The organism is Kitasatospora sp. NPDC092948 (genome assembly GCF_044754805.1).
Lineage (GTDB): Bacteria > Actinomycetota > Actinomycetes > Streptomycetales > Streptomycetaceae > Kitasatospora.
In genome coordinates, this window is sequence record NZ_JBIVPU010000020.1 from 54811 (window position 1) to 110272 (window position 55462).

At 71.2% G+C, this 55462-nt stretch carries 59 protein-coding genes and 1 pseudogene (1 of these 60 cut by a window edge); 33 read left to right on the forward strand and 27 right to left on the reverse strand.

Annotation, left to right across the window (positions count from 1 at the left end; translation table 11 throughout):
• From ACIQF6_RS33910 to ACIQF6_RS33985, 16 genes are all read right to left on the reverse strand, one after another.
• On the reverse strand, nt 1–2378 hold the 5' portion of the coding sequence (locus tag ACIQF6_RS33910) for a hypothetical protein (RefSeq protein WP_400902071.1). Its footprint begins 277 nt before the window's first position; only the first 2378 of its 2655 coding nucleotides appear in the window; the start codon lies at nt 2376–2378; its stop codon lies beyond the left edge, outside the window.
• A 289-nt stretch (nt 2379–2667) separates the two neighbouring features.
• The gene (locus ACIQF6_RS33915) at nt 2668–4956 is read right to left on the reverse strand and encodes a hypothetical protein (RefSeq protein WP_400902074.1); all 2289 of its coding nucleotides are present in this window, start codon (nt 4954–4956) and stop codon (nt 2668–2670) included.
• 39 nt (nt 4957–4995) lie between these two features.
• Nucleotides 4996–5472, reverse strand: coding sequence for a hypothetical protein (locus ACIQF6_RS33920; RefSeq protein WP_400902077.1), 477 nt, complete (start codon nt 5470–5472; stop codon nt 4996–4998).
• Between the two features lie 154 nt (nt 5473–5626).
• Entirely contained in the window at nt 5627–6151 is a 525-nt protein-coding gene (locus ACIQF6_RS33925; protein WP_400902080.1) for a hypothetical protein, read from the reverse strand.
• A gap of 75 nt (nt 6152–6226) precedes the next feature.
• Nucleotides 6227–6715, reverse strand: coding sequence for a hypothetical protein (locus ACIQF6_RS33930; protein WP_400902083.1), 489 nt, complete (start codon nt 6713–6715; stop codon nt 6227–6229).
• An 89-nt stretch (nt 6716–6804) separates the two neighbouring features.
• Nucleotides 6805–7143 carry a hypothetical protein gene (locus ACIQF6_RS33935; RefSeq protein ID WP_400902086.1) on the reverse strand — a complete coding sequence of 113 codons (339 nt, stop codon included), beginning with the start codon at nt 7141–7143 and terminating at the stop codon, nt 6805–6807.
• Nucleotides 7144–7182: 39 nt separating this feature from the next.
• Nucleotides 7183–7407, reverse strand: coding sequence for a hypothetical protein (locus ACIQF6_RS33940; protein WP_400902089.1), 225 nt, complete (start codon nt 7405–7407; stop codon nt 7183–7185).
• Nucleotides 7407–8129, reverse strand: coding sequence for a hypothetical protein (locus ACIQF6_RS33945; RefSeq protein WP_400902091.1), 723 nt, complete (start codon nt 8127–8129; stop codon nt 7407–7409). The genes ACIQF6_RS33940 and ACIQF6_RS33945 overlap by 1 nt, the downstream gene beginning before the upstream one ends.
• Nucleotides 8122–8325: a hypothetical protein gene (locus ACIQF6_RS33950; RefSeq protein WP_400902094.1), complete on the reverse strand. Its 204-nt coding sequence runs from the start codon at nt 8323–8325 to the stop codon at nt 8122–8124. The genes ACIQF6_RS33945 and ACIQF6_RS33950 overlap by 8 nt, the downstream gene beginning before the upstream one ends.
• Before the next feature lie 187 nt (nt 8326–8512).
• A complete protein-coding gene (locus ACIQF6_RS33955; protein WP_400902096.1) occupies nt 8513–8767 on the reverse strand; it encodes a hypothetical protein in 255 nt (84 codons plus the stop codon).
• Nucleotides 8768–8974: 207 nt separating this feature from the next.
• Nucleotides 8975–9346, reverse strand: coding sequence for a hypothetical protein (locus tag ACIQF6_RS33960; RefSeq protein ID WP_400902099.1), 372 nt, complete (start codon nt 9344–9346; stop codon nt 8975–8977).
• A 96-nt stretch (nt 9347–9442) separates the two neighbouring features.
• Nucleotides 9443–9880 (reverse strand): hypothetical protein, encoded by a 438-nt coding sequence (locus ACIQF6_RS33965; protein WP_400902102.1) that lies wholly within the window; start codon nt 9878–9880, stop codon nt 9443–9445.
• Between the two features lie 490 nt (nt 9881–10370).
• Nucleotides 10371–10514, reverse strand: a complete 144-nt coding sequence (locus ACIQF6_RS33970; protein WP_400902105.1) for a hypothetical protein — start codon at nt 10512–10514, stop codon at nt 10371–10373.
• A gap of 2 nt (nt 10515–10516) precedes the next feature.
• On the reverse strand, nt 10517–10909 hold the full coding sequence (locus ACIQF6_RS33975; protein ID WP_400902108.1) for a hypothetical protein: 393 nt from the start codon (nt 10907–10909) through the stop codon (nt 10517–10519).
• Between the two features lie 179 nt (nt 10910–11088).
• Nucleotides 11089–11688, reverse strand: a complete 600-nt coding sequence (locus ACIQF6_RS33980) for a hypothetical protein (RefSeq protein WP_400902110.1) — start codon at nt 11686–11688, stop codon at nt 11089–11091.
• 98 nt (nt 11689–11786) lie between these two features.
• Nucleotides 11787–12620, reverse strand: coding sequence for a hypothetical protein (locus ACIQF6_RS33985; RefSeq protein WP_400902112.1), 834 nt, complete (start codon nt 12618–12620; stop codon nt 11787–11789).
• A 350-nt stretch (nt 12621–12970) separates the two neighbouring features.
• Between ACIQF6_RS33985 and ACIQF6_RS33990 the strand changes: the two genes are divergently transcribed.
• The 8 genes from ACIQF6_RS33990 (at nt 12971) to ACIQF6_RS34025 (ending at nt 27977) form a co-directional block, all read left to right on the forward strand.
• Nucleotides 12971–13327, forward strand: a complete 357-nt coding sequence (locus tag ACIQF6_RS33990) for a GntR family transcriptional regulator (RefSeq protein ID WP_400902115.1) — start codon at nt 12971–12973, stop codon at nt 13325–13327.
• 155 nt (nt 13328–13482) lie between these two features.
• The gene (locus ACIQF6_RS33995) at nt 13483–17118 is read left to right on the forward strand and encodes an NB-ARC domain-containing protein (protein ID WP_400902118.1); all 3636 of its coding nucleotides are present in this window, start codon (nt 13483–13485) and stop codon (nt 17116–17118) included.
• 15 nt (nt 17119–17133) lie between these two features.
• Nucleotides 17134–18288 (forward strand): damage-control phosphatase ARMT1 family protein, encoded by a 1155-nt coding sequence (locus tag ACIQF6_RS34000; RefSeq protein WP_400902121.1) that lies wholly within the window; start codon nt 17134–17136, stop codon nt 18286–18288.
• 1217 nt (nt 18289–19505) lie between these two features.
• On the forward strand, nt 19506–22526 hold the full coding sequence (locus ACIQF6_RS34005) for a hypothetical protein (protein WP_400902124.1): 3021 nt from the start codon (nt 19506–19508) through the stop codon (nt 22524–22526).
• A gap of 456 nt (nt 22527–22982) precedes the next feature.
• A complete protein-coding gene (locus ACIQF6_RS34010) occupies nt 22983–25316 on the forward strand; it encodes a hypothetical protein (RefSeq protein WP_400902127.1) in 2334 nt (777 codons plus the stop codon).
• A 258-nt stretch (nt 25317–25574) separates the two neighbouring features.
• Complete coding sequence (locus ACIQF6_RS34015) at nt 25575–26708, forward strand: DUF6083 domain-containing protein (RefSeq protein ID WP_400902129.1); 1134 nt, start codon at nt 25575–25577, stop codon at nt 26706–26708.
• Nucleotides 26709–26746: 38 nt separating this feature from the next.
• The gene (locus ACIQF6_RS34020) at nt 26747–27394 is read left to right on the forward strand and encodes a hypothetical protein (RefSeq protein WP_400902131.1); all 648 of its coding nucleotides are present in this window, start codon (nt 26747–26749) and stop codon (nt 27392–27394) included.
• Nucleotides 27395–27398: 4 nt separating this feature from the next.
• A complete protein-coding gene (locus tag ACIQF6_RS34025; RefSeq protein WP_400902134.1) occupies nt 27399–27977 on the forward strand; it encodes a hypothetical protein in 579 nt (192 codons plus the stop codon).
• Between the two features lie 115 nt (nt 27978–28092).
• On the opposite strand, the gene ACIQF6_RS34030 is transcribed toward ACIQF6_RS34025, so the two are convergent.
• Nucleotides 28093–28302, reverse strand: coding sequence for a hypothetical protein (locus tag ACIQF6_RS34030; protein ID WP_400902136.1), 210 nt, complete (start codon nt 28300–28302; stop codon nt 28093–28095).
• A 79-nt stretch (nt 28303–28381) separates the two neighbouring features.
• On the opposite strand from ACIQF6_RS34030, the gene ACIQF6_RS34035 reads away from it, so the two are divergent.
• From ACIQF6_RS34035 to ACIQF6_RS34055, 5 genes are all read left to right on the forward strand, one after another.
• Nucleotides 28382–29218 (forward strand): DnaB-like helicase C-terminal domain-containing protein, encoded by an 837-nt coding sequence (locus tag ACIQF6_RS34035; RefSeq protein ID WP_400902139.1) that lies wholly within the window; start codon nt 28382–28384, stop codon nt 29216–29218.
• A 319-nt stretch (nt 29219–29537) separates the two neighbouring features.
• Nucleotides 29538–30809: a hypothetical protein gene (locus ACIQF6_RS34040; RefSeq protein WP_400902142.1), complete on the forward strand. Its 1272-nt coding sequence runs from the start codon at nt 29538–29540 to the stop codon at nt 30807–30809.
• Nucleotides 30810–31201: 392 nt separating this feature from the next.
• On the forward strand, nt 31202–31519 hold the full coding sequence (locus tag ACIQF6_RS34045; RefSeq protein WP_400902144.1) for a hypothetical protein: 318 nt from the start codon (nt 31202–31204) through the stop codon (nt 31517–31519).
• On the forward strand, nt 31516–31818 hold the full coding sequence (locus tag ACIQF6_RS34050) for a hypothetical protein (protein ID WP_400902146.1): 303 nt from the start codon (nt 31516–31518) through the stop codon (nt 31816–31818). Before ACIQF6_RS34045 ends, ACIQF6_RS34050 begins: the two co-directional genes overlap by 4 nt.
• Nucleotides 31819–31940: 122 nt before the next feature.
• Entirely contained in the window at nt 31941–33572 is a 1632-nt protein-coding gene (locus ACIQF6_RS34055; RefSeq protein WP_400902148.1) for a hypothetical protein, read from the forward strand.
• Nucleotides 33573–33598: 26 nt separating this feature from the next.
• On the opposite strand, the gene ACIQF6_RS34060 is transcribed toward ACIQF6_RS34055, so the two are convergent.
• Nucleotides 33599–34375, reverse strand: a complete 777-nt coding sequence (locus ACIQF6_RS34060; RefSeq protein WP_400902151.1) for a hypothetical protein — start codon at nt 34373–34375, stop codon at nt 33599–33601.
• Nucleotides 34376–34704: 329 nt separating this feature from the next.
• Here ACIQF6_RS34060 and ACIQF6_RS34065 point away from each other — a divergent pair, with 329 nt between their 5' ends.
• From ACIQF6_RS34065 to ACIQF6_RS34095, 7 genes are all read left to right on the forward strand, one after another.
• Nucleotides 34705–35037: a PadR family transcriptional regulator gene (locus tag ACIQF6_RS34065; RefSeq protein WP_400902154.1), complete on the forward strand. Its 333-nt coding sequence runs from the start codon at nt 34705–34707 to the stop codon at nt 35035–35037.
• A 147-nt stretch (nt 35038–35184) separates the two neighbouring features.
• Nucleotides 35185–35709: a hypothetical protein gene (locus ACIQF6_RS34070; protein WP_400902157.1), complete on the forward strand. Its 525-nt coding sequence runs from the start codon at nt 35185–35187 to the stop codon at nt 35707–35709.
• A 207-nt stretch (nt 35710–35916) separates the two neighbouring features.
• Nucleotides 35917–37038 carry an IS630 family transposase gene (locus ACIQF6_RS34075; protein ID WP_400902159.1) on the forward strand — a complete coding sequence of 374 codons (1122 nt, stop codon included), beginning with the start codon at nt 35917–35919 and terminating at the stop codon, nt 37036–37038.
• Between the two features lie 70 nt (nt 37039–37108).
• Nucleotides 37109–37906 (forward strand): GNAT family N-acetyltransferase, encoded by a 798-nt coding sequence (locus ACIQF6_RS34080; RefSeq protein WP_400902163.1) that lies wholly within the window; start codon nt 37109–37111, stop codon nt 37904–37906.
• A gap of 288 nt (nt 37907–38194) precedes the next feature.
• Entirely contained in the window at nt 38195–38662 is a 468-nt protein-coding gene (locus ACIQF6_RS34085; protein WP_400902166.1) for a hypothetical protein, read from the forward strand.
• Nucleotides 38663–38700: 38 nt separating this feature from the next.
• Complete coding sequence (locus tag ACIQF6_RS34090; RefSeq protein ID WP_400902169.1) at nt 38701–39060, forward strand: hypothetical protein; 360 nt, start codon at nt 38701–38703, stop codon at nt 39058–39060.
• Between the two features lie 122 nt (nt 39061–39182).
• Nucleotides 39183–39641, forward strand: coding sequence for a hypothetical protein (locus ACIQF6_RS34095; protein WP_400902172.1), 459 nt, complete (start codon nt 39183–39185; stop codon nt 39639–39641).
• Between the two features lie 60 nt (nt 39642–39701).
• Here ACIQF6_RS34095 and ACIQF6_RS34100 read toward each other — a convergent pair whose 3' ends face one another.
• Nucleotides 39702–40061 (reverse strand): type II toxin-antitoxin system VapC family toxin, encoded by a 360-nt coding sequence (locus ACIQF6_RS34100; protein ID WP_400902175.1) that lies wholly within the window; start codon nt 40059–40061, stop codon nt 39702–39704.
• A gap of 47 nt (nt 40062–40108) precedes the next feature.
• On the opposite strand from ACIQF6_RS34100, the gene ACIQF6_RS34105 reads away from it, so the two are divergent.
• Nucleotides 40109–40426: a hypothetical protein gene (locus ACIQF6_RS34105; RefSeq protein ID WP_400902178.1), complete on the forward strand. Its 318-nt coding sequence runs from the start codon at nt 40109–40111 to the stop codon at nt 40424–40426.
• Nucleotides 40423–40728, forward strand: coding sequence for a hypothetical protein (locus ACIQF6_RS34110; protein WP_400902181.1), 306 nt, complete (start codon nt 40423–40425; stop codon nt 40726–40728). The genes ACIQF6_RS34105 and ACIQF6_RS34110 overlap by 4 nt, the downstream gene beginning before the upstream one ends.
• A gap of 60 nt (nt 40729–40788) precedes the next feature.
• Here ACIQF6_RS34110 and ACIQF6_RS34115 read toward each other — a convergent pair whose 3' ends face one another.
• The 3 genes and pseudogenes from ACIQF6_RS34115 to ACIQF6_RS34125 form a co-directional block, all read right to left on the reverse strand.
• Nucleotides 40789–41187 (reverse strand): hypothetical protein, encoded by a 399-nt coding sequence (locus tag ACIQF6_RS34115; protein ID WP_400902183.1) that lies wholly within the window; start codon nt 41185–41187, stop codon nt 40789–40791.
• A 23-nt stretch (nt 41188–41210) separates the two neighbouring features.
• A pseudogene (locus ACIQF6_RS34120) lies at nt 41211–41531 on the reverse strand (IS5/IS1182 family transposase); the annotation flags it as partial.
• Nucleotides 41532–41766: 235 nt separating this feature from the next.
• Nucleotides 41767–43263 carry an FAD-dependent oxidoreductase gene (locus ACIQF6_RS34125; protein WP_400902186.1) on the reverse strand — a complete coding sequence of 499 codons (1497 nt, stop codon included), beginning with the start codon at nt 43261–43263 and terminating at the stop codon, nt 41767–41769.
• Between the two features lie 14 nt (nt 43264–43277).
• On the opposite strand from ACIQF6_RS34125, the gene ACIQF6_RS34130 reads away from it, so the two are divergent.
• On the forward strand, nt 43278–43931 hold the full coding sequence (locus tag ACIQF6_RS34130; protein ID WP_400902188.1) for a TetR/AcrR family transcriptional regulator: 654 nt from the start codon (nt 43278–43280) through the stop codon (nt 43929–43931).
• 43 nt (nt 43932–43974) lie between these two features.
• Here the strand turns inward: ACIQF6_RS34130 and ACIQF6_RS34135 are convergent, their stop codons facing one another.
• The gene (locus tag ACIQF6_RS34135) at nt 43975–44328 is read right to left on the reverse strand and encodes a Tn3 family transposase (protein WP_400902191.1); all 354 of its coding nucleotides are present in this window, start codon (nt 44326–44328) and stop codon (nt 43975–43977) included.
• Between the two features lie 122 nt (nt 44329–44450).
• Between ACIQF6_RS34135 and ACIQF6_RS34140 the strand changes: the two genes are divergently transcribed.
• A complete protein-coding gene (locus tag ACIQF6_RS34140; RefSeq protein WP_400902193.1) occupies nt 44451–44624 on the forward strand; it encodes a hypothetical protein in 174 nt (57 codons plus the stop codon).
• A gap of 207 nt (nt 44625–44831) precedes the next feature.
• Here the strand turns inward: ACIQF6_RS34140 and ACIQF6_RS34145 are convergent, their stop codons facing one another.
• Both ACIQF6_RS34145 and ACIQF6_RS34150 read right to left on the reverse strand, forming a co-directional pair.
• A complete protein-coding gene (locus tag ACIQF6_RS34145) occupies nt 44832–45590 on the reverse strand; it encodes a hypothetical protein (RefSeq protein WP_400902195.1) in 759 nt (252 codons plus the stop codon).
• 167 nt (nt 45591–45757) lie between these two features.
• Complete coding sequence (locus ACIQF6_RS34150; protein WP_400902198.1) at nt 45758–45958, reverse strand: hypothetical protein; 201 nt, start codon at nt 45956–45958, stop codon at nt 45758–45760.
• Between the two features lie 187 nt (nt 45959–46145).
• Here ACIQF6_RS34150 and ACIQF6_RS34155 point away from each other — a divergent pair, with 187 nt between their 5' ends.
• The 8 genes from ACIQF6_RS34155 (at nt 46146) to ACIQF6_RS34190 (ending at nt 52868) form a co-directional block, all read left to right on the forward strand.
• Complete coding sequence (locus ACIQF6_RS34155) at nt 46146–46784, forward strand: restriction endonuclease (protein WP_400902201.1); 639 nt, start codon at nt 46146–46148, stop codon at nt 46782–46784.
• Nucleotides 46785–47013: 229 nt separating this feature from the next.
• Nucleotides 47014–48573, forward strand: coding sequence for a restriction endonuclease fold toxin-2 domain-containing protein (locus tag ACIQF6_RS34160; protein WP_400902203.1), 1560 nt, complete (start codon nt 47014–47016; stop codon nt 48571–48573).
• Between the two features lie 13 nt (nt 48574–48586).
• Nucleotides 48587–48976 carry a hypothetical protein gene (locus ACIQF6_RS34165; protein ID WP_400902206.1) on the forward strand — a complete coding sequence of 130 codons (390 nt, stop codon included), beginning with the start codon at nt 48587–48589 and terminating at the stop codon, nt 48974–48976.
• Nucleotides 48977–49254: 278 nt separating this feature from the next.
• Entirely contained in the window at nt 49255–49512 is a 258-nt protein-coding gene (locus ACIQF6_RS34170) for a DnaJ C-terminal domain-containing protein (RefSeq protein WP_400902226.1), read from the forward strand.
• Between the two features lie 1092 nt (nt 49513–50604).
• Nucleotides 50605–51240 carry a hypothetical protein gene (locus ACIQF6_RS34175; RefSeq protein ID WP_400902209.1) on the forward strand — a complete coding sequence of 212 codons (636 nt, stop codon included), beginning with the start codon at nt 50605–50607 and terminating at the stop codon, nt 51238–51240.
• 108 nt (nt 51241–51348) lie between these two features.
• Complete coding sequence (locus tag ACIQF6_RS34180; RefSeq protein ID WP_400902211.1) at nt 51349–51771, forward strand: winged helix-turn-helix transcriptional regulator; 423 nt, start codon at nt 51349–51351, stop codon at nt 51769–51771.
• A 438-nt stretch (nt 51772–52209) separates the two neighbouring features.
• Complete coding sequence (locus ACIQF6_RS34185; protein WP_400902213.1) at nt 52210–52419, forward strand: hypothetical protein; 210 nt, start codon at nt 52210–52212, stop codon at nt 52417–52419.
• Nucleotides 52420–52592: 173 nt separating this feature from the next.
• Nucleotides 52593–52868 (forward strand): hypothetical protein, encoded by a 276-nt coding sequence (locus ACIQF6_RS34190; RefSeq protein WP_400902216.1) that lies wholly within the window; start codon nt 52593–52595, stop codon nt 52866–52868.
• 317 nt (nt 52869–53185) lie between these two features.
• On the opposite strand, the gene ACIQF6_RS34195 is transcribed toward ACIQF6_RS34190, so the two are convergent.
• Entirely contained in the window at nt 53186–53797 is a 612-nt protein-coding gene (locus ACIQF6_RS34195; RefSeq protein WP_400902218.1) for a hypothetical protein, read from the reverse strand.
• A gap of 686 nt (nt 53798–54483) precedes the next feature.
• A complete protein-coding gene (locus tag ACIQF6_RS34200) occupies nt 54484–54702 on the reverse strand; it encodes a hypothetical protein (protein WP_400902221.1) in 219 nt (72 codons plus the stop codon).
• A gap of 215 nt (nt 54703–54917) precedes the next feature.
• Here ACIQF6_RS34200 and ACIQF6_RS34205 point away from each other — a divergent pair, with 215 nt between their 5' ends.
• Nucleotides 54918–55127 (forward strand): hypothetical protein, encoded by a 210-nt coding sequence (locus ACIQF6_RS34205; protein WP_400902224.1) that lies wholly within the window; start codon nt 54918–54920, stop codon nt 55125–55127.
• Nucleotides 55128–55462: the final 335 nt, after the last annotated feature.

Below are 55462 nucleotides of genomic sequence, written 5' to 3' on the forward strand. Positions count from 1 at the left end.
GCGGTGGTGGTTGCGCCACCTGCGGCGATCTCCCGCTCAGATGAGCGCTCGCCCCTCGCGGGCTGGGCGGGAAGCAAGGTGCCGTGGGTGGTGGGCAGCGGCTCGCCGCCGTACGGCGGGCGCGGCGCGGATCCGCCGTGGGCGTCGGCCGTGTCCGTCTCGGGCCCCGCGGGCGCGCCGGGCCGCTCGGCGGTGTCGTCGTGCGCGGCGGGGCCGTGGCCCATGAGGGCGTGCACCCGCCAGATGACCACCGGCACGACCATGGCGAGCGGCACCGCCACCCAGGCCTGGACCCGCCACGCTCCGTCACGAAGCTCGACGCCGGCCAGGTGCAGCTCCGCCAGCAGCGCGGCGATCTGGCAGAGCATCATCACCGCCAGAGCGACGACGACCTCCCCGCGGATCCGCTTGCGCTCCGCTGCCCCGCGGACCCGCGACAGCGCCCTGGTCGCCGCGACGACCCAGACGTCCACGGCGATGGGCAGCAGCCAGGCCAGCGACGAATCGACGCCGGCCATCACCGCCAGGCGGTGTTCACCGGCGGCGGTGTAACCGACGCCCGCCCACAGCGCCAGCTTCGGCAGGAACTTCGAGACGCCCGTGGTGCTCCACCACCGCCATGCCCGACGGGGCTTGCTGCGCTGGCGGGCGGCCTCGGCCTCCCGGATCCGCTGGGCCTCCGCCTGCAGGGTCTCGACCTCGGCGCGGGTCTCGGCCATGTCGGCCTGGGCCTCGGCGAGGTCCTCGCGCGCGGCGGCCTGGATCTCCCGCGCCTCGCGCTTGGCCCCGTTGAGCAGGCGTTCGGCGTCGGCCTGTGCCCGGCCGGCGACGGCGGCGGCCAGGCGGTGCTTCTCCTCGGCCTCCGCAGTGGCGGCGGCGATGGCCTCCTCGGCGGCCGTCCGGATCCGCTCCACGTGCTCCTGGCCGCGCTGGCGCAGGTCGGCGGCGTCCTGCGCGCCCTGTTCGCGCAACTCGGCGGCCTCCGCGACGGCCTGCTCGACCTCGGCCTGGGCGGCCTGGTCGGCGTCCTCGCGGATCTGGTCGGCCTCCGTGCGGGCCTGCTCGGTGATCCGACCGGCCCGCTCCTCGGCGTCCAGGACGTGCTGGGCGGCCTCCTCCTCGGCCGCGGCGACGAGCTCGCGGGCGGTCTCGGCGGCCCGGGTGCGGACGTCGGCGGCGCCGGTGGCGGCCTCGGTGAGTACCTGGTCTGCGGCGAGCTGCGCGGTGCGCTGCACGGTCGCGGCCAGGGTCCGGGTGTCGGCCAGCTCGGCCTCCGCCTGCGCCCGTTCCCCGGCGGTCTCGGCCTGCACCCGGGACAGTTCGTCGCGGGCCCGGCCGAGCTGCTCGCGGACCTGGGCGACGTCGGCGGCGGCCTGGCGGCGCAGCTCGTCGCCCTGGCGCTCGGCCTGCTCGGTGAGGTCGGCGGCGTCGCGCTTGGCGGTGGTGAGGATGTTCTCCGCGCGGACGGCGGCGGCCTGCTCGGCCTGGGCGGCGAGGGCGCGGGCCTGCTCCTCGACGCGGTCGAGAACCTGCCGGGCTTCGTGCTCGGCTTCGGCGCGCACCTTCGCGGCCTGCTGTTCGGCCTCGGCGAGGAGGCCGGCGGCCCGCTCGGTGGCGTCCTCGAGCAGCCGGTCGGCCTGCGCGTGGCCGGCCGCGTCGGCCTGCTCGCGCAGTTCCTCGGCCTGCTCGCGGGCTTCGGCGAGCAGCCCGTCGGTCCGGGTGCGGGCATCGGTGAGCGTGGCGTCGGCCTGCGCGGCGGCGTCCGCGCGGACCTTGGCCGCGTGCCGCTCGGCCTGGACGCGCGACTCCTCGGCTGCGCGGTGCATCTGATCGCGGATCTGATCGGCCCGCTCCTCGGCCTCGGTAAGCAGGGTGTCGCTCTGGTGGCGGGCGTCGGTGAGGATCGCTTGGGCGCGCTGCTCGGCCTCGGCGGTCAGGTTGCCGGCCGTCGCCCTGGCGAGACCGGTGATCCAGTCCGCCGACTGGCCGGCCTCGGTGCGGATCGCCTCGGCAGCACATTCGGCACGCTGCGTGACCGTCTCGACCTCGGCGGCGGCCTGCTCGCGCAGTGCTTCGGTCTCCTCGGTCCACTGCTGGGCGGTGGCCAGCTCGGCGTCGGCCGCGCGGCAGGCACGGCGCAGCAGGGCGTCGGCGTCGGCCTGGGCGAGGTCGCGGATGTCGGCGGCGCGGTCGGCGGCGTCGGCCAGGATCTCGTCGGCCGACCGCCCGGCCGGGACCACCGGAGACGGGCCGACGGGGCTCGCCGGGGTGGTCGGGGTGGGGGTCTTCGGCGCGGAGGAAGCCCGGGTGCGGGTGCGGCCGGCGGGTGCCTGAGTGGGCTTCTTGGTGGTGCTGCGGGTGCGGCTGGCCGGGGCCATGGGCGGCAGGCTCCTTGTCTGTAGTGGTAACGGCGCGTGACGGCCGCAAGGGCCGGGGAGGGCTTCCGGCACCGATGGGGGACTGGGTGCGGAAACGGCCCCGACAAGCGGTGTCGGGGCCGTTTCCAGGGGGTGGGCGGATCTGATCCGTGTGATCTGTTTCCGCAGTTCACGATCCGTTTGCTGATCCGTGGGCGATCCGCGCTGATCCGTGGTTGATCCGTGTCCGGCACGGGTCGGCACAGATCAGCCACGGATCGCGGCACGGATCGGCGAGGCCGTCGCGCGGCTACTTTGCGTGCTGACCGCGGAGCGTGGTGAACGCCGCTTCGATGTCGCTCAGCCGGTAGCCCGACGGGGGGTTCTTGCTGTCGAGGTCGAACCGGCGAACCGTCGACAGGGCGGTGATGCCGGCCTGCTTGAGGTCCTTGCCGATCTTCTTGACACCCTCGCGACGACGGCTGGCGGGCTCCTGGCCGTCCCACTTGCGCCACTCGTCTCCGGTGGTGGCGAGGTGCTCGAGGACCTGGTCGGTGAGAAGGAAGCCCGGGTCGCCGTGCTTCTCGAACGCCTCGCGGATCGCCAGCAGCACCGACGGCAGGTCCTCGTCGCCGCCCGCCTCGGCGGGCTCCGGGGTGATGGTGACGGTCCCGGCGGCGAGCCGCTCCTGCGTACGGAGAGTAGCGGCCTGGGCGTTGAGGAAGGTGGCCTTGCGCAGGATCGGGTCCCGCAGGCCGGGGGCGATGATGTAGAACGCGCCGGCGTCGGCAAGGTCCCAGTCACCGGGGCTGGGGACCAGGCGGTGCGGCATCCAGCCCTCGGAGATCGCGGTGTCCGAGCCGACCACCAGCGGCACGTCGGCCTTCCGGCACGGCAGCATGATCCGGATGCCGAAGACGTCGGCGATGGCGTCGCCCACGACGTCGCTGGTGGCGTCCTGGCTCACCAGGATCACCGTGACGCGCGCCTTGCGGCCGATCCGGCCGAGCTTGATCACCTTCTGCTTCTGGTCCTTCGTCAGCTGCGGGTGCTCGTCGACGACGACGAACACCGCCGGCGAGTCGTCCGTCACCTGCCAGTTGTCGACGTCGTCGCCCATCTGCTCGGTGCGGATCTCCGCCTCGCGGATCGCCCAGTCGAGGACGTCGTCGATCTGCTCGTCGGTGTAGGCGCGCTGGGCGGCCAGGTGGCGCAGCGGCCCGAGTCCGCGGCCGGTGGGGTCGACATCGACCACGATCGCGTCGGTGCAGCTGGTGATGTAGTCGGCGAGCGTGCGCACGATCGCGGACTTCCCGCCGCCGGGGACGGCGATGACCATGATGTTCTGCCCGGCGATGGTGACCTGGGTGGGGCTGCTGTCCATGGACGGGCCGAGCGAGAACGGCCGCAGGATCGAGTTCGAGCGCGGGGCGTAGGCCGGGTGCGGAGGCATCGGGTCGAACGGGTCGCCCAGCAGGATCCGCAGCACCACCGATCCGGCGGCGGCCGTCTGCGGCTGCGCCATCACACCGCCGGCGCGCACGCCGAGGGCGACGTCCAGCTGCGGCAGGCGCAGGACCAGGTCGGCCGGCTTGCCCTTGATGAGGTGGGCGGTGGCCTTCCATCCCCACTTCTCACGGGTCACGTCGGTGACCGATCCGATGGCCAGGCCTTCCCCGGTCAGGGCGCGCAGGACGGCGGTGCCGGCCTGCTCCTCGGTGGTGGCCTGGCCGATCCGCAGGGGCTGGGCCTCGGTAGCGACGTTCGCGGCCTGTTCGGTCTTCTCCATCTTGTTCTTCTTCTCCTTCTTCTTGTCGGTGTCGGGCTCGTACGCCAGCGACGGGACATCGGGGAGCTCACGGCGCCAGGCGGGGAAGCGGCCCTTCCCCCAGGCCGCGACGGTGAAGCCGGCGGCGGTGAGGGAGGGGAGGACCAAGCCGCCGATGGCGAGCTCGAGGCCGCCGACCGCGAGCACCAGGACGGCCAGGCCGACGCGGCGGCGGTTGGCGGTGCGGCGACGGTGGCTCTCCAGCTCGGCGTCGCTGGGGTCGATGTGGCCCGTGTACGCCTGCTGGTGGATCTCACGGACGCGCTGGCGCCAGGCCGCGGCCTCCCCGCGCAGGGCCTCGGCCGCCTGGACGGCCGCCTTGTGGTCGGCCGGGGTGGCCTCCTCGCTCTGCCCGGCCGACAGCGCGCGGCGGGCCTGCTTCTCCAGCTCGGCGGCCTTCTCCTCCAGGGCCTCGATCTGTGAGGCGTTCTTCCCATGCCACTGGGTGTAACGGCGGTTCAGCAGGGCGGCGCGCAGATGGGCGGGCGTCTCCTGGGAAGCGCTGACCCATTGGCCGGTCTCGTCCTTGATGACGGTCAGGCCCTGGCGGAACGCGGTGTACTCGCGGCGGCCCTGGCGGGCCATGGCGGCGGCGAGGCGGGTGCCGAGGCCGGGCCCGTCGCCGCCCGCGCCGTCGCCGCCCGCGCCGCCGCTGCCGGCGCTGTCCATGGGGGGCGGGCCGCCCCGGTTCGGGCCGGGCTGGCCGTCGGTGAGGAACTCGCCCTCGGCCTCCAGGTCGATGACGATCGGTTCGGGCGGGTAGGTGGTCACGGTGCTCCTCCGGGCGGCGGGCGGTGAAGGGACGGCGGGTCAGGCGTTGTCGGGGGAGTCGAGGACGACCATGGGCATCTTGCGGGTGGACGCCGGGGCCGGTTCGAGGTACGGGGAGCCGGGGTGGGCGGCGCTGATGGCCGGGGCGAGCACCGGGTAGAGGCGGCGGGCGATGGCGCGGGCGGCGCGCTCGGCCGGGTCCGTCCCGTCCGACTCCATGTCGGCGTGCAGGACGGCGGCGAGGTGGACGAGCTGCGGCCCGGACAGGGCGACCGTCATGAGGGCGTCGAGGCCGGCCGGGTGGCCGTGGAAGCGTGTGGCGTCGAGGCCGGCGAGCAGAGTGGCCAGGTGCGGGCGGCGGCGCAGGTGGTGCCAGGTGTCCGGCCGCATGACCAGCAGCATGCCCGTCAGGGCCGCGGCGCGGTCCAGCGTTGTGCGCAGCTCGCGCTCGCGGTCGCGGCGCCGCTCGTCCAGGTATTCCTGGTGGCGGCGGGCCGCGCGCTTGTCTCCGATCATCGGGGTTCCTCTCTCGCAGGGGTCGGCGGTACTCGTGGCTGTGGGCCGACCGGTCCGGGCGGTTGCGGCCGTCCGCACACGCCGCGCCGCCGGCTTCCGCGGGTGCGGGCCGGGTGGCGGGTGGGTGCGGGCGACCGGTGGCGTCCGGGCCGGGTCAGGCGATGGTGCCGACGAGGGCCTGGCCGGCGGAGTTGACCAGCGGGATGACGGTGGCCATGACGAGGCCGCCGAGGGTCGCGGACAGGCCGAGCAGCGTGCCGGAGATGATGCCGAGGCGCATGCGGGGCTTGGCCTTGGTCGGGATCTTCTTCCACGCGCCGAGGATCACGACGGTGAGCAGCAGGAGAATCAGGTTGCCCATGCCGGTGAGCTCGTACTGGGAGGTGCGGGCGGCGAGGGTGGTGTTGCCGCCGGTGGAGCCCCACATCGCGAGGCTTCCGGCGTTGTTGCCGAACCAGGTGATCGCGCCGGTGGTGAAACCGATCAGGCCGGACGTGGTGGCGGTGGCGATGCCGCCGTAGAGCATGCCGGCGGCCATCGGGACCAGGTCCAGGGCGCCCTTCGTCGCCTGGTTGCCGTTCTTGATGCTGCCGACGGCGAACCTGCTGATGTGCCAGGTCGGCAGCGCCAGGCCGACGAAGAGTCCGCCGATGGTCAGCGTGGTGGCGGTCTCGAACACGGTGGTGACCTCCTGAGGAGAGACGAAGAAGAGAAAAGAGAGGGATCGGGTGGCCGCGACGGGGCGGCCGGCGGGTCAGTGGAGGGCGCCCAGGAACTGGGCGCCGAGGGCGTTGACGGCGGGGACGAGGGTGGCGGCGGCGAGGCCGGAGATGCCGGCGGCCAGGCCGAGTGCGGAGCCGGATACGGCGCCCGCACCGATCTGGGCGCGCAGTCGGGCGTCACAGCACTTCCACAGCAGGGCGGTGGCGGCGGCGATCAGCAGGGTGGCGACGCCGCCGGGGCGGGTGAGGCCGGCGTCGCCGGGGTGGGCGAGCAGTTGCTCGCTTCCGCCGCCGGTGACCTTGTTGCCGAGCGGGTTGGTCGCGCGGGTGACGAGCAGGTGGGTGGCGAGGCCGAGCAGGCCGCCGGAGCACAGCGCCGAGAGCAGGCCGGACAGCAGGCCGCCGGCCAGCGCGAAGGTGTCGGGGAGTTCGAAGCCCCGGCGCCACCAGCGCAGGGCGGTGCCCACCAGGATCGCCAGGGCCAGGCCGAGGCCGCCGACCGAGAGCTGAGTGGGAGTCACCCGCGCCTCCTGCGGCGGCGAACGGAACCGACGGGCGGGGCGGGGCAGGTGGGCGGGCGGGGCGGGGCGGGCACGGCGGGCTTCTCCCGTCAGTGGGCGAGGATCAGGTGGACGAGCAGCGGTATGAGGTGCACCCCGGTGAGCGCGGAGACCGCGGGCGGGGTGAGGAGGACCAGGAGGTCGCCGGCGGCGGCGCGGGTGTGGGAGGAGCCGCGGCGGGCCAGGCGCCACAGCCGCACCGCGGCGAGGAGGTAGACGGCTCCGGCGGCGGCGCGTCCCGGCCACCACGGCACGGACAGCGCGAGTCCCGCGAGGTCGGCGACGACCGCGACGGCGGGGCGGCGGCCGGCTTCGGCGAACCGGCCGCGGGGGGCGGGCAGGTAGGGGATCCCGGCGGCGGCGACCACCAGGTCACGAATGATGATCACGACGTCCTCGCGGAATCGGGGGCGGTACCGGGCGGCGGGTCAGGTGAGCAGGCGCGCCAGGCCGGTGAGCAGGGCGTAGGCGGCGTACAGCGCGGCGACGGCGACCGTGCCGGCCAGCAGCGGGGCCTGACGGCGCCGCAGCTCGTCCGGGGTCCACGGGTGTCCGCGCCAGGCGGCGACGGCGTGGGCGAGGACGATCAGCGCGGCATAGGGCAGGGCGAGGACGGTGAAGCCGACCAGCAGGATCGTGGGCACGGAAGACATCAGGCTCCCGTCCCGATCCAGGCGAGGCCGAGCAGGCCGGCGGGGGTGATGAGTCCGGCGGCGACCCAGGAACAGGTGTGCACCCGCACCAGCCACCGGAGCTTCCGGTGGTCGTGGTAGCACCACTCCAACACCGCCGAGGCGGCGAGGAACGCCACGATCACGCCCCACGAGTCACCGGCGACGTGCAGGAGCTTGTTCCAGAACGTCTCGGCGACGACACCGCCGATGATCAGCGCGATCCCGTTGCGGACGGGGCGCACCACGCGGATGTCGAACCGCGGCGGCGCCGGGACGGGCGGGGCGGGCGGGGCCTGGACGATGTACTGCGCGGCGATGTAGGTCGCGGGCGGCGACCAGGCGGGGGCGGTCATGGTCGCCGCCCCGCCACCGCCGCCCCAGCCCGAGCCGCCGCCCGACGGGGCAGGGGCGGAACCGCCGCCCCAGCCGGAGCCGCCGCCCGACGGGGCGGGGGCGGAACCGCCACCACTACCGCCGCTGTTCCAACCGGAACCGCCCGACGGAGCGGGAGCCGACCCGCCGCCCCCGCCGCCGGTGCGCCACCAGCTGCCCGGGCCGGGCGGCTGCGGCGGGACGCCCGCGGAGGGCGGCTGGGCGGGCATGGGCGGGACGGCCGGGCCGGACTGCGACGCGTCGTCATCGTCGTCGTCGCGCTCGGAGGACAGCGCCACGGTCGTGGGCTCGATCGGCTCGTCAGACATCGGCGTGCTCCGGCGTCGACTCGGAGGCCTGGCCGGCCTGGGCGGCGGAGACGTTGACGACGACGGTCCGACGGCGGCGCGCGGCGCGGCGCCTGCCGGCGCGGGCGGTGAGGGTCTCGGCGACCAGGAGCATCCCGGCCGTCACGGCGGACCCGGCGAAACCGACAGCGAAAACCTTGTCGGAGGTGATGTGCATGGTGCGCGGCCCTTTCTCGGGCGAGGGGTGCGGAGGTGGGGCTGTGCGGTGCTGCGGGGCCCGGTGGCTCCCCGGACCGGCCGTCCCGCGCGGGGGTGGGGGACGGCCGGCCTGGGCAGCACCGGGCCGGCCGCCGCCACGCCCGGCATGGCACGGGCCGGGTCGGCGGCGGGCGGCCGGCGGTCGGTCAGATCTGGTTGGGCCGGAGATCGAAGAACACGGTCGAGGCGCCGGCCAGCTGCGGGGTCCGGCGCACCATCTCCCCGACCAGCCACGTGTAGACGTCCTGGCGGCTCATCCCGGTCGGCGAGCAGGTACCGGAGGACGTGGCCACCACGTAGCTGGCACTGTTCGGCACGGGCTTCTGCAGGGTGAGGACGTAGTGGTGCGTGCCCTGCTCCTGCGCGGCGGCGGAGGACTGGGCGGTTGCGGTCCGGGACAAGGGGAACTCCTCGGCTGACGGGTGGTACGGGCGGCGGGGTCTGACGGCGTGCGGTGGTGCGGGGCCCGGTGGCTCCCCGGACCGGCCGTCCCGCGCGGGGGTGGGGGACGGCCGGCCTGGGCAGCACCGGGCCGGCCGCCGCCACGCCCGGCATGGCACGGGCCGGGTCGGCGGCGGGCGGCCGGCGGTTGGTCAGATCTGCTGGGGTCAGATGTCGTCGCCGGCGGCCAGCGCGATTTCCTCGGCGACGTCCTCGACCGGCCCCAGCGCCCGGCGGGCACCGGTGAGAAGGGCCGAGCGGGCGTCGCCGTCGCCGTCCTGGGCGGCGGTGAGGTAGGCCAGCGCCTCGTCCAGGGCCTCCACGCTGTCCTCGTAGGTGATCACCGGCGAGGCGTCGGTCAGCCACCGAAGGAAGCCGGCCGCGGCGCGGGTCATGCCGATCAAGTCGTCGACGTCGGCGGTGGTCGGGTCGTCCGGGGCCTCGAACTCGCCGCCCTGGACGGCGAGGTAGGCGAGCCACCTGCCATGGCGGCGGGCGATGTCGTCGAAGGTCGCGATGTTCTTGGCGCTGGTGGGCATGCGGTTCTCCTCTTGGGGGATGTCTGGATGTCACTTCGAGCTCGGTGGCGGTGGCGGCGGCCGGGCGGGGCGGCGGACGACAGCAACCGGCGCGGGTCAGGCGGCGGCCAGGTGGCGGAACACGGCGACCTGCTCGGGGTGGGCGACCTCGTCGAGCAGGTGACGCTGCTCCAGGAGCGCGCCCGCCGTCGGGCCGGCGGTGAGGACGGGGCCGTCGAGGATGTGCTCGGCCCAGTAGGTCAGGGCGCTCTCGCCGGGCTCGGCGAGGACCTGGTCGCGGGCCTCCCAGGCGGTGCAGTGCTGGACGGCCGCGGTCGCGCCGAGGAGACGGACGGTGATCCGCCACACCGGCCACGCGCCGATGCGGGGGCCCGGGTCGATGGCCAGGACCTCGTAGACGGCTCCGGCGTAGCCGGAGCGGTAGATCCCTCCGACCTGGCGCGGGCCGATCTGCCGCGCGACCCACCGGCGGTAGGAGTCGGCGTCGTAATGGGCGCGACGGGCGGGGGTGGCGGTGCGGGCGCGGTACTTCACGAACAACCTCCAGGGCAGGTGGGGCAGAGAAGCGCCGCCGCGCCCGGTGGTGGGCGCGACGGCGCGGGCGGCGGTGCGGGCGCGGGGCGGTCAGAACTCGCCGTTGTCCACGGCGCGCCAGAAGTCCTCGAGCTCCGCGGCGTCGTTGTCCTCGATCGCCGCGTGGATCTCGTCCTCGGTGGCGTTCTCGTCGAAGAAGGGGTGCGTCATGGTCGGTCCTCTCGGGTGGGTGGCGCCGTGGTGGCGCGGATCAGGGGTGGGGGCGGGGTTCTACTTCGCGGGCGGCGGCGCGGGGGCCGGCGGCGGCGCGGGCGCGGGGGCGGGGGTCGGCAGGGGCTGCGGCTGCGGCGGCACGCCGTAGCCGCCGTTGAACTGGTGGTCGGGCATGAATTGCTCCCTTCTCAGTTCTGCTGGCCGCCGGCGCGGGCGGCCGCCTCGCGGGCGCGGCGGAGCGCCTCGTCCATCTGCTGGCGCTGGGCTTCCTCGGCGGTCATCGGGCGCCTCCCTGCTGCTCGGCCTGCTGCTGGCGCAGCGCCTCGGCCTGCTGGCGGGCGGCCTCGGCCGCCGCGGCGGCCGCGTTGGCGGACTCGATGCGGCGGGCGACTTCCTGGTCGCCGAGGTTCTGGTGGCTCATCGTCAGCACCCCGCCATCTGCGGGCGCGGGCCGCCGAGTCGGCGGGTGGTGGTGCGGGGGCGGCGGCGGTTGGCGGGGGCGGGTCGGGTGGCCGGGGTGTCCGTGGTGGTGCGGATCAGGCCGGCGGGGACCTCGCGGTGGCGGGCCTGGTCGGTGCGGACGCGGTCGGTGAGGGTGCGGGCGATGGTGAGGAGGGCGTCGAGGCCGGTCAGGTGGGCGGGCAGGCCGTGCTCGGCGACGTGCAGCCACACGTCCTGGGTGAGGTCCTCGTCGAGGTCGGTCGCGGTCGGGCCGATGGCGGCAAGGAGTTCGGTGACGGCGGCCTGCAGGCGGCACGCGTAGCGGGTGTAGTAGTGGGTCAGGTCGTCGGGCTGACGGTGCATGATGGTGGGCACGGTCGTACTTCCTCTCGCCTGGTGGGCATGGTGGTGTGGCCGGTCGGGCCTCGGGGGTGCAGTCCCCGAGGCCCCCTTCACGGCTGAGGTGCTGGTCGTACGGACGACCACGGCCGCCGCCCACCCCGGCGTGTGCGGGGTGGGCGGCGGCCGTGACGGGCCGTGCGGCGGCGGTGGGGTCAGGCCGCGCGGGGCCGGGTGGCACGCGACCGGACGAAGGTGGCGGTGACGTCCAGGCCGGACGCGTCGACGACCTCGACGTCCCAGGCGTGGCCGCGGCCGGCGGCCCGCATCACGACCGGACCGACCAGCTCCAGCTGGCGCCGCGTCAAGGTCCGCTCCATCAGCCGCTCGTAGGGGCCGTAGGAGTACCGCAGCAGGAACGTCTCCTCGACCGGCCGCACGGCCGGCACCGGAACGAGCTGCCGGACCGCGATGTACGGCGCCGCCAGGTTGCGATGGGTCCGGGCGACGCCGACCACCGTGACCCGCCGACCGGAGGCATAGTGGTCAGCGGGAGTCGTCATCGCCGAAGCCAGATCCAAACGAGCCAGGCCACGGGCGCCGTCGTCGGCGAGCAGGTGCAGCCACACGGTACGGCCGGTGAACCGCCGGTCGGTGATCGTCGCGGTGGCGGTGACGAGGCGGGCGTCGGTAAGCCGGTACAACGGCGCGGTGGCGGGGCCGGCCAGGCCGAGGAACGTCACGCGGAACGCAGCGCCAGCGCCGGTGGCGGTCGGGGCGGTGGTAGTGGTCGGGGTGTCGAACGTGGTCGTCAACGTGGCCTCCAGGGGCGACGAGAAGCGGCGGCCCGGAGATTCCGGGCCGCCGCAGCGGGGGTGATGGTGATTCAGTTCGTGGTGCTGCTCAGGGCGGCTCAGGCCGCCACGGTCCGGCGCACCGGGCTCGCCGCACGGATCGCGGCCTCGGTGCGGGTTTCGGCCAGCGCGCGGGACTCCTCGCGGGTGTCGCGCTCCTCGACCTGCAGGTCGGGGCCGTACAGGCGACGGCGGCTGTCCGCGTGCAGCGCGAAGGAAGTGCTCCGGCGGACCATGTCGGCGGTCTCCGCCGCGGGGTACCGCTCAGCCCACTCGGCGGTCCGACGCCGTAGCTGCCGCTTCGCCTGGGCGCGCTCGACGCTCTGCTGCTCCTGCTCGGTGCGGGCCTGGGCGGCCCGGCGCTCCGGCTCCCGATACAGCGCGACCCGCAGGTCGCCCTCCAGGCGCAGGCCGTCGGTGCAGTGCGCCGCCGGACCGGTGCAAGCGGCGCAGCGGGAGCGGTGCGTCTCGTAGATGCGGCGGGCGGTGGCGGCGGTCGGCGCGGCCGAGGTGAGCTGGTGGAGCGCCGGCGGCTTCGGGGTCGGCACCTTGCGCAGGACCTTGGTCGGCCGGCGGGCAGCGACCTGGGTGCTCCCCTCCTCGATCTGCTTCGCCCAGGCCGCAATCTTGACGTCGATCTCGACGATCCGGCGGGCGGAGGGACAGCGGGTGTCCCGCTGTCCGGCTTCCAGCTCGGCGCCGGACAGGTCGGTGGAGTAGTGGTCGCGGATCGTCAGCGTCGTACCGCCCATGATCCGCTGCCAGGAATCGCAGGACGGGCAGACAACGGTGTGCATCTCGTCCGGGCGGACGTTGTAGCTGCTGGGGAGCAGGGTGGAGAGCCTGAGCGGGGGGAGGGAGCTGCGGCGCTTGGTGCGGGTGCGAGCGGGCATCGGGGCCTCCTGGCAGGGAGAAGGGGGAAGTCCGGGGGAGCGGGGTTGCTGCTCTCTCCGCCCGCCAGGCCCGGCCTGATCGGCCGGCGTCCTGGCGGACAGGCAGCGCAGCACGCTGCTCAGAAAGTGGTTCTGGTGTTGCTATGTAGGCGTCCGACGCGGGGGAGCTAAGGGCTCGACCCCTGCCACCGAAGTGACTTTTCGCCACCGCCCGAAGGCGGGTAACACCACTGTTTTGCTCCGGCGTTGTCAACGCCGGCCTTGCTCAATCAAGGTATCCATCCATGGCAACTATGTCAACATGCATGCCATGGCTATCTATGGCGAAGCGCCGGATGTACGATGCGCCCATGAGTAGCGACCCGAGCCGGCAACAGGTGCCGTATCAACAGCTGGTGCAGGCTGTCCTTGCGCAGATCCGCCGCGGAGAGCTCCGCCCGGGCGACAAGCTCCCCAGCACCAGCCGACTGGCTGCTGAGCACGGTCTGGCGACCGGAACGGTGCAGCGAGCCCTGGCCGAGCTGCGCTCCCGCGGCGCCGTCTACTCCCAGGCAGGACGCGGAAGCTTCGTGAGTTCCCCGGAGGCTCCAGCGTCGGCTGTTCCGACGCTGGAGGATCTGGCACGTGAGCTTGCCGAGCTTCGCGAGCGCGTCGAGGGGCTGGAACAAGCTCAGCGGACTGGGTTTCGAAATTCCTCGAGTACGTAGGAGTCATCACTCACCTCCAGCCGGTCGATCCGATAGCGGGGCGGGGTAGTCCAGCTCCGATGCCCAGAAGCCTGCCGGGACTTCCCGGTGCTGTGGCTGGTGTGGTGCTGCGGCAACGCTGCGGACTGAGGCTCGCGTCGACAAAGATCTAGTTCATGATCCAAACCGCCCTGCAGATCAGCGTGGCGGTGGTGCTGCGGGTCTGCTGCGGAGTAGGCACACGACCGCGATTTAAGGCACAACTCGTTGTTAGCGTCGGAGAGTCGGTCGAGGGGGTCTCGGTGGGCACAGTGCAGCGCTGGACTGGAAAGGAATCGCGCGCATTACGGGAAGCCAAGCGCCAGTCGGTGCGGGGATTCGCGGCCTACCTGGGCGTCGGAAGCCGGACAGTGTCCGACTGGGAGTCACCTTCCAATCCGAAGGCGATCAGCAAGCTCCTCCAGGAGGCACTGGACTCAACCCTGGAGCGGTGCAGCCCGGCTGAGCAGGAGCGGTTCTGGGGAGCAATCGGCAAAGTGCCGGGGGCTCCCGCGACACCGGGCAGCTTTCTCCCTATTCCGAACGCGGAGCCCAGTCTGGTGCGCAGGAACACTGACTTTGATGGCCTCATCTCCGTCCTGGAGGAGGCCCACAACGCCGAGGGAATCGCGACGGTCGCCGTCGTAGGTCCCGGGGGATTCGGCAAGACGACCATCGCAACGCAGCTGGTCAACAACGAGCGGATCCAGGAACTCTTCCCGGAGATCCTCTGGGTAGAGACTGGCGAGGACTGCACCCCGGCCCGAGTCGTGGAGCTTGTCTCCGACGTCTGCGTCCACCTCAGCGGGACCAGGCCTGCGCTGACGGATCCGGAGCAAGCCGGCTTCCATCTCGCACGGCTGTTGCAGGATCGGCGAGCGTTGCTGGTCATCGACAACGTGTGGTCCGCCGCCGACCTCTCTCCGTTTCTCCTTGGCGGCGAGGAGTGCGTGCGGCTGGTGACGACACGGAACGTCCGGGTGTGTCCGTCAACCGCGCAGGTCGTGCGGCTCGGGCCGATGACGGCGGCCGAGATCAGCGAGATGCTGACTCGAAACGTCGCCTCGCTGCAGCACTCGGAGGCCCAGCAGCTCGCCGAGCTGCTGGGCGGTTGGCCGCTGCTTGCGCAGATTGTCGGTTCGACCGTCGGCCAGGACGTGGCTTCGGGGGCGTCCTCGGGGCGCGTTGTGGCGGAGACGTCGGAGACGATCCGCGACTACGGGCCGCAGGCCTTCGACGTGCTCGACGCCGACCAGCGGCGCAGCGCGATCGGTCAGGCGATTGCGTCCAGCCTGGATGGCTTGGAGGAGAGCGTCGTACTCAACGGCGCTTCGGACCTGCGGGCGCGGTACATGTCGCTGGCGGTGTTCCCGCCGGCAACGGCGATCCCGGTCCGGGCGCTGACGCATTGGTGGAAGGTGGCGTTCGGTTGGTCTCCGCACGCCACCAGGCAGTTCTGTCGTGTCCTGGCGGACCGGTCGCTGGTGAGCAGCTATCAGGCGGACACGGAGACGATCACGCTGCATGACGTATTCCGGTCCTACTTGCGGCACTTGGTCGCGGATGACTGGGCGCAGTTGCACGGCTCGCTGCTGGATGCGTTTCGCGATTCGACTGGCGGCCGGTGGGAGGAGCTGGGCGCCGAGCAGGGGTACCTGTGGCGTCACCTGCCGTACCACCTGCGTGAAGCTGCCCTGGAGGACGAGCTTGTTGCGCTGCTGTCCTCTCCCTCCTATGTGGTGCGGAAGGTCGCGCTGGTGGGGGAGCAGTCGCTGGTCGCCGACGCGGCGGTCCTCGACGCCCTGCCCACGGGGCGGCGCTCGGCCGCGTGGACGGCGGCGCGGTTGATGGCGGGCTCCGGGTATCTGCTGACCGGGCTGACGGAGCCGGCCGATGTGGCCGCGACGCTGTCGATCGCCCTGCACCGTTCACCTTCGCCAGTAGCGCCGGAGGCGCTCGCCGAAACGGCCTCGCTCGGGGCGGCGTTCACCGCCGGGTGGCTGCGCCGCGGCGCGGCGGCCGAGTCGAAGGACGCCGGGCATGTGGGAGCGATCGTCAGCGTCTCCACCGTGGCGAGGATCGTCGCCTCCGGCGGCGAGGACGGCACGGTGCGGCTCTGGGATCTCGATACCCGTCAGCCGCTGCGTACCTTCCGCGCGCACACCGGTTGGGTGTTCGCCACCGCGCTTTCGCCGGACGGAGCGGTTGTCGCCTCCGCCGGGGATGACGGTCTGATCCGGCTGTACCGCACGGACTCCGGCACGCCGGTGGGTGTGCTGGCCGGGCACTCCCGCCGGATCCGGGCCTTGGCGTTCGCGCCGGACCAGCCATTGCTGGTCTCGGGCGCCGAGGACGGGGCTGTGTGCGTGTGGGACACCGGGCGGCTGCTGCTGGTCCGCCGGATGCAGACCACCGGCACGCCGGTGTGGTCGGTCGCGGTCGGCGGCGGGGACGAGCCGGCGATCGCTGTCGCTGGTGAGGACGAGTTCGTCCGGCTCTTCGACCTGGCCACCGGGCGGCTGCTAGACGAGAAGGCCCAGCACCGGGACTGGGTGCGCTCGGTGGCGTTCGCTGCCGGGTCGGGCCTGCTGGCCTCCGGTTCCGGTGACCGATCGGTGGTGGTGTGGGCGACGAAGGGCGGAACACTCACCCCGGTCCGGCGCACGACGGACCTGCCTGGCCGGGTGCGCTCCGTCGTCACTTCCCTCGACGGCGGCCTCGTACTCACCGCGACGGAGGAGCCGACGATCCACGCGCTGACTATTGACGGTGAGGCCGGGAAGACCGCCCTGCCGCCAGGCGTCGACTGGGTCCGCTCGCTCACACGAAGCGGTGATGGCACGGTCGTCGCCGGCTGTGAGGATGGGGCTGTACGGCTGTGGCCGACGCACGGCGGTCCGCTGCAGACACTGGCCCATGGGTCGAACACGACCTGGTCGACGGCGTACTCGAACACGGGCACGGTTGGGCTGATCGGCGATGGCGCGGGGCAGGTCGACCTGGTCGACGCCACCGACTCGACCCTGCTGCGCCGACTGCCAGCAGGGCACGGACGGGTCTGGTCCCTCGCCTCCGGCACGAACCTGGTGGCGGCCGCGTGCGGCGACGGCGCAGTTCGGGCCTGGTCGCTCGCGGACGAGGCCTGGGAACTGACCCTCAACCAGGACACAAACCGTACCTGGGCGGTGGCCATGGCCCGCACCGCTCCGAGGCTGGCGGCGAGCACCGGTGACGGGCACATCCGCTGCTGGGACCTCCCGAGCGGCAATCTGCTGTGGTCGCAGGACGTCCACGCTGGCCGTCTCCGCTCGATCGCGTTCAACGCCGACGGCCAGGTCCTCGCGGCCTGCGGCGGAGACGGATCCGTCCGCGTGTGGAGGGCCGCCAACGGCGAGTTCGTTTCCCGGTTCACCTGCCCGACCGGCTGGGCCCGGGCCGTCACACTCGACGATCAGGGCCTCCGGGCTGCCGTCGGCGCTGGCACTGGCGACATCGCAGTCCGTGACCTGGCGAGCGACCGGTTCACCGCCCAGCTGAGCGGGCACTCCGGCCGCATCCTCATGGTCGCCTTCACCAGCGCCCCGGACCGGCTCGTCTCTGCTGCCGCTGACGGCACCGTCCGGCTCTGGTCGCTCGCCGAGCAGCAGCAGCTCGCCGAGGTCCGAATCGATGGCAGCCTCAACTGTGCCGCCTACGACCAGGTCCACGGCCGCATCCTCGTCGGCAGCGCCGCTGGCGTTGTCGTCCTGGACCTCGACCTGAACCAGTTCTGAGAGGGATAGACGCTCATGTCCCAGCAGGCCCCGGTGATCATTTCTAGTGAGTCGCCTTTCGCCAGCAACGTGTTCGCCAAGCGGCATCCCGCGCTGATTGAACGGCTCACCGGGGCCTGGCCCTTCGAGCCCGGGCAACGGCAGGCGCTGTCCGAGCTCGCCGAGGAGGGCGTCCACGGCGTAATTCATCCGCTGCCCGACAGCGCCAGCGACTACCAGCTCTGGCACAAATGGGGGAGCGCCTACTACGGCCGCCGGTGGGCGGAGACGCCGTTCCTGTGGGCGGAGAGCTTCTTCTACCGGCGCCTGCTTGAGGCCACCGGCTTCTTCGAGCCCGGGCCCTGGCAGGGCGTCGATCTGTTTGCGCCGTTCAAGCAGGCCGAGCTCGCAGGCGAGGTGGTGTCAGCGGAGATCTCAGCGCTCGACGACGTCGCTGGCCTGGCCGACGACGAGCGTGGGCAGACGCTGCTCCTGTCGAGCCTGTGGGGCAACCGCGCCGATCTGGCGCTCCAGATCACCGCGGGTCGCGGTATCCAGGCCTCCGGCCTGGTGGCCGACAACAGCGAGCGCCTGTGGGAGCTGCTCCGTTCCGCCCCGGGCGGAACGGTTGCCATGGTTGCGGACAACGCCGGCTCCGAGATGGTCGCGGACCTGGTCCTCGTCGACCACCTGCTGGCAACCGGACTGGCTGGCAAGGTGGTGCTGCACGTCAAGCCGACGCCGTATTACGTCTCTGACGCCACACTCGGGGACGTCGCCGACTGCCTTCGGGCACTGCTGCTCGGCAAAGGCGAGGCCCACGCTGTCGGGGAGCGTCTGCGTGAGGCGGCGGCAGTCGGCCAGCTGCGGGTATGCACTGACGCCTTCTGGTGCGAGCCCTTCGACTTCGCCGCAATGCCGGCCTCCCTGCGGTCCGAGCTTGCGACCGCCACCGTGACCATCCTGAAGGGCGACCTGAACTACCGTCGGCTGGTCGGCGACCGCTGGTGGAAGCCGACAACACCGTTCACCGAGGCGGCAAGCTACTTCCCTGGCCCGGTCGCGACGCTGCGCACGCTTAAGTCCGACGTCATCGTTGGACTGAGGCCGAAGAAGCTGGCTGAGCTGGAAGACTCTGAGACTGACTGGCGGACCGCCGGCACGCACGCCCTGATTCAGGTGCGCCCATGACGTGCCACCAGGTCGTTGAGCCTGATGCCTCGTGTTTGTCTGGTCATCGGAGCTTCGTGCTGTCAGATCGACACGAACGATCGACGGCTGCGTGTGGCGCCCTCGGAAGGGGTAGGCTGGCTCCGCATTTGATCGACACAAAAGAATTCGCCGCCCGGACCTTGGACAAGTCCGGACGGCGCGAATGGATTAGCGCCCCCTGGCAGGGGCCCTCTCCGTGGTCAGACCTGAACTGTAGGAAGGTCGACGTGATGCAGCGTACCCGTACGCGCTCTCTGGCACACACGCGGCACCCCGCCGTGGATGCGATCCCTTGTGGGTCGCTCCGGCGGGGTGCCGTCGTTGTATTCGGATACACCTCTCCCCCGAAGGGGGTCGGTGTGGTGACTTAGACCATCGGGGGCGCCGGCCTTTGGCGAGGCCAGCAACCCCAGGGCCGCTTCCAGTGGGTGGAGCCACCGGCATGCGGTCTTACGTGATCCGCCCGATTTGGCGATCGGGCGATGGCCCCGAACGGGTCCCGGCTTGGCGGCTGGGACCCGGGAAGGGCGCAGTGCGGTTCTTGCGAGGAACCCGGCCCCCTGGGGGTCCGTCACCGACCCGTTGGAGCGGGCCGGCCCATCTGCCTTTGCAGCAGCTAACTAGAAAGGCTCTGCCATTTTGCAGCAGCTCAGCACCCCTTTCCAGTCTTCCCCGGCCCAGAGTGCCGCTGGCGTCGGCCGGGGTTTGGGCGCGTGTGGTGCCCCCGGGGAGGGGGGCGGTCCCTCCTCCCCCGCTGCTGCCTTGGCATTCGCTGGCGGACGGGTTGTCGGACGGGTTGTCGGACCGGCAGCGCGCGGTTCCAAAACCGTGACGCACATCACTAGTTCGGATGATGATGTCGAGGGGGGATTTGACCGCCCCTTGGGTGTAAGGGCGGCCCGCCGGTTCGTTCCCGGCCAGACTCCCGGTGGTTCCAGCGCGGTGGCGGTGGGTGGAGAAGCCGGCCTTGGCATTGGAGCCGCTGATGCTGCGGCTGCGGGCGGCGTCACTGCGGTGTCGGACGGCGTCTGCGGGTCGTTCGGTCCGGGAGTGTTCCTGTGATGGCGGGGGCTGTTGCCGGGGCCCGGGTGCCGCGTGCTCGCCGATCGCCTCTCGGATCGGTGCCTGGCCAGCGTTCGACGGGGTCCCGGTCGGCCGGTGGCCGCCGGTGGCTTCGTGCTGTCCCGGACCAGGCGGTGTCGCCGGAGGCGCTGCTGCTGGGCGAGCCGATGCGGACGCGACTGCAAGCGGCGGTGCACGCCCTGCTGGCCGACGAGTCGGTGGCCGGGCTGCCGGACGCCGCGCGCCTGGCGGCCGTGGTGGTCTACGCGAAGGGCGGGCTGGAGACCGGCTCGACGGTGCTGTGGTCGGGTGAGCTGGCCCGGTGGCTCGGCGTGGGCATCTCCATGGTCAGCCACAAGGTGCTCCCGCCCTTGCGGGCCCGCGGCGCGCTGCGAACCTCCACGGTCACCAACGAGCGGGGTGAGGCCGTTGCTCTCGACATGCGGCTGGAGCCGGTGGCGCGGCTGCGCCGTGCCCGCAATGTCCGGCATCCGCTGGCCCTGACCCGCAGTGAGCTCGCCACCCTGCTGCGCCTGTGCGAGGGGTTGTTCGGACCGGGTTGGGAGCCGACGGGCAAGGAGCCGACGCCGCCCGGCCTGCTGGCTCGGGTCGAGCGGAAGCAGCGGCACGGCGCAGCAGCCGACCGGCTGGCCCTGCTGTTGCTGGTGCTGTCGTGCCGGGAGAACGGCCGGCTGCGGCTGTGCTCCGGCTCGCTGGCGGTGCCGGAGCTCGGGCGCGGCGCGGCCACCTTGGCCCTGCTGCTGCGTGGTGGCGCGGCGCCGGTCACGCCGGAGGAGGCGGACCGGGTGCTGTCTCGGCTGGAGAGCGCGGGCGTGGTGGAGGTGGACCGGCTGGAGGGCTCGGCGCCGTCCGGCCGGGTGACGCTGCTGCCGGTGGCCGCGAGCTACGCGGCGGTGCGCCCCAGGAAGCGGCCTGCGCCGGTGCGCCCGGCTGCTCCGGAGCTGCCGGTGCCCCCCGAGCCGGAGCAGCCGCAGGCACAGCCAGCTGCTCCGGCGTGCCCGGCCGTGGAAGGCGTCCAGGAGACCGGTGCGGCTCTTTCGTCGCCCTCGGCGAGTACCGATGGGGATCTTGAAAGCTCCGAGGCGTCCGAAGAGCGCCAGTCAGGCGTTGGACCTGCGGAAATGCCTTCCGGAGCGGCCGGCGGGGTGGAGCCGGCGAGTGCCGAGTTCCACGCTCCCCACGCTCATGTGGTTGCTGTAGGTAGTGAAAGTGACGGTGAGGATTGTGGTTTTTCCGGCGCGAGCGCCGAGGGGGTGACCGCCCGTCGGCCGGAGCGCGCGGGCGCGCGCGAGGACCGCGAGATCCCGCTTCGCGGGGAACAGCGCGTGATCGAGCGCAAGGTGGGCGGCAAGGGCTCGGTGAAGGTCCGCTCCGGCACCGACCGGACGGTTGCCGCCGGGCATGTCGGCAGCCTGCTGACGGCGTTCGGAGAGCCCCGGGACCCGCGGCTGTCCGCCGTCCTGGCACCCGTCGCGGACGTGTGGTGGCGTATCCAGAACCCCTCCACCAGGGCATTCGTGCTCACCAAGGTCGCTGCCGAGCTGGACGCGGTCACGTTCTGGAGCGGCCCGTCGGCGGCCGTGGAGCTGCTGGCCGGGCGGTTGGACTTCCGCCGTCGGCGCCAGGGCGCGGTGCCGATCACCGATCCGGTCGGCTGGCTGCGGCACCGCGGCCTGCTGAAGGGCTCGGACTGCCCGGAGCGGTCCTGCGACGACGGGATCCGGCTCGACACCGGCCAGGACTGCACCGCCTGTGACCTGCGGATCTCCGACCGGCGCTCGATCCGGCTGATCCTGACCCGGCAGGTTGTCGCGGCGCTGCCCTCCGACGCGACCGACGAGCAGCGGCGGGAGGCGGTCGAGGCCGCGCTGGCCGAGCACACCCGCACCCGGCAGGAAGCGCTGGCCACCGCCCGGCACCGCATCGCCGCCGAACAGGCTCGCTGGGAGGCGGGCCGGCTGGAGCGCGAGGCCCGTACGGCCGAGGCCGAGCGGGCACTGCGGGCCCTGCCGTGCGAGGACTGCCACGCCCCCGACTCGGCCGGCCTGTGCGCCGACTGCCGGATCGACCGGGCCGTCACCCACGCGTCCCTGGAGTGCCTGGACCTGGCGCTGGTGTGCATCGACCCGGCCGTTCCGGAGGAGGTGGCGGCGGCCCGCGAGCTGATCGCCGGCGACCTGCGGCAGGCCCGCGAGCAGTCCCGGGCCAACGCGCTCGACGACCTCAACGGTGAGGAGCTCGGGGTCGACTCGCGGCTGATGGCGGAACTCGTCGCGGTCGAGGTGCTCCGCGACTCCCTGCAGGTCCGGGCCCTGGCCCACTGCGCGCTGCTGCCCGCCGCCGACCGGGAGGCGGAGGCCGTCCACGCGGCCGTCATGCGCTCCCGCCACCGGTACCGCACCCTGCAGGAAGCCGCCGAAGCAGCCTCCGAGCAGGCCCACCTCGCCCGTCACCGGGCAGCGCGATGGGTGTTCGACCGCCGGCTCGCCGACGCAATCCGCCGCCGCGAACAGATCGAGGCCACCGGGCGGACTGCGGCGGACCAGGACGCCGAGTGCGGCGTCAACGGCACCGGCCGGGCCCTGGCCCGGCAGGCGGTGGAGACCCGGCGCGCCGAGGAACTGGCCGCCGACCTCGACCGGGCGGCGCAGGAGTGCGTCGTTGTGGCGCTGGCCTTCTGGGCGGACCTCGCCGACGGGGCGTCCCGTCATCGGATCACCGAGCGGGCCGCCGTGACCCTGGCGGAGGTCCGCACCGAGGCCCGCGCCGGGCACGGGCACGGGCACGGGCACGGGCACCTGGACGAGTACGGTCGGGGCGTCGCGGAGTTGGACGCGGTACGCGACCTGGGCGAACTCTGGCGGGAGATGGCCCTGGAGGGCTTTGCGACCTCTGTTCGAGCACGCCGGGAGGCCGACGCTGTCCGTGCCGCCGTACTGGGTACCGCCCAGACCACCGAGAGTGCCGATCGGGACGCGCTGCAGGCCCGCGCGGACCGGGAGGCGCGGGTGGCCCGGCAGATCACGGCGGGCAAGGTGCTCGACCGGCGTGTCGCCGAGGCCCGCCAGATCCTGGCCCGCTCCGCCGGTCCCACCGGACCGGCGGGGACCGCAGAGGGCGGGCAGGCCGCGTGACCACCACCGACGGCACCGTCGAGAATCGGGAAGGGGACCGATCGATCACGACCATCACAGGCATGGCGAACACAGCCGCGGTGTGCTGCCAGGACTGCCCGTCCGACGTGACGGCCGGCCCATTGCACAGCCGACGCGGCCCCTGCTCGACGAGGCCGCTGCCGGCCGGGAAGCGATCCTGTGGCAGCGCTGCAAACCGGCTGGGTGAGCCCACGGACGCCTATCAGCCTGCAATCGAGGCCACCTCGACTACGGACGTCGGCGAGCCCGCCCACCAGCAGCGCGAACGCCACCATGTCGCCCCTGGCCGTCGCGGGCGCGACGCGGGCCGGAGCGACCCCTCCGCGCGTTCCTCATCCGCCCCAGACTGGATCGCGAAGTCGGCCTGACTCGCCTTCGGGTGCTGAACGGTGCGACCACGAGCGGAGAGTCACGGTGGGCCACTAGAGTGCAACGATGGCGGACGCAGAGACTCCACTGAACTTGGACGACCTCACTCAACTGATGCCGGAGATCCGGCCCGTCGACGAGGCTCCGCCGGAACTCGTGGCACTCGGCGAACGCTACTGGGCGCTGGCCGGCTTCACCGAAGACCCGCCCGTACCCGTCTGGTCCGAGAAAACCAGCGCGATCGACATCGCAGGCTGGGGTCGGCAGCACTACATCGTGGCCGCAGCCGGCGTACGCGCCACCGTTCCCGGGCGGGCCTGCGCCAAGTGCGCCGGCCCCCTCACCCTCACCTCGCGCAGCGCCTTCCAACAGGTTTGTCTCGACGGCACACCGGACTGCGTAGACTGCACCCCTTCCCTCACATCGGCGGCAAACGCCCTCATCAGCCCCGCCCGGCTGGCCAAGGTCCAGGCACAGCGGGCCGCTGCCGAAGCACGTCAAGTCGCCGACGAGGTCCACGAATTGTGGCGGCAGGAGCAGCGGGCCGTCGTCGACGAGCAGTACCCGGCTGTGTTTCCTTCGTCCCAGGAGCAGATCCCGGACTCATCCGTCAGGGAGATGCTCGGAGCGCTCGCCGTTCTGCGCTACGCGCCGAACACCACTCCTGTTGCCAGCCTCGATTCCTGGCCGGTATCGCTTCACCCGGACCCCGACGCCCACGTTCCGTTGATGGGAGAACTGGTTCGGTCAGGGCTGCTGGCGATCCACCCGTCGAGCCCGCTGAACGCCTTTGTTTGGGAACCGGCCTCCTACGAGGACGCCCTCGCCAAGGCCTCTGGCGACCTCCGCGCCGTCGTGCCCCCGGCACTCTCCGGATCCTTCTACCCCTTCCGGGCCTGCTACTTCGCGCCTTACGGCCCTAGCTTGAGCAAGTCGGCCGAGTTCCTCGACGTTCTCCTGATGAAGTCCCTGGACATCCATGCCCTGACTGCCGGTCAGCAGGACGACCTGCTCAAGGTTGCCCAGGAACTGGTGGCGGCCGAGGCGCTGCGGTACTTCCGGTGGCGGCTCGAGCACCTTCTTCTGCCCGTCGTACCGGACAATCACGCCGCCCGGCTGCACGAGGCATCCCTGAAGGTAGCTGGGCTTCGACCCCTGGGTGAGATCTACAACCTGGTCTGGCGAGCCACCCGAGCGGCGGCCGAAGCTGCCCAGGCGAACCCTCGCGCGCCGCGGGTCAACATGACCACCCACGCCGTCAACCACTTCGAGACACAGTCCCAGCGTGCCGTGGCGGAATCAGATTGGCTGATCAAGCCCTTCAACGAGATCAGCGGCCGGGGGCCGGCCGCCATGACTCGGACCTTGTTTTTTGGGCTGTTCAACAGCAACCCGATCGACACTAGCCTGCCCCAGCTCAAGAACCAGCTGCCCGCGCCCGCTCTCGAACCGCGCGCCCCGACCACTTCGCCGCAATCACCGTCTCCGAACTCGCCAATCATGTTCCCCCTGACCTGGCTCTCGGCATACCCCGGCCGCTGGAACCCGGACGACATGCCCGCAGCTCTCAGTCGGCTGAAGGATCGCTGGGCTGACACCGGAAAACCACGTGCCGGTCTCGGAGCCGTGGCGCACGCTTCCTTCCAACTCACCGTCCTTTTCAGCGGGCTCGCCCCGGTGATCGGACGGCGTGAGGCGGCGCTCGCTGTCGTTGCCGCGGTCCCGCACACCATTGGCCACGAAGCCGGCGCCGAAGAACTGGCCGCGTGGATCATCACCCAGCTGGGAGCGCTGCTGCTCGCCCCCTTCGGTCTGGACGGATTCCCTGGAGCACCGTACGTGGGGGACACCGCCACACCGGGGGGCTATGAGGAGGAAGAACCGCTGCCGACCCGGCGGATGCGAAGCCTCGACGATCCCGAAGTAGTCGAGCTGTCCAACCGTTACGTGACCCTGCTGAACGACCAGTTCGTCGAACTCGATCTGGAGGAGATCAGCCCCGCCTCGCGTGTCCAGTTGGGTGCTGAAGTCCGGGCTGAGGTCAAGGCGATGTTCAACTCCGGATACTCGTTCCCGCTTATCGAGGAGGCTGTGAGGGCCAGCTCCGCCGGGCTGGGCCGGGGTGTGTCTCGACACGTCCGAGGGTCTGGAGACCTTCGATACGACGCAGCGACGATCTGGCTTCGGGCCTGGCGCCGCTCGACAGTCGAACCGAAGCGTTGGACAGACTGGCCGTCCGTTGAGGAATGGGCGACCTTCAAGGAGAGCCTTGAGCAGGTTATCTCCGAAGAAACCGATCCAGTAGAAATCCTGCGGATGGCGCACAGCGCGGGTACCGACCAGTGCCCTGGACTGTGGCTTGCCGGCAGCGACTTCGAGCTGCCACCCTCGCTGCGATGAGGTAGCTCCCTGTCACCTTCAGGGCCATTGCAGTCGGCGTTTCCATCTCCCGGCACGACGCCTGACAAGGCCGGGCACCCGTACCCGAGCTGGACTACGTGCTGAATAGTCCCCGCCCGCCCCGCTGGACCGGGTCCGATCCGGCTCCACCTCAGACCGAGCCGTGGACCGCGGTTCCGCGACGACAGGGCCGGCCGGCGAGGGCACCGGGCTGTCGCCGTGATCCGGTCCAGGGTCCCGTCCTTCGAATCGGCGACGATGCAACTTCCGGCCACAACACAGTGCATGATGGTCAGTCACATCACCCGTCTGCGAGGGATGCTGACGATGCCACTGCCGCCGACAAGGGGACTGACCGCTGCCCGGCTCGACCCCTGGAGCCCGTCGAAAACACTCCGCGCGCACGCCACCGGGATGTGCACCCGCTGCGGGAACCCTGTCGAGTGGTACGACCGGTCCGGCGGCGGCCGCATCCCCATGCTCCTCGGCGAGTTCCCCGCCAAACGGGTCCCCTTCCAGTACCGCTGGTCGGTCGAGGGAGGAGTGGCCCGCCGCGGCAGCTACGGCCGTATCGATCTGAGGTGCCGCATCCCCCATCCCACGGTCTGCCCCAACGTGGACCACACCGGACTCGACCCAGTGATGCTGCCGATGGTCCAGGCACTGGCAGTACGGACCCGCAAAATGATCGAGAACGGCACGTTCACCCCGCCCGTCGACGGGAACGCCGACGAAGACGCGGCCCAGGAAGTCGAACCGGAGCCTCAGCCCGACGTCGAAGTACCGGCAGAGCGCCATGTCCTCGCTTGGGGCGGCCGGCTGCGCATCGCCCCGGGCCCCATCGACGACGTCCAGTGCGTCGCCTGGGACGACAACACCGACGACCGGTGCGAACGAACCCTCTTCGACATCGAAGAAGGCACCTGGGAACAGATCCCGGTGCCGCTGCCGCCTGGCCGCCGCAACCGCGGTCCCCGGGGCGCGATGTGGGTATGGGAACTCTCCCCGCTCGACTACCGCGACGCCCTGCGCTGGTTGCAGCAGCGCTGCACGGAACACAACGTGGGGGACGCCCCCGACGCGGTACCCACCGAGTTCGTCGACTTCAACGCCGACCGGCACGGCCGCTTCATCGTCCGCCGGCGCCCCGAGGGCTACGAGCGCCAGGTACCCGCCCCAGCCGCCGAAACCCCGGCAGCACCCCGGATCACCAGGTGCGCGGGCGACAACTGCAGCAACACCACAGTCGTCGCCGTCGGAACGGGCTGGCTCTGCTACAGCTGCGAACGCATCCAGCGCCGCCGCGCCGGAGTCCACCGGCGCTGGCAGCAGACCGGCGATGACACACCTCACCGCCGGCCCTGGGAGCAGCAGGAAGGACCGCAATGGTGAGTCCAACCCCGTACCTCCGGCCCGGAACCAACCCCGTCGTGTGGGTCACCGAGGCCTACCCCACGGTCCTGTGCGGCATCCTCAACCAACACGAGGGCGGGCTTCCGCGGGAAGTCCCCGAAATCATCTGGGAGCAGCTCCAGCAGGGCTATCGGACTCCCGCGCAACTGCGCAATCGGGTCGAGCAGCGCTGGTTCCTGCGCTACTCCAACCTCACTCGATCCGAGCTGCGCAAGCGGGCCGACGAGATCGCCATCGCGCTCGTCGTCCCGAGTCAGTGCCCGAACCCGGACTGCGAGGACGGTGTGCTTCTGACGAGCGCCCGGACCTGTGGCCGGTGCCTGCCTGCTCGTAGTGAGTTCCACATGCGCGCGGAGGACGTTCCGGACGGCCAGCGTTCCACTCCTGCTGCTGTCGCCGGTGCGGCGGCGGCGATCCGAGCCCGGATGCGCCAGGCCAACGGCTTCCCCCGGGATCGCCGGTCCCTGCCCGGTGGTCCGGTCGCGTCGAAGACGAAAGCGAAGCCGGAGAGGTACGTGCCGGCGCCCTACACCTTGCGCGAACCCGAGCTTCCGCCCGAGGACGAGCAGGTGCACGAGGCGGCTCCCCGGTGGCGCCTGCGCGAAGACGAGACCGTCCATCCAAACACCTGGTCCCCTGCCTCACCATTACCTTCGGAGTCCTGAACCGATGAACACCCCCGCTGTCGCCGTCACCGAAGTCCTGCTGGCCGACGGCTGGCACAAGGTCCGCACAGGCACCTACGTTGCCGCAAGCCCCGCTTCTGCCCCCGTGCCTCGGCGCCGCGGCCGCCGGATCCAGGGCCCTGTGCAGGCCCCGGTGTTCGCCTTCACCGCGGTCGACGGCAGCACCGTCACCGGCCCGTTGACTTCTGTCCTCGCGGTTCGTGCCACTCCGCCGTTGGTTGCGGAGGTCGTGGTGCAGTGGTGCGGTACCTGCAACGACGGGGAACCCACGGGCGAGCTGGGCCGGCGGTTCGTCCAGGTCGGCGACCGCAGCGCCCGCTGCCAGGAATGTGGGAAGAAGGCCCCGGCCGTGTCCGGGGAGCCCGAGTGGTGCAGGTTGTGCATCCACGCTGCCGCACGGTGGACGACCTGGAAGACCCAGAGCTCCGGGGCCAGCCAGAACATCCCGTGCCCGCGATGCCACCCCGATCCGCAGGCAGCACTCGCCCGGATCCCCGGAGCCCGTACAGCTTTCGAGGAGTATCTCGTATTCAGCGACATGGCCAAGGGGCCCGAGGCCTGATCGGCGCCAAGGCGATCAAGCCCTGCGCGCTGGCCACCACCATGCAGAGACAGTCGGCATCAGGACGTCACGCGCCTGATGATCGGTCGAACCGGCGGCCGCGCGGCCAGCGCCCCTACGGCAAGGTCGGGCAGCACACTTTGCACAGCCGGTAGTTGGCCCCGCCGCGCGGGCCGGTGCGTTCCTGGGTCCAGGCGGTGGCCTCGTCGGTGGTGAGCACCTGCATGCCGCCGCCGTGCATGCCATGGTGCGCGAAGTTCCGCAGCACGCGGACCTCCTCCTCCGCCAGGTCTCCCCACCCCGGGTTGTTGGCCAGCGGGCCCATGTACTGGGCCTCCGCACAGCCGGCGAGCCCGGGCGACGGGCCGAAGATTCCAGCGATCCCTTCGAGAAAGGAAGCACTTGTGCCCAGCACCAATGGCCAGGGCCAGCACCAGCACACCGCTACCGGGATTCCACAGCTCAAGCCGCAGCCCTTCAACACCGCCTGGCCCGAGATCAACGAGCTGCTCACCCTCAAGGCCGGCCAGGTGGTCGTAGTCGCCGGCCCCGCCAGCACCGGCAAATCGTTCTTCAGTCACACCATCGCGGCCCGCGCCGCACTGATCTTCGGCCGCGGCGCCGGAATCCTCAGCGCGGAGAACGACAGCCTTTTCGTCCAGCAGCGCCTGCATGCGGCGGAGTGCATGATTCCCATCCGCGCACTCACTGGTGCGGGCTCCACCGACCACCACGTCGACCTGCTGAAAGCCGCCTCCGACCACCTCACCCGCGCCCGGATCCTCACCTCCGGCGAGGCCTCGATCCGGCCCGCCCGGCTGCGCGCCATGCTCCAGCGCATGCTCTCCGAAGGATGGACACCGGGAATCGCCGTTCTCGACTACTACTCCGCCCTCGCCGAGGGCGTTCACTCCGACGTCTCGGAGGAGGCGCTGGCCGCCGTCGCCGCCCAACTGCCCGCCATCGCGGAGGAGTACGGCATCACCCTGTTTCTGGCCACCCACCTTCAACACCCGTTCGAGGACGAGAACCCGAAGCCCGAAAACATCCCGGTCGGCGCCTGGAGGATCGCGGACACCGTTCTCATGCTCCGCAACAACGGCACCGCCCCGCGCCGCCACATCACCGTGACCGTCGAGAAGTCCGCAGACAGCCGCACCGGGAAGTCTTGCGACCTGCACTTCGACGGCTGGTACGGCCGCTTCTCCAGCACGGCTCTCGAAGGAGGGCCCCACCTGTGACGCGCATCTGCTAGACCCTCCACAAGCAGCCGGTGATCTCGCCCTGCGCGGATGTTCACCTCGGTGACATCCGCCTGAAGCGGTGGGGCCGGTCCATACGCTGCCCCGTCAGGGAGCCCGGTTCGCGGCACGGTTGCCCCCCGCTCCGACGGCGCGCGCGGATAGGTGTGCGCCCCTTTCTGGCAAGGAGGAGGGGCAACGATTCTGCCAGCGGTGAGCGAGAATTGCTTTCGCTAAACCGATCGAACGATTTCACATGTTCGAATTCGCGCCAAAGTGTGAGCGTTCTTTTGTCAGGGGTGGTTCCTATCCTCCGGCCATGGCGAATGGCGTTTACCACACCGCGTACGGCATCGAGATCAACCTCACCATGCCCGACCTCGGGCACCCCGACCGGCCCGGACTTCTGCGGGAGATCACCACTCCGATCGATCGACGTGAACGTGAACTCCTCGAGTGTCTGGAGCATCACCGCGAAGGCTTCTGCCAGTCCGAGGAGGACGGTCGGTCCCCATGGATGGCGATCCGGCGCCGAACCATTGACGACGTGACCACCTGGGTGGCCGCCCACCTGCCGGTCCGCGGAATTCCGACCCCCGAGGAAAGCGACAAGCACAAGGCGATGAAGGAACGCATCGCGCGGGTGGCGGAGAAGCACGGACTGCGGGCCGAGGTCGAGGCACGGGCGACAGACGGGCGGATCCGCACCGACGTCCTCGTCACCGGCGACGCCGGCCGGATCGGCTGGGAGGCCCAGTACTCTCCAATCAGTGCCGAGACGGTCCGCCGCCGTTCACGGACGGCTGCCGAACACGAGATCGTCCCGCTATGGGTGACCAACAGCGCCGAGTCCGCCGTCATCGAGCGAGCGCCATGGGCCCGCGTCGATGACTTCAGCTGGAAAGAGATCGCTTCGACCACCGCGATGATCGTGCGCGGCGGGGTCCGCCACCTGCAGCAGTGGAAATGCCTGCGCAGCAGCGAACGGCCCTGCCCCGAGAACGGCAGCTTCTGCGGCCTCTTCCACGCCAAGTGGGACCTGGCCGCGCTGTGCCTGCCGGCCAAGCCACCCACCGAGGTCGACACACTGGTCGTCGCGAGCGCGGACGGTGAACTCGTACCTGCACGCGTCGCCGGGCAAAACGACCCACGCACTGTCACCCGCATGTGGGTGACCGCCGCGGACCGCGACCGATGGCACGACATGTACGGCAACCCGGACGAGGACGACTCGGACACCCAACAACCCCTCGACAACGACATCACCTACACCCACCAGGACCTCGATCCCACCTGCCGCTACGGCGACGAGACCTTCGTTCCCCGCAACACCCCCCGGCCTCGGCGCGACACACCCGCCAGCGCTGCCCTCCACACCTTCGCTGAAGTCCCCCGGCGACTGTTCACCGTGCCACGACAGGAACACCGCCTGAACGTCACCGAGGCCCAGCGCTGCGCCGCCGCTCTCACTCGGGGCTGCGAGCCCTGGCAGATTGGCCCGTGCGCCGGCTGTGGCGAACCGATCCACCGATACGGCGATGGCGGTATCCACGCCTGCGACCCGTGCCGGGCGAGGATCATCCGGAGGTGAGATGCAGCCGGCCCCTGGCCCTGGCGGTGGGCGTGCGGGGCGGCTCGCCGAAGACCGTGCTCAGTGGACGTTCTGGGTGAGGGAGGCCACGAAGTGCAGGATGGCCCAGCCGACAGGGGTTGCGGCGATCAGGACGCCGAAGATGCTGGTCGACATCGCTCGCCACCTCGCCATCGACCACCTACCCGGCCCTTCTCGCGATGACCAGGGAGGAAGCGCTGTCCTGGGTGAAGGAACACACCGGTCCGAAGGGCAGGAAGAACTACAAGTTCTGCCGAGTCTGCGTCCCCGAACCCTGATCCCTGCCGACCGCTCCAGTACCCGCCCGCCAACCGCTACCGTCGAACCTACAGCCCGTCGCCACGGCGGCCGCCACCACCGAGGAGGACCAGGTGACCACCCAGCCCGACCACCAGGCCCCAGCCGCTCCCAGGCCGGCCACCCTGCACGAACTGCGCACCGCCCTGTCCCGCTACGGCCTGCCCGGCGACCGCGAGCGGTTCGAGAAGGACCTGGCCGCCGCCCTCGACGCCTCCCCGATCGGCGACCTCGCCGCCGTCACCGAAGTCGCCGCCACCTACCGCCACCGCCTCGCCCTGCGCACCAACCCGGACGCGATGGACTCCCTGGCCGCGCCCATCGGCGGCCAACAGTGGACCCCGGCCGCCGACGTGTTCGCCCGCCTGCGAGCCGCCGGCGGCGACCGGTGACCGGCCAGCCCGACCAGCAGCAGCCGACCCCGCTGCACGTCTTCCTCTCCGACGCCGCCGAGCACGCCCTCGCCGCCCTTCAGCCCGGCGAGCTGGACGCGGTGGAGAAGCTGATCGAGCGCCTCACCGTCCACCCGCGGCTCGGCATCCCGGTGCCCGGCGGCACCGACCCCGAGGTCGACGACTACACCGCCCGCACCGACCCGGCCGCCGACACCGGCGACCGCATCAGCGTCGTCTACCGGTACCACGAGGCCATGTCGTCCGTGTTCGTGACGTGGATCATCGCGGGTCCCTGACCCGGGCCGGCCTTCGCCGTGGGGTGCACCGCTCCCGGCGATTTGCGCATTGCCCCACCCAGGCACCCGGTTCGGTGGCACGATGAGATGTCCATGGTCAGACGCCTATTGGGGGGTTGTCGTTGCCGGGTGACAAGCGGCGGATCCAGACGGCGGTACTGGGCGGCGCGGATTCGGAGGAGCCGCTGATCCTGCCGCTGGAGGCGATCGAGTTGGACGCCTTCCGCCGAGAGCACACCGAGGACACCTTCTGGTGCGGGTTGCTGCTCGGTGGCTGCGGTACCCAGCTCACCACGAAGCTCTACACCGACCGCGTCTGCCACTTCGCGCACCTGCCCGATCCGACCGGTTTGCACGTGTGCGAGCGTCGGGCCCGGGACGTCTCCAGTGCCGACCACCTCTACGTGAAGTCCGCCGCCATCGCCTGGCTCCTCGACCAGGACCACCCAGGCGCCGTCCACCTGCGCGAGCCGCTCGGCTCCGTCGTCGACATTGCCTGGGAACACGGAACCCGCGGGCTGCGCCTGCACCTGGACGGCGCGGTGGCGCCGGTGTGGGACGACGACCTGATCGAGCCGGTCCTCGGCGCGACGGTACCGGTCGATGTCGACACGCTGGTCCGGCGCCGGTACGTGCACCGGGTTCGGTTGGACAGCGCCGGCACCTCCCGCCGGGTGCGCATCGGCACTCAGGCCCCCGCCCGAGACACCGAGTGGTTCGGCCTCGACGAGTGCCACATGTCTCCAGATGGCTTCCGCACCCCCGCCGTGGAGGAGATCCTCGCCGCTCGCAGTGTTCCCCGCCCCGGCGGCACTGGATATCGGCGGGCGGCGGGGACGCCCAACACGGCGGCCCGCGCCAAGGCGCTGCTGCGACGCCTCGCCAACGGCCGCAAGCTCGGGTCGGTGGTGGTCGTCACCGGCATCGTCGAGGAGATCCGCTCCCTGGGTCCGCTCGATCCGCTGATCCGCTCCCAAGTCGACCAGGCCCTCCAGGACCTCGACCAGTGGTTTGCCGTGCAGGCCAAGGCCCGCCAGGACCTGTTCGCGCGCATCGACCAGGCCGTCCGGGACCAGGAGAGCAACCGAGTGCACCAGCTGCTGCTGCTCGCCAACGCCACGGCCTCCCACGAACGCACAACTTCCGAGGAGACGACCGTGGCGGCCGCCGCGGAGCACCTGGCCGCCACCACCGCGCGTGGCCGGACGGCGCTGCAGGGTGAGGTCTGGTTCGCCCAGCAGCGGGTGGACAAGCTCCTCGCCAACCTCGAAGGCCGGCGCACCATGATGACCGCCGAGATGTGCGGGCTGGTGGATCGGCTCGTCCGGGAGGCGGCCATCGTCGGCGACGCGCTCGACCCCGGGGACCAGGCGCTTATCGAACGCTGGGCCGCCCGGGCCGAGGCCAGCAACAATCAGGCTGAGGCGCGGGCCGCTCGGTACCGCCTCGTACGCGGGTCGTGGACCCCGAAGGAGAAGGTCTCCCGCCGGTTGTGGATCGCACGCTCCTGCCCTCGCTGTGGCGCGGAAGCTGGGCAGAACTGCCATGCGACCGGACTGTTGGGGCCCCACGACGAGCGGATCCAGCCGATCCTCGACGAACGAAGGGCCCGCGGACTGCGGGGAACCTGCCCGGCCTGCGGCCAGCCCCCCGGTGAAGCGTGCACCACCACGAACGGCGGCCCGCACACCGAGCGCATCGCCCGCAAGAACAAGGCCGCCGGCGGAACACCGGACGGTCCCCGCGAGAAGTAGCAGGCGAAGCAACTCCCACGGCGGTTCTACCAGCCGTCCATCGCCCGGACGTCCCCGGAGATCGCGTAGCGGCGGCAGGCGAGGATCTCCTCCGTGCCGATCCCGATGTCGTTGGCGACCCGGGCGAGGACGTCCTCGGCCTGGCGGTCGCCGACGTAGGCCGGGACGGTCTCCAGTGCGAGGACACCGATGCGGTGCTGGGCGGCGCGGTGCTGGGCGACCAGGTCGCGGCCGACGCTCACGTGGCGGCGCCAGGTCTCTGCGGTGAAGCCGTCCGGGGTCGGTCCGGTCTCCAGCTCAGCGGCCGGGATGTCGGGGCGGGCGCGGACCTCGGCGACCGCCGCGGCGACGATCCCGCCGACCGCCTCGGCGGGGAGTACGGCGCCGTCGGCGTCCTGGTGGGCGTCGGTGAGGCGGTCGACGATCAGGTCGGTGAGCTCGCTGACCCGGCCCTTGAGGTCGACGACCGTGCGCACCGGCAGGACCAGGTCGGTGCTGTCCCACGCGTGGGACACCCCGAGCTCGGACCGCACGGTGGTCTCGATCGCCTCGGCGACGGACGCCAGGTCGAGCAGCCGGTACGCGGTCGAGCGGCCGATGCCGAACTCGGCGAGCGCGTACGCCGACCGCGACGGATGCCCGAGTACGGTCCAGACCCGGGCCTGGTGGGCGGCTCGGACCCGGCGGGCCAGGACCAGGACGGCGGTCCGGACGTCCTCGATCGCGGTGCGCAGCTGCTCGGTGAGCTCCCGGGCCCGCGCTTCGTCGACGGGCTCGGCCTGGTCCTGGTGCTCGCTGTCCATGCCCGGATCGTTCCCCTCGGTCGCGTCCGGGGAACGCGTGGGCCGGAGTGACGGGAACGCTGCCATCACTGTCCGGGGTCGAATCGTCGCCCATGGTTCTGGCGGGGCATCGGATCTTGCCGGATCGCCCATCGCCGCGAGGCCGGCAACCCGGAGATGGGAGGGCTTGGCTCGACTGGGGGGTTCGCGTCGGCAACCCTATGTCGAGTTGCGACATTCGAATGCGCTACCCTATGTCGAGACGCGTCAGAGCCCTGGCGTGCGACCCGACATCGCGTTGCGAGGCATGCGGCAGCTCGACACCGACACCACACCGGAGGCACACCACCATGAAGGTCAAGATGACGATGGCGACGGCGAAAGTGCTGCGCCTGTTCGTCGAGGAGCCGACCACTGAGCGGTACGGCTGGGAGATCATGCAGGCCACCGCGTTGGGGAGCGGCAGCCTGTACCCGATCCTGGCCCGCCTGGAGCGGGAAGGGGTCATCGCCGGCGCGCAGGAGGACATCGACCCGAAGGCCGAGGGCCGACCTGCTCGCCGCTTCTACACGATCACGGGCGAGGGGCTGCGGGTCGCCCGCCAGGCCCTCGCCGAACTGCACGAGATCACCCGGGTGCCCGGTTTCGCGGGGCAGCCCGGCCTGACTCCACAAGGAGGATGAATGAGCGCAATCCAGGGGGGCAAGGCCGCTCTCCTGATCGGCCTGCCGGAGTCGGGGTACCTACCCCGGCAGAGCATGGTTCCGACGCATGGGGGGCCGCCGAGCGTTGACCTCTCAGGACTGCTCCACGCACTCTCCGCATTACCCGTGGGCGAATGGATCGTGGCCATGGCCTGCGCGATGATCGCGGCCATCGCCTACGAAGCGGCCGTCAAGGTTCTCAAGGAGACCAGGCAGGTCACCCTGATGCTGCCGGCCCTGCTGCTGCGGCTGACCCGGCTGACGACGAGCCGCGCGAAGTACCGCCTGCTGTACGAGCGGCAGTGGTACCCGGACCTGTACGACCTCCTCACCGACACCCACCACGCGGCGTTCGCCCGATACGTGAAAGGCCTGCGGTTCTCGCTCGCCCTGGTGCTCGGCGGAGCGATCCGCGCCGCCCGGCAGACACAGACCCCGGTTCGGCGGACACATCGTCGCTCCGACCGCCCCGTCCGGATGCTGGTGAGCGGCACTGTCGCCGGCTATACGGGTGCGAAGCTGGCCGGCGACAGCAGCTCCTACATTCTGAAGGCACTCGCCGCCATGGCTTCCCTCGGTGCGATCGGCATCACGGTGGCGATCTGGCGATTCCACCGACGACGGCCCCAGCGGCGCAAGCAGCGGCCGTAAAGACAGGCCGTCGAGGCCCACCCGCCGACGGCGGCCATGTCCTCGCGCCGGCGGGCGCCGTGGGCACCTCGCCGGGATACGGAGAGACCGTGACCAAGCGTCAGACCAACGCGGGCTAGTGCTGTGACCGTATAGGTTCGCCGGGTTGGCGCTGTCGGGCCATCGGCCGGTTGGATGTCGCGAGACGTTCAGCTCGGAAGGGGAGCGATGGCAGAGCCGGTCAGGGTCCGCAGACTCACGGACCATGAAGGACAGCAGTTACAGCGGATCGTGCGACGAGGCAGTACCAGCTCGGTGCGGTATCGGCGGGCGATGATGCTGCTGGCCTCGGCCGGTGGGAACCGGGTGCCGGTGATTGCCCGGCTCGTGCTGGCGGACGAGGACACGGTGCGGGACGTGATCCATCGGTTCAACGAGATCGGCCTGGCCAGCCTGGACCCTCGGTGGGCGGGAGGCCGTCCCCGCCTGCTCAGTCCTGACGACGAGGACTTCGTCGTTCAGACGGCCACCACCCGCCCGGCCAAGCTCGGGCAGCCTTTCACCCGCTGGTCCATCCGCAAACTGCTGGCCTACCTGCGTCGGGTTCACGGCCGGGTGATCCGGATCGGCCGTGAGGCCCTGCGCTGCCTGCTCGCCCGACGCGGTGTCACCTTTCAGCGCACCAAGACGTGGAAGGAGTCCACCGACCCCGAGTACGACGTCAAACTCGATCGGATCGAACACGTCCTGGACCGCTTCCCGGACCGCACCTTCGCGTTCGACGAGTTCGGCCCGCTCGGCATCCGGCCCACCACGGGCAGCTGCTGGGCCGAACAAGGCAAGCCGAACCGGCTGCCCGCGACCTACAAGCGGACCCACGGCGTCACGTACTTCCACGGCTGCTACTCCATCGGCGACGACACCCTGTGGGGCGTCAACCGCCGCCGCAAGGGCACCGCGAACACCCTGGCCGCACTCAAGTCGATCCGCGCCGCCCGCCGGGACGGCGCCCCCATCTACGTGATCCTGGACAACCTCTCCGCCCACAACGGCAAGAAGATCCTCCGCTGGGCGAAGGACAACAACGTCCACCTCTGCTTCACCCCGGCCAACGCCTCCTGGGCCAACCCGATCGAGGCCCACTTCGGCCCACTGCGGCAGTTCACCCTCGCCAACTCCAACCACCCCAACCACACGGTCCAGACCCGCGAACTGCACGCCTACCTGCGCTGGCGCAACGCCAACGCCCGCCACCCCGACGTCCTGGCCGCACAGCGTCGCGAACGCGCCCGCATCCGCAGCGAGAAAGGCATCCGCTGGGGCGGCCGTCTCCCGACGCGTGCCGCGTGATCAGTCACGTCTGCGGGGAACAGGACAAAACTCAATGGCGAGGCCGCCCACCTCATGCTGGAGTGGGCGGATGGATCATGAAGAAGTGCTCGCCCTGTTCGACCGCCAGATGAGGCGCGACGCGCAGCCCGACAGTGCCGGAGCCCGCGTCGAGCGTGACGGCGACGTCGTGCGGCAGGTCGGCGAGGATCACGACTGGAACGGCGTCCTCTGGTCGGACCTCGACGATGCCACGGCGGATGCGGCGATCGCGGCGCAGGTGCGCTACTTCGGCACACTGGGGCGCGAGTTCGAGTGGAAGGCATACGCCCACGACCGGCCCGGCGATCTCGGGAGGCGGCTGCGGTCGGCTGGGTTCACAGCCGAGCCCGAGGAAGCGGTGATGGTCGCCCGGATCCAGGATCTGCCGGCCGACATCGCGCTGCCCGAGGGCGTCCGCCTGCTCTCGGTGACCGATCCCGCGGGAGTGGATCTCGTGGTGGACGTCCACGAGCAGGCCTTCGGCACCAGCGGCGCCGGTCTGCGGCAGCGGCTGCTCGCCCAACTGACCCAGGACTCGGAAACGGTCAGCATGGTCGTTGCGATGGCCGGCGACCTGCCCGTCTGCTCGGCGCGGATGGAACTGAACCCGGGCACGGAGTTCGCGGGCCTTTGGGGCGGCGGCACTGTGACCGCCTGGCGAGGCCGGGGTATCTACCGGGCCTTGGTCGCCCATCGCGCCCGGATCGCCGCCGGCCTCGGCTACCGCTACCTTCAGGTCGACGCAACCGACCAGAGCCGCCCCATTCTGCAACGACTCGGGTTCGCCATCCTGAGTACCACGACTCCATACGTCTACCCGCCCCAGCGCAACGACCGCGTAGCGTAGCGCGGCAACGCGGCCATCGGGCACACCCGGTGAACCTTCTCGGTCACAGCACTAGCAGGCCCGCGCCCTCGCCGAACGGACTGGGCGCAGCTACGCCGACGCCCTGCACGCGGTGCGCACCAGCTCGCGCAGCGGACGGCCTGGCCGCCGAGTCGGTTTGCACCCGCCAGGGGTGGCCGACCAGGTCAGCTTCACTCCGTCAACTTCCCTGCCAGCGGTGCGCACCTTCGAGGGATCGCTCGGTAGGTCGAGCCCTTGGGCGGACGCGGATGCCGCGACCATGGCCCCGTGAAGATCACTGCCCGTGCCGCCGCCCTGCTGTGCGGTGTACTGTCCCTGGCCGGCTGCGGCGTCGAGACGCAGTCGCCCGCCTCCAACGACTCCACGCTCAACAAGGCTGCTGGCATCGGCACGATGTCGGTCGTGTGCACCGGGGACATGTGGGAGCGGACACGGCCGGTGAGCCTGGCCAAGGTCGAGACGAAGCCGGCCGACGGCGAGCGCGGAGCCCGCGGCCTGGTACGGGTGACTCTGACCGGTGCGCAGCTGGTCGACTACCTCAAGGAGCTCGACTTCAACGGGCACCCCGGCTGGGGCACGTCGAAGGTCGACCACGAGCAGCACGACCAGCAGATCGCGAAGCGCATGTACGACGCCCTGACCCCGGCGGTGGCGCACGCGACGAACGCCCGCTCCGCCACCGACCCGGCCCCCGAAGTGCTGGTCGACGACACCCTGGCCTCCCCGGCCCCGTAACCGGCAGACGACCGATCCCGCCACGAACGGACATCACCATGGACAACCCGCCCACTACGACAGCCGGTACGTCGCCCTGGCGGGAACTGCTGTCGACCGTCGGTGAGACCTTCAACGGCAGCACAGCCGATGCCGTCATGGACGCCGTAGGCCGCCCGGAAGCCGCGGCCTACCTCGCCGACGACGCCCTGACCAGCATGGAAGGCCTGACGGAGCTGCTGTCCTCCCCCTGGGCCCTGCACACCCCCGAACAGGTCGGCGCCGTCGCCGCCGCCCTGACGGCCGTTCAGCACCACGCCGAGGAGGCGAAGGGCCAGTCACCCCGCAGGCCTGACTCGGGCCGACCACGTCGACGGCGTACTCGACCCTGCGGACACCCGCTCCGACGACACCGGTAACACCACGGGAATCAGCGGCGGCGGGCACGACGTCAACCGGCTCACCCGATACTTCCCCGCTTCGGGTGGACCGGCGTGCCGAAACGCGCGCGCCGGCACGGTCCACCGCGACTATGACCCGCGTGAAGATCTCGTACCTGTTTCTGCGCGCCACCGCCTGCGCCCTTGGCACTCTGCTCCTCGCCGGCTGCGGCACCCGGACACCGGCATCCCAAGAGGCCCGACTCACGAAGGCGTCCGGTGTCGCCAGTATCTCGGTCGTCATGCCGGAGGGCCTCTGGAAGGACACCAAGCCGTGGAGGGACCTGGACAAAGTGCCGGTCGACCACCTCGACGGCGACCGGGGCGCCCGGGGCCTCATCCGGGTGAACCTGACCGGAACCCAGGTGGTGACCTACATGAAGTACCTCGACGGCAATGCCCACCCCGGGCCGGGAGGCGGCCTCCCGAACAAGCAGCCCTCGGCGAGGGTCTACGACGCGATCGGCAGCGCGCTGGACACCATCAAGCCCGCCCGCACCGCCGGCGATCCCGCTCCCGAGGTGCTGATCGACGACACCCTGGCCACCACCGCACCATAGCCTCACCCGCTATGTGACGCGGGCACTGGGCGCGGGCGTGAGCCTGGGGTGAACGTGGGCTCATCGCCTCGGGATGTGGATGATCTCGCAGGCGATGCCGGGGACGCCGGCCATCTTGGGGTCGGTGGTCAGCAAAGGGCACAACAGGGTCTCGGCGAGCGCGATGTACAGCGCGTCGCCGACGTAGGTGTTGTCCCGCAGCTCCCAGGCGCGCAGCAGGAGGCCGGGAATCGGGATCCGTTGGACGTCCAGCGCGTCCAGGTCGGCAATCGCCGCGCCGGCGTCCTTCTCGGCGAGCGCGCCGCGCTGCATCATCCGCACGATCGCCCGGCTCGCCTCGTGGTCCAGGTGCGCCCGTACGCGGAGCCGCGTGAGCCGGGCCGCCACACCACCCGCCCGCCGCCCGCTACCGTCAACCATGCGGCCCACCGCCAACGGCAGCCGCCGCCACCACGAAGGAGGCCCCGGTGACCACCCAGCCCGACCACCAGGCCCAGGCCGCGCCCCGGCCAGCCACCCTGCACGAACTCCGCACCGCCCTCAGCAGGTACGGCCTGCCCGGCGACCGCGAGAACTTCGAACGGGACCTGGCCGCCGCCCTCGACGCCTCCCCGATCGGCGACCTCGCCGCCGTCACCGAAGTCGCCGCCACCTACCGCCACCGCCTCGCCCTGCGCACCAGCCCGGACGCGATGGACTCCCTGGCCGCGCCCATCGGGGGCCAGCAGTGGAACTCGGCCGCCGACGTGTTCGCCCGCCTGCGAGCCGCCGGCGGCGACCGATGACCGGCCAGCCCGATCAGCAGCCGGCCCCGGCCCCGCTGCACGTCTTCCTGTCCGACGCCGCCGGGCACGCCCTCGGTGCGCTGCAGCCCGGTGAGCTGGACGCGGTGGAGAAGCTGATCGAGCGCCTCACCGTCCACCCGCGGCTCGGCATCCCGGTGCCCGGCGGCACCGACCCCGAGGTCGACGACTACACGGCCCGCACCGACCCGGCCGCCGACACCGGCGACCGCATCAGCCTGGTTTACCGCGTCCATTCCTCGATGGCCGCTGTGTTCGTGACCTGGGTCATCGCCGGACCCTGATCCTGCATCAGAGGCTCTGGAAGATGGCCGGGCCCTCACACTCGTCGACGTGAGAGGGCGTTAAGTCCGTTTCTGATAGAGGCCTCGTCCGGGTTGGGTGAGGAGTCTTTGGCGGATGAGTCGTCCCAAGCGGGAGCGGGTGATGTTGACCGAGGGCTTGTCGGTGGGCAGGCCGAGGAGTTCGTGCAGTTCACGGACCCGGAAGACCTGCCGGGGATGCTCGTTGAAGGCGGTCACGATCTGCTGGTAGACGGTGGCGGTCTTCGCGGGATCCTGTCCGTGGTCGAGCGGGATCAGGCTGCCGATGACCTTGCCGGTGGTGACGATCTCGGCGAGGCGGGCCTCGACCTCGGCGAGGGCGCTGGTGAGTTGGTCGATCTGTTCGCGCAGGTGATCGGCGCGTGCGGCGGTGTTGTTGTGATCGGCCTGCAGCAGCCGCAGGAACTCGGTGACGTTCACGCGGCCGGCTCCACCTCGTCGCGCTAGGCGGGGCTGGGGGTGGTCAGGCGGCGAAGCATGCCGGCGGTGGAGGCCCAGTAGACGCGGGAGGTGGCGTTGTCGGACCGGTGGTCGTAGTCGCGGGCGAGGCGCCGGTGAAGCATGAGGGTGCCGTTGACCTGCTCGACGACCCACCGCTTCGGCTGCGGGACTAACCCCTTGCCCACGTCGTCGGGGTTGCGCCGGACCACCTCGACGGCGATGTCCTTCACCGCCCCGTGGATGATCACCGTGTCCTTGAAGCCCCGGTCGACCAGGACCTTCTCCAGACGTGTCCCGCACCGTCTCGCGGCCTGGTCCAGCACGTGGCCGATCGGGATTCCGGTCGGCGCGGTGGTCAGCAGCGCCACCGAAAACGCTGCAGCGATCGCCTGGGTGGACCACCCGGTAGATCAGGTAATGCGGAACAGTGGAATGGGGAACGGCTGATGCGCGCGCTGGGCATCACCGGCGCGGTGAGGGCAGGGAGGTCACCGTGGGCCTGTTGCTGGAGCGCTCCTGATAGCCAGGGACTACGCACTGTGACGATTGGCTTGATGCTCAGGCCTGCGGACCGAACCATCGGGTAAGAGCGGCTTCGAGTGGTGTCCCGTCGGCGTGGGGCCAGGCGATGTAGCCGTCGGGGCGGATCAGGACAGCGTCGAGGTTGTCGATGCCCTCTGTGGCCTTGGCTGTGACGTGATCGAGTCGGTTGTTCCAGCCGTCGAGTGACCTGTGCTTGCCGTCGAGGGACAGCAGGAGGCCTCGGCCGGGGTGCATCAACCGGCTGACGCGGGTCGGGCCGTCCTTGGTGGTCAGGTCCAGGTCGATCATGCGGGTGCCGAGTCCGGGGTACTGGATGTCGAGTCCGGACATCAGGCCCGAGATGACGCGGTTGGCCTCGGGCAGCCGGAGCAGGTCGGTGACGATGTCGCGGACTGCGGCCACCTCTTCGTCCCGTCCGGGGTTCAGCAAGACGGCTTGCGCGCGGGTGTGCTGCAGGACTCGCGCGGCGACAGGATGCCGCTCGGTGTGGTAACTGTCCAGCAGTCCTTCGGGTGCCCAGCCGCGCACCGTGGCGGCGAGCTTCCAGCCCAGGTTGACGGCGTCCTGGATGCCCAGGTTCACGCCCTGACCGCCGATGGGCATGTGGATGTGTGCCGCGTCGCCTGCGAAGAGCACCCTTCCCTCGCGGTAGCTCTCGACCTGCCGCACGGCGTCGCTGAAGCGGGACGCCGCCCGCAGTTCGCCCAGTTCCGTCTCGGGCCCGTAGGCGGCCTGCAGGGCCTCGCGGACCTCCTCGGCGGCGACGGGCACCCCGCGGCCTCGGCCTTCGCCGGAGAGCTTGGCAAAGATCAACCGGTACAGGCCGCCGTCGAGGGGCGCCAGCATGGTGAAGAACCCGTTGGCGACTCGGGTGTACCGGCTGGCGTGTCCGGCGGCAGCGGGAACGTTCTCGGAGCGGGAGGCGAGAGTGATGTCCGCGGCCACTGAGGACGTCCTGCCCGCCCGGCCTGGGAAGGGGACGTTCAGCAGCCTGCGGACGGTGCTGTGCCCGCCGTCGCAAGCGACGAGGTAGCTGCCGCGGATGCCGCCGGCGGTGACGCCGTCGGCGTCCTGCTCGATTGCCGAGACCTCGTGCCCGCGGAGCACCGGCACGCCTTGGTCGGCCAGGCGCTGTTCGAGGAAGGCTTCCAACTTGGCCTGCGGGAGGGCGACTGGGTGCGGATGGCGGGTTCGCCAGGGGCGACAGTCCAACTCGACCGGCAGCATGGCGAAGTGTCCGCCGGCTTCGTTGCGCGACGGTGCGTCCTCCAGCAGCGGATCCAGCAGTCCGCGCAGGTCGAGCACCTCGGCGGTGCGGGGCTGCAGCTTTGTGGCCCTGGACTGTGCGTTGCGGGCGTGCTCCCTCTCCAGAACCACGACCGGTATCCCGGCCAGTTGCAGTTCGTGGGCCAGCATCAGCCCTGTCGGGCCGGCTCCGACGACGATGACTTCGGTTCGCACGGGATCCCCCAAATCAGCATTGGATGCAAAAATGCACTGAGTGCACAGCATGATACGCTGATTGCATGGATGAGCGAAACGAGCAGGTCGGAGGGCAGAAAGGGGTCGGGCTGAGGGAACGGAAGAAGGCCCGTACCCGCGAGGCCATCGCGGCCACGGCACTTCGGCTGTTTCTCCAGTCGGGGTTCGAGCAGGTGTCGATCACCGAGATCGCGGAGGAGGCGGGCGTCTCCCGCCGGAGCCTGTTCACGTACTTCCCCACGAAGGAGGACCTCGTCCTACACGTCTTCGCCGACCACGAGGACGAAGCGGCCAGGACGGTCCGGGCCCGGCCGGCGGAGCAGCAACCATTGGAAGCGCTGCGTGAAGCCCTGCTGGCTGCCCTGCGGCGGCGTGATCCGAACACGGGCTTGAACGACAGCCCGGAAAGCCTGGCCTTCTACCGGCTGGTCGGCGGCACCGAGAGCCTGGCGGCGGGACTGACCCGCTACACCTCGCGCGGGATCGACGCCTTGGCCGGGGCCCTCCTGGAGTCCGGCTTCGATCCGCTCAGCGCTCGCCTGACGGCCTCGCAGGTGATCGTGCTGGAGCGTGAACTCGCCGACATGAACCATCAGTCCCTGGCAGGCGGCCAGTCCGCGACCGAACGCTACCCGGAGGCCGTCCGAGCCGCTGACCGCGCGTTCGACCTGCTGCGTGACGGCCTGGGAGCCCGCTAGGGTTCCCGGCCTGGGCCGAGTGATGGCCTGCCGGCCGCACCGGTCACGGCTGTCCGGCCTTCTGGCCGGTGGCGTCAAGTGTCGGATTGTAGGCGGGCGGGGGTACGTGGAGCCCGTCGGTGGTGTAGTCGCCGAACCGGAGGACATTCTCGCGCCGGTAGGGGTTGAGGACCGCCAGGTCGCCAGCCTTCGGACTCCATCCCTCACGGGCCATCCGGCGCAGGACGTGCGTCATGTCGATGGTGGTGGAGAAGACCACGCCGGACGCGATCAGGTCGAGGAACTTGACCGCCTTGTCCTGCAGTTCCGGGTCGCGGCTGGCGAGCCAGCCGGCGTTGCCGAAGTGGAGCGGCTCGGATGATCTCGGCAGCGGTGAGGGCATGACGCCGGGAGTCATCGGGATCCTCCGCTACCTGCATGAGGTACTCGGCTCGGCAGAGTTTGGAGGCTGTCTCCGGATGCCGTTCGATCTCGACCACGACGGCTCACCGCAGGAGGAACCCCCGGAGAGGATCGAGGGTGTCGGAGCTGATGGCCTTGGTGATCGCTTCAGCCTGCTCGGTCTGCATCGTCGCCGATGTGGGCCGGGACGGCCTGCAGTGCGAGGACGCCGATGCCGAGCTGGGCGGCACGGTGCTGGGCGACCAGGTCGCGGCCGGCGCTCACGTGGCGGCGCCCAGGCCTCGGTGGTGATGCCGTCCGGGGCGGGGCCGGTCTCCAGCTCGGCGGCCGGGACGTCGGGGCGGGCGCGGACCTCGGCGACTGCGGCGGCGACGATCCCGCCGACCGTCTCGACCGGGAGCGCGGCGCCGCCGGCGTCCTTGGTGGGCGCCGGCATGGCGTTCGGCGATCAGGACGATCACCTCGCTCGGCGCGGCCCCCGGGCCTCGGAACGCTCTCTCACCGGGGTCGTTCGCCGGTCAGCTGCTGCCAGCGGCCGCAAGCAGCGTCCGCCTCCCGTCGGGCCTGGAGAACGCGCAGGTTTAGCTGGGCGGTGACCTGCTGCACCTTCTGCTCGGCCTGGAGGCGGCCGCCGGTGTCGGCGGTGACGCGCTCCAGTTCCGCCTTGGCCTTGGGAATGAGGGCCCGGATCCGCTGATTCGCGGCGCCGGCGTCGGCGATGGCGTTGTGGACATGGACGACGAAGGCCCGAACGTCCGCCTCAGGAGTCTCCTCCAGTGCGAGGGTGAGCAGTTCGCGCCGGCCGTCGAGCGGGGTCAGATAGATGTAGGCCTCCGTAGGGGAGTACTGGTCGTCGATCGTGAGTCCGAGGAGCGGGTGGGTGGCGCCGGTGCCGACCCGAAGGGCGCGCTCGTACAGGTCCAGACGGTCCCCGAGCGAGTGGAGCAGCGGTCCGTTGAAGTCAGGGTCGTTCAGTGCGGCCAGGTGGAGTTCGGCCTTTCTCACTCGGGCCTGGTGCTCGCGAGTGGCGTCGGCTGCGGCCGAGCGGGCTTGTTCCTGCTGGGCCGTCATGTTCTGCTCGGCCCGGCGCAGGTTCTCCCGGGCCGTGCTCAACTTCTGTCGTTCCCGGCTGTATCGGGGGTCGAAGGTGTGCTGCCAGGTACCGGGGTAGAGGCTTCTCCGCCAGGCCACGGCCGCCACGATGGCCAGGACCGCCAGGGCCGACCAGAACAATGTGGTCCACACAGTTTCCGCCATGGCTTCTCCTCCGGGTGTGCGGGTGCGCTCCGGTCGTGGCGGCGGTGTTCGCCGTCTGCTGCCGGACGCGGGATCAGTGGGTGGTGATGGACGCGGCGGCACCGTTGAGGAGAACCCATCGGTCGCCGCCGTTTTGGGGCGTTGGGGACCGGAGACGAGGGTCGCGGTCAGTGGATGTTCTGGGTGAGGGAGGCCACGAAGTGCAGGATGGCCTGGCCGACCGGAGTGGCGGCGATCAGGACGCCGAAGACCACGCAGTACGCCGCGCCGAGCTTCTCGTCGAAACGGGTGCGCGGCTGGGTCGGCCTGCGTAGGCGCAGCACGATGATGACGCCGAGGAGTGCGATCGCGCTGAAGGTGAACTGCATTCCCTACCCCAAGTGATGCTTCGGATGCTCTGGGTGAGAGTGTCAGAGGTATGGCGGTCGTGAGGCGTGATCGGGAAGTTCGGCCACCGACCGCCGTGATCCGGCCGGTTGGGCCCGACCGCCTGCGGCGAGCGGCCGCCGCCTCCTACGCTCTCGGCCAGGATTCCGGCCCGGAGGGGGAAGTGTCGTGGCCCGCAGGCCCGTTCGACGTCGCCGCAGCGCCAAGCGCCGCGGGCGGAACCGAGGCGACGGCATCGTCCTGTTCGGCGTGGCCACCGCCGTGGTCATCCTGCTGCTGCTCGTGCTGGGGTGGCTCCTGAACCACCTGCTGCTCCTGTTCGGTCTGCTGGCCGTTGCCCTGGCCGTCGTGCTGCTGGTGGTTCGCGGCAAGGTGGCGGCCTCGCGACGGGAGCATGAGGCGCAGGTCGCGCAGCTGCGGCATGTCGGGGCGTTCCTGGCGATGGGTCCGAAGGAGTTCGAGCATGCGCTGGCGGTGTTGTGCCGGCGCGACGGCTGCACGAAGGTCACCGTCGTCGGTGGCGCGGGCGATCTCGCCGCCGACGTCCTGGCCACCACTCCGACCGGGCAGCGGATCCTGATCCAGGCCAAGCGGTACGGGCCGAAGACGCTGGTGGGCTCCCAGGACGTGCAGAAGGTCAACGGCACCTACCGCGACGTCCACCGCTGCGACCTCGCACTGGTCGTCACGACCAGCACCTTCACCAAGGCCGCCGCTGCCTTCTGCGCCCGAGTCGGGATCCGGGCCGTCGACCGCCGGGCGCTGGCCCTGTGGGCGGAAGGAACCGCTCGGCCGCCTTGGAGTTGACCCGCGTCCAGTACGGCGGGAGGTGTCCAGGGCGGCGCCGGACACTGGGCGCGCGAAGTCCTCGGCCGGTTTGCGCGTCTCACCGCGGCGACGTTCTGTGGCCGGCCGGCCGCTCGACTTGCCTTGCAGGCCTCGGGGTTGAACGACCGTCGCCTTGTGGCGAAGCGTGCTGTCGCGGACACGGTCTGTCGTAGGCTGGCCGCGCAACACAGGAGCGGGAGGGGGACCTGTGCGGAACGTGCCGGGCGACGACATCGTCGTCGACTCCAGTCTCGTGTTCCGGTCGTCGGTGGAGTTCCTGGACACCAAGGACTTCGTGTACGCCATCGCCGCGGGCACTGCGGGCGACCTCGCGTCATCATCGGGAATGGCCGGCGATGACAGCGTCGCGCACTCCTTCGCCGCGAAGTACGAGCCGGCGGCGAGGACGATCGTGCAGGCGATCGGCAAGGCCGGACAGGGCATGGCCGCGATCTCCGGGCGCCTGCTGACGATGGCGGCGAACTACCTGGCGGTCGAGGACTCGATCGCCGCCGCCATGTCCGGCCGGATCGACACCTCCTCCGCCACCGCGCAGCGCGCGCAGGAGTGCGAGCCGAGCGAGGCGTACAACGGCCTGCCGATGGTGACCGGGTCGAAGGAGGTCCACGAGATGCCGGTCGTCGGGAAGTTCTGGCCGCAGGGCGATCCGGACCGGCTGCGGCACGCGGGGCAGGTGTGGGCGAAGTGCGCGTCGCTGATCGACGACGCGCAGGTCAACGCCGGTCTCCATGCTTCCTCCGTTGTCGCCGGATGCCAGGGCAAGGCGTTCGACGCCTTCCAGGAGTACGCGGCGACGGTGTACGCGGCCCGTCCGCACGGCGGTACGGACGTGTCCCCGTCGCTGCCGCTGCTGGAGAACACCTCCGCCGCCTGCCGGCAGATGCAGGCGATCTGCAACCAGTACGCGGACGCCGTCGACGACTGCCGCAACACGCTGATCGGCCTGGCGACGGCAGCCGGGATCATCACCACGGCCGGCGTCGTCCTGACCTTCTTCACCTTCGGCGGCTCGGACGTCGCCGCCGGCGCGGCGGACGCGGCGCTCGCCGCCGACGCCGCCGTCGCGGCCGACGCGCTCGCGGCAGCCGAGGCCGAACTGGCGGCCGCCGCCGCAGTCGCCGAAGCCGAGGCGGTGGTCGCCTCGCTGGCCGCCCGCCTGTCCGTCACCGTCGCCGCGACCGCCGCGGTCGCGGCCTCGCCGGCAGTCGCCATCGCCTCGACACCGCCCGGCCCGCCGCAGAACCCCCTCGCCGTACCGGGCGTCGGTCCCGTCGCGGCACCGGTGCCGCCCCCGTACCCGACATACGACCCGGCCCAGCAGTTCGCCGCCTCCACCTGGGTCGCCGGACTGCCGCAGCGGCAACCCAACTACGGCACCCAGGATGACCGCGACTACCAAGTGCGCGTCGCCGGCACCCCCGAACGCCTGATGTCCGGCGCCAACGGCGAGACCGTGTGGGCCGACGGCTTCCGCACCACGGACGGCGCGATCATCGACGCCAAGAACGTCCGCAAGCCCGGCTGCAGCCCCCGCTCCCTCGAAGGCCTGCAAGAGAACAAGTTCAACACCAACCTGCTGCTCAGCGGGGACGAATCCGAGCTCGACCGGTACAAGGCAGCCATCGACAACCCCGCCAACCACGCCCAGTACCTCGAGGTGGACACCCCCGACCCGGCCACCGTCGGATACTGGCAGTTCCTACTCGCCGCGCACCACGTGAAGAGCAACGTCCGCGTCGTCCCCTGACGGAGGCTCACCCATGAACGCGATCTACATCGCCGCCCCCGAGGGCACCACCTGGCCACTCAGCGGCCAGGACGTCGAACGGCGCCTGGAGACCCGCTTCCCCGACGTGCAGACCTGGCACAAGTACGCCCCGGTGAGCCGCAGCGCCTACATCGACTTCGAGATCGACATCGACGGCGAGCGGCGGCACGGCAGCTACTTCGACCACCGGCACCTGATCCTCCGCGACGCCGAGCCCCAGTTCTGGGCCGACACCGTCGCGTGGTTCCTCGGCCTGCTCCCCCCGGGTACGAACGCGGTCGCCATGGTCGAGTCCAACCCGGACGAGATCCGCCCTGTCCCGGCAGCAGCGACGACCCGGCAGATCGCGGACCTCCTCGACAGCCTGGCCAGCGAATCCTGACGCCCGCCCCGCCGCAAGGTCCGCCGCCCGTTGTTCCTCGCGTGCTCGCCCCTCCGCTTCCCCGGCCAGCGCTGCTCGGCCTCGTGACCCGCGCGTCGCCGCTCCAGTGCCCACTCAACGACACCGCGGTGACGGGCGGGCTTCCGGTCGCATCCATCGCCGGCCCGAAGCGGACCCGGTCGCCGACGTCTTCGCCCGCCTACACGCCGACCGCCGGCGGCGGCGACCCCCGTCGCCAGGACAACGGCTGGTGCTCGCTGTGCCGCGGGACCGGCCTCGTGCCCAAGCGCGTCCAGGAGCACCAGGTCCGCTTCCCCGCCGGCCTTCGCGAAGGACAGCGCGTCCGGCTCCGCGGCCTGGGCGAGCGCGGCACCAACGGCGGCGAGAACGGCGACCTCTACGTCACCGTGCACATCGTGCCTGACCGGCCGCCAGGCAGGCGTACATGTGACGTGCTCCTGGGATCACCTCACATGTACGTGACGTCGGGCCGCGCTGTGCCCAAGCCGGGATGGACTCATGGTTCATTTTGGTGATTGTGGTGTCCCCCAAAATGGACCATGAGTCCATCCCTCCCCTTCGCTCTTCCCCACCCCACAACGCGCGCCGCCTGCCCTGCCGGACCACCGGGTACGGGCGGCAATTGCGAACCGATGCGGACCGCGGCCGCGTGGATGGCTGGGCGCGGCGTGCTCCGCCCCCGCACCCGTGGCCAGCGCCCGGCGGCGCTGGACCCGCCATCCTGCCGCCTGCCCTGCGCCGCCGGTCCGCCGTCAGGGCCGTGGCCGGCCCCGCCGTCAGCCCGTCACCGCACCGGCCCGGGCCGTGGACGGCCCGGGCACTGGGCAGTTGCCATCGAGGAGGTGGCCGGTGCCCGTACGGGGCGGAGCCACCTGCCGGTCCGGCCTGCACCGGGTGCCGCGTGCTGCCCGCCTACCGAGCGGTTGCCGACGTCACCACCTGCCGACGAAGACCTTGCTGCCCACCTTCACGACCTGGGAGCGCTGGCCGGGACCGACCGGTGCCCGCACCCGCCGCCGAACCGCAGCGCCAGCAGCGGCAGGGCATGGGCACCAGCCACCGGAACTCGTAGGCATGGAAAGGGCCCCCCTGGGCCCGGGTCCGGCGGCAGCCGGACTTCCATGACTGGCGCAGTGACCCCGGCCAGCAGGGCCAAACCCGACCCGGCCCGGGCGGCGGCAGCGGCACGGAAAGCCAACCCGCCGGAGGCCACCCCAGTGGCAAAGCCGCAGGCCAGACCGCCCGTGGTGGCCGCTGTGACACGAGGTGCTGCCGGACCGGTGGGTACGGGAGCGCCGGTCCTCCCGCGCGGCGGGAGTAGTGAGAGAGCCCCGCCCGCGAGAACCGGTCATAAACATGCTCTGACCTGCGAAAACGACCAGTTTGTGTCAGACATTGTTTGGCCCTGGCCAGCAGGGCCAAACGCTCTCGACTTTGGCCCTGCTGGCCAGGCCAAACCGGCGGGCGTTATCCACAGGCCCCGGCGCCTACTGTCGAGCGCGGCGGGACGACTCGCCGGGACGGTCTGGCCCTAACGGTAGGGCCAAAGCACTATCACCCGTGATAGTGTCCCGATGACATTGGATCAAGGAACCTGGAGAGCGCCGATGGCTGACAAGCCCAAGCTGGGCTACGGCGAACAGCTGGTGACCCGGCTCGACAGCCGGGGAAACGTCGTCTACTCGGTGCAGAAGATCTCGGGCCGCACCTTCGCGGAGTCCGACACCACCAAGGGCTACACCACCGACGCCCCGCTGATGATGCTCACCCTCGCCCAGATGGACATCCCGCAGACCTGGATGCGGACCTGGTGCACCCTGGTCGGCTTCCAGCAGATGAGCGGCAAGGCCCCACGCCGGGCGCCGCTGGGCATGGTGAAGACCACCCACCGCGACATCAGCGCCGCCTCCGGGGTCTCGCGGACCTACGTCGGCGAATCGCTGCTGTTCTTCAACGAGATCGGCTGGCTGCGAACAGCGCGCCGCTCGGTCTACCAGTTGAACCCGTTCCTGACCTTCGCCGGGTCCAGCGCCGACCAGGAGGCGGCGCAGGACGTCTGGGTCGCGGAGGTGCCCGAGTTCCTGATGCCCGGCCCGGAGTACGCCACGGCCTGGCGCAAGGAGCGCCGCGAGGAGCAGCGGTCGGTGGCCAAGGCCACGAACGTCGTGCTGCTCGGCTCGAAGGCGGAGAAGAACGAGATGCCGGCGGCGGCCCCGAAGGTTCGGGCCGTCCGGACCGCCTGAGAGACGGCGAGGCCCGCTCCGTTGCACCGGAGCGGGCCTAACCTGACATTGGATGCTCAACGTATCAGCTAGCCGGTGGGCGCCCGCGCCCCTGACCGAGGACTCCAGATGACGACCACCCGGTACGTCCCGCCGATCCCCACCACCGAGATGGTGGCCATCAGCCGTGAGGCGCTGGCCGTCCTCAGCCTGGTCGAGCTGACCGCGAACAGCCACCGCCTGCTCACCACGCTGCTGGCCTACCAGGATCCGGAGACCGGGTGCGCCGGCCTCTCCCAGGTCGAGATGGGCACCCTGCTCGGGCTGAGCGCGCCGAGCGTCAACCGGGCCGTGAAGCAACTGGCGGACAAGGGCCTGGCCTGGCTCCTGGAGCCGGGCGTCTACCAGATCCACCCGCTGCTGACCGGCGGGAAGATGCGGGCCGGCCTGGCCGCGGTGCCCAAGATTGACTCCCTCGACCCCGAGCGGTTCGGCGAGCGGCTGCGGCAGCGCTACGAAGGCCAGCTCGCCAACCTCGGCATCAGCGCGTAGCGGACAAAGACCGCCTTCGACGGCCCGGGCAACCGCCCGGGCCGTCGTCGTTGGCCCTGCCAGCAGGGCCAAAGCACTACCACCGGTGATAGCGGTTTGGCCCTGCTCGTAGGGCCAAAGCACGCGTTGACCCAGGTGGGCGGTCGGCTTCGGCTTTGGCCCTGCTGGCCAGGGCCAAAGCACTAGCACCGGTGATAGCGGTCTGGCCCTACCGGCAGGGCCAGACCACGAGGTGCGCGTCGGCGGTCCGGCCGGGCGACGGCTCGCGGTCGGCCCCGCAGGCCGCAGAGGAGTGGCAACTGCGGCTTGACCACGCTGTTCTGGGGCTCTGAAACAGTGGCTGTCCTCGGCAGACCCTGGTGGTCAGGGCCGAACCGCTATCACCGGTGCTAGCGGTTCGGCCTACCCGGCTTGTTCGAGGCTGCGAGACTGGTGATCATGACCAACCGCAGCCCTCTCGCGCTGCCCACCTTCTCCGCGACCGCCGCCGACGCGCCCCTGCCCGCCCAGTCCGGTGCGCGCCGGCTGCCGGTCGAGCAGGGTGCCGACTTCCGCCAGCCGCCCGGTGAGACCACGGCCGCGCCCAAACCGGCCCGGCGTCCGCTCTCGGCCGGCGGCCTGACCTTCTCCGACCCCGACCAGATCTGACCGGCCCGACCTCCTGCCGCGGTCCCTGTGGCCTCCGGCCGTTTCATAGATCTGCCCTCGAATGAGGGCCCGAAAGTAGAACCGCCAGCGGTCAGGAACGTTCGAGGCGGGATGTGGCTGTGGTTGACAGACCTGAGCTCTACTGTGGGAGCCCCTACGTAATGGGAGGCCACTTGTCTCACCTCTACACACGAGACGGCGTTCCGCTGAGCAGGCGCGGAGACGACGTCCACGACAGCTCCGGCCGACACGTCGGCAAGATCCAGGGCGGCAAGGTGTACGGCCCGAGCGGCCGGTACGTCGCCACGCTCGTTGGTGACCGGCTCGTCTACCGCAGCACGGACAGCGCCACCATCAGCGGCCCCTTCGCACCCAGCCCTACCGCTGGCACCGGTGCCGCGCAGGTCGGCGGCTCCGGCCTGTGGGGAGACGAACCGACGTTCTCCTGAACATCAACGGCTGTGGGGTCGCGGGCCGCGGCGGACCGTCCGGGAGCGGTTCCGAGCTCGGACGGTCGCCCGGGGACGTCATCGTCACCCGGACGGTCCGCACTACCTTCCGGGCCGGCGGCACGCCCATCGGAAAGACCCTGACCATTCAGGGAGGCAGCACCCCGATCGTGCTGCACGTGGAGCCAACCGACCTCGGCCCGGACGAGCCCGGTGTTGCCCCGGGCGCCCCGGGGCACTGACGTCCCGCATCTGGGCGGTCGGCTCCGCCGACGCGGACGGCCGGTTGGACGGGCAGCGAGGACCGCGAGCCCCGGCTACTTGGTGAGCCACATCTTGATGACCGCGGCCGGCGGGGGCACCTTCCCGTAATAGGGGGCGATGGCCTCGGCAATGGCCGCGGCGAGCTCGTCAACGGTGCGCAGCACGTACCGGGGCGGAGTGATCCAGATCCGGGGTTCGGCGTCGCGGTCGTCGTTGTTGTGAATGATCTGGGCATACAGGTGGCCCAGGCCTGCCTCCCAGCCCCAGGTGCTGTAGTTGTCCCAGCCCGGCATGGAGAAGGCTTCCAGCGGGCCGGCCGGTGCGCCGGGTTCGGCAACGCGCCGGGCGGGCTGCGGCGGTGCCGGGCTGGTGTAGGACGGGCCGTAGACGATCTCCCACACGCCTTCGGCGCGGTGCTCCAGGACGTCCATGGGGATGGTCGTCTTGAGGAGGCGCAGCTGCCGGCGGAACTCTTCCGGGGCGATGCCGAGCCGGGACGCGTGGGTGGGGATGTCGCGGTCGTGGAGTTTCAGCCCCAGCACGAGCGGCGGGTCCTCGTCCCAGGGGGTTTGCCTCGTGTGCTCGGCGAGCAGCAGGAACACCTGCCGGGTGGTCTCGTCGCTGATGCGAAGCCCCTGGACGTAGGTGAGGGCCTGCTTGCTCATCCGAACTCCCCTTCCAACGAACCGCGATGGCCACGGTCGGTGCCTGCGTGGTCACGCTATCGCCCCTGGCCGTGGCCGTTCGTGGAACAACGGAAACCCGGGCGGGCGGAAGACCGCCGACCGGCTCACCTGGCGTCGTGCGGTCCGTACCGCGCCGGCCGGGCCACAGACGGTCCGGCCTGTCCGGCTGCCCCCGGTGAACGTGGCCGGTGCCCGTACCGGGCTGAGCCGCCTGCCGATCCGGCCTGCACCGAGCACCGCGGCCTGCCCACCGGGTGGGCGCCGACGTCATCACTCACCTGACGACGAGCCCTTGTCGTCCACCTTCTCCGCGATCGCCACCGGCGGGCCCGGCGGGGCCGTGGCCTTGTCGGCTGTGCCGTCGATCATCTCGCCCGGGCGGGCTGCTTGTTCGGCGTTCCGGCTTCGAACAGTCCGTACTTGTCGCGGCGCGGCCGGGTTCGGAATCATCAGGGGCTGAATACAGGGCTTGGGGGGCAGGGGGAGGCGAGCGGGGCGCTTGTGGCCTCGTGCGGGTGAACCCGACCGGGACCCAGTCGGTGACCTACATGAAGGAACTTGACGGCAACGCCCACCCCGGGCCGGGAGACAGCCGGCCGAGCAAGCAGGCCTCCGCGCGGGTCTACGACGCGATCGACGACACCCTGGCCACTGCCATGCCGGGATCAGCCGGCGGAGTTCCGCGCGGCCTGCTTGAGCTTCGCGCTCGCCTTGTGCCTGTTCTCCGCGCCCGCCCAGTACGGGTGGGAGTGCAGTTCGGCGCTGATCGCGCCGAACTCGGCGCGATTCCCGGCGGTCGGGTCGGCGGCCCAGGCCGCCTCGACGTCGAACCAGCGGCGCTGGAGATCGAGCAGGTCAGCAGGGAATTCATCGGTGTCGGACACCGCCCCATCGTAGGCCGCACATCCGTGCGGCCCGGGCCACCGCCCGCCGGACCTGTCGCCGCCGACATCGGCAGCAACCCCTGACATCGACCTCTGACGGCCGTGCGCGTCGCTGACAAGCGCTCTCCGCGTCGCCGTTCAGGCCCGCGCCGGTCCGCCCGAACCGGCGCGGGCACATGGTCGCCGAGCGGCTGACCGACGGTCAGACTGGGGTCATGACCGCCCGCCGCCGGCTCGGACCCGGCTACCTCGCCCAGAACCCCACCACGCCCATGCCCGACGAGCACGCGCGTCTGCTGCCCGCCGAGCGCGTCGCGAGTGCGGAACCGGACACCGCCGCCGATGTCCCCGTCGCGCCGACCGGCCGCCGCCGGCTCGGACCCGGCTACCTCGCCACCGTCGACGGCCCCGCCGCGCAGGCCTGAGCGGGTCGCGTGACCGGCCGCCGGTCTCCGTTCCCCGGGGATCGTGCCGTCGGGAGGGCCGTGGCCGGCGGGTTGGCCGTCGGGCGGTCGCGGCGGTGCGCGCCGCGGGCAATGGGGTGCGGCGCGCACCGCCCGGTCATTCTCTCCCGGGTCGGCGGCGTCCCGGCTCTGTCCCAGGGTGTCCGATTCGGGCGTCCCGCTGGGACTGTCCCACCCTGTTCTGCCTGGTGGAGGCGTGCGTTGTCGGCGTACTCCTCTAAGTGCTCCGCAGGGTACAGAGCTACGTGCACCTGTCTGGGCGGGTCCGCGAAGGGCCCGGCGCGAGGAGGCCGGTG

Bases quoted from the DNA above. Each gene is read 5' to 3' on its own strand.
- ACIQF6_RS33990 (WP_400902115.1), top strand. From the start codon at position 12,971: ATGAGTAGCGACCCGAGCCGGCAACAGGTGCCGTATCAACAGCTGGTG.
- ACIQF6_RS34180 (WP_400902211.1), top strand. From the start codon at position 51,349: ATGACGACCACCCGGTACGTCCCGCCGATCCCCACCACCGAGATGGTG.
- ACIQF6_RS34080 (WP_400902163.1), top strand. From the start codon at position 37,109: ATGGATCATGAAGAAGTGCTCGCCCTGTTCGACCGCCAGATGAGGCGC.
- ACIQF6_RS34205 (WP_400902224.1), top strand. From the start codon at position 54,918: ATGACCGCCCGCCGCCGGCTCGGACCCGGCTACCTCGCCCAGAACCCC.
- ACIQF6_RS33985 (WP_400902112.1), bottom strand. From the start codon at position 12,620: ATGCCCGCTCGCACCCGCACCAAGCGCCGCAGCTCCCTCCCCCCGCTC.
- ACIQF6_RS34125 (WP_400902186.1), bottom strand. From the start codon at position 43,263: ATGCTGTGCACTCAGTGCATTTTTGCATCCAATGCTGATTTGGGGGAT.
- ACIQF6_RS34090 (WP_400902169.1), top strand. From the start codon at position 38,701: ATGGACAACCCGCCCACTACGACAGCCGGTACGTCGCCCTGGCGGGAA.
- ACIQF6_RS34135 (WP_400902191.1), bottom strand. From the start codon at position 44,328: ATGACTCCCGGCGTCATGCCCTCACCGCTGCCGAGATCATCCGAGCCG.
- ACIQF6_RS34010 (WP_400902127.1), top strand. From the start codon at position 22,983: ATGGCGGACGCAGAGACTCCACTGAACTTGGACGACCTCACTCAACTG.
- ACIQF6_RS33995 (WP_400902118.1), top strand. From the start codon at position 13,483: ATGATCCAAACCGCCCTGCAGATCAGCGTGGCGGTGGTGCTGCGGGTC.
- ACIQF6_RS34165 (WP_400902206.1), top strand. From the start codon at position 48,587: ATGAACGCGATCTACATCGCCGCCCCCGAGGGCACCACCTGGCCACTC.
- ACIQF6_RS34030 (WP_400902136.1), bottom strand. From the start codon at position 28,302: ATGGGCCCGCTGGCCAACAACCCGGGGTGGGGAGACCTGGCGGAGGAG.
- ACIQF6_RS33950 (WP_400902094.1), bottom strand. From the start codon at position 8,325: ATGCACATCACCTCCGACAAGGTTTTCGCTGTCGGTTTCGCCGGGTCC.
- ACIQF6_RS34060 (WP_400902151.1), bottom strand. From the start codon at position 34,375: ATGGACAGCGAGCACCAGGACCAGGCCGAGCCCGTCGACGAAGCGCGG.
- ACIQF6_RS33940 (WP_400902089.1), bottom strand. From the start codon at position 7,407: ATGTCTTCCGTGCCCACGATCCTGCTGGTCGGCTTCACCGTCCTCGCC.
- ACIQF6_RS34025 (WP_400902134.1), top strand. From the start codon at position 27,399: ATGAACACCCCCGCTGTCGCCGTCACCGAAGTCCTGCTGGCCGACGGC.
- ACIQF6_RS33960 (WP_400902099.1), bottom strand. From the start codon at position 9,346: ATGCCCACCAGCGCCAAGAACATCGCGACCTTCGACGACATCGCCCGC.
- ACIQF6_RS33970 (WP_400902105.1), bottom strand. From the start codon at position 10,514: ATGAGCCACCAGAACCTCGGCGACCAGGAAGTCGCCCGCCGCATCGAG.
- ACIQF6_RS34145 (WP_400902195.1), bottom strand. From the start codon at position 45,590: ATGGCGGAAACTGTGTGGACCACATTGTTCTGGTCGGCCCTGGCGGTC.
- ACIQF6_RS34150 (WP_400902198.1), bottom strand. From the start codon at position 45,958: ATGCAGTTCACCTTCAGCGCGATCGCACTCCTCGGCGTCATCATCGTG.
- ACIQF6_RS34075 (WP_400902159.1), top strand. From the start codon at position 35,917: ATGGCAGAGCCGGTCAGGGTCCGCAGACTCACGGACCATGAAGGACAG.
- ACIQF6_RS34065 (WP_400902154.1), top strand. From the start codon at position 34,705: ATGAAGGTCAAGATGACGATGGCGACGGCGAAAGTGCTGCGCCTGTTC.
- ACIQF6_RS34110 (WP_400902181.1), top strand. From the start codon at position 40,423: ATGACCGGCCAGCCCGATCAGCAGCCGGCCCCGGCCCCGCTGCACGTC.
- ACIQF6_RS34000 (WP_400902121.1), top strand. From the start codon at position 17,134: ATGTCCCAGCAGGCCCCGGTGATCATTTCTAGTGAGTCGCCTTTCGCC.
- ACIQF6_RS34195 (WP_400902218.1), bottom strand. From the start codon at position 53,797: ATGAGCAAGCAGGCCCTCACCTACGTCCAGGGGCTTCGCATCAGCGAC.
- ACIQF6_RS34185 (WP_400902213.1), top strand. From the start codon at position 52,210: ATGACCAACCGCAGCCCTCTCGCGCTGCCCACCTTCTCCGCGACCGCC.
- ACIQF6_RS34015 (WP_400902129.1), top strand. From the start codon at position 25,575: ATGCAACTTCCGGCCACAACACAGTGCATGATGGTCAGTCACATCACC.
- ACIQF6_RS33945 (WP_400902091.1), bottom strand. From the start codon at position 8,129: ATGTCTGACGAGCCGATCGAGCCCACGACCGTGGCGCTGTCCTCCGAG.
- ACIQF6_RS34100 (WP_400902175.1), bottom strand. From the start codon at position 40,061: ATGGTTGACGGTAGCGGGCGGCGGGCGGGTGGTGTGGCGGCCCGGCTC.
- ACIQF6_RS34040 (WP_400902142.1), top strand. From the start codon at position 29,538: ATGGCGAATGGCGTTTACCACACCGCGTACGGCATCGAGATCAACCTC.
- ACIQF6_RS34175 (WP_400902209.1), top strand. From the start codon at position 50,605: ATGGCTGACAAGCCCAAGCTGGGCTACGGCGAACAGCTGGTGACCCGG.
- ACIQF6_RS33920 (WP_400902077.1), bottom strand. From the start codon at position 5,472: ATGATCGGAGACAAGCGCGCGGCCCGCCGCCACCAGGAATACCTGGAC.
- ACIQF6_RS34130 (WP_400902188.1), top strand. From the start codon at position 43,278: ATGGATGAGCGAAACGAGCAGGTCGGAGGGCAGAAAGGGGTCGGGCTG.